Source organism: Streptomyces sp. 796.1 (assembly GCF_047525675.1).
In the GTDB taxonomy this organism is placed as follows: domain Bacteria; phylum Actinomycetota; class Actinomycetes; order Streptomycetales; family Streptomycetaceae; genus Streptomyces.
In genome coordinates, this window is record NZ_JBLIWA010000013.1 from 83429 (window position 1) to 141099 (window position 57671).

General features: G+C 71.5%; 51 protein-coding genes (2 of these 51 running past the window's edge). 42 read left to right on the top strand and 9 right to left on the bottom strand.

The genetic code is table 11. The features are described 5' to 3' along the window. The 8 genes from ACMA1D_RS11410 to ACMA1D_RS11445 all read left to right on the top strand — a co-directional run. Positions 1-228, top strand: partial view of a hypothetical protein gene (locus ACMA1D_RS11410; protein ID WP_414723782.1) — the 3' end only. It extends 981 nt beyond the left edge of the window; only the last 228 of its 1209 coding nucleotides appear in the window; the start codon falls outside the window, past its left edge; it ends in the stop codon at positions 226-228. Positions 229-464: 236 nt separating this feature from the next. Continuing rightward, a complete protein-coding gene (locus ACMA1D_RS11415; protein ID WP_414723783.1) occupies positions 465-1082 on the top strand; it encodes a TlpA family protein disulfide reductase in 618 nt (205 codons plus the stop codon). 10 nt (positions 1083-1092) lie between these two features. Continuing rightward, positions 1093-1857, top strand: coding sequence for a cytochrome c biogenesis CcdA family protein (locus ACMA1D_RS11420; RefSeq protein WP_414723784.1), 765 nt, complete (start codon positions 1093-1095; stop codon positions 1855-1857). A 3-nt stretch (positions 1858-1860) separates the two neighbouring features. Next, entirely contained in the window at positions 1861-3774 is a 1914-nt protein-coding gene (locus ACMA1D_RS11425; RefSeq protein ID WP_414723785.1) for a cytochrome c biogenesis protein ResB, read from the top strand. After that, positions 3771-4880 (top strand): c-type cytochrome biogenesis protein CcsB, encoded by a 1110-nt coding sequence (gene ccsB, locus ACMA1D_RS11430; RefSeq protein ID WP_414723786.1) that lies wholly within the window; start codon positions 3771-3773, stop codon positions 4878-4880. The genes ACMA1D_RS11425 and ccsB overlap by 4 nt, the downstream gene beginning before the upstream one ends. A 109-nt stretch (positions 4881-4989) precedes the next feature. Then, a complete protein-coding gene (locus ACMA1D_RS11435; RefSeq protein WP_414723787.1) occupies positions 4990-5757 on the top strand; it encodes an RNA polymerase sigma factor in 768 nt (255 codons plus the stop codon). Further along, a complete protein-coding gene (locus ACMA1D_RS11440; protein ID WP_414723788.1) occupies positions 5754-6809 on the top strand; it encodes a CU044_5270 family protein in 1056 nt (351 codons plus the stop codon). Before ACMA1D_RS11435 ends, ACMA1D_RS11440 begins: the two co-directional genes overlap by 4 nt. A gap of 555 nt (positions 6810-7364) precedes the next feature. After that, entirely contained in the window at positions 7365-8549 is a 1185-nt protein-coding gene (locus ACMA1D_RS11445) for a CU044_5270 family protein (RefSeq protein ID WP_414723789.1), read from the top strand. 330 nt (positions 8550-8879) lie between these two features. Here ACMA1D_RS11445 and ACMA1D_RS11450 read toward each other — a convergent pair whose 3' ends face one another. Next, positions 8880-9431, bottom strand: a complete 552-nt coding sequence (locus ACMA1D_RS11450) for a PLD nuclease N-terminal domain-containing protein (RefSeq protein WP_414723790.1) — start codon at positions 9429-9431, stop codon at positions 8880-8882. Positions 9432-9531: 100 nt separating this feature from the next. On the opposite strand from ACMA1D_RS11450, the gene ACMA1D_RS11455 reads away from it, so the two are divergent. The 3 genes from ACMA1D_RS11455 to ACMA1D_RS11465 all read left to right on the top strand — a co-directional run bounded on the left by ACMA1D_RS11455 (position 9532) and on the right by ACMA1D_RS11465 (position 12854). Further along, entirely contained in the window at positions 9532-10983 is a 1452-nt protein-coding gene (locus ACMA1D_RS11455; RefSeq protein WP_414723791.1) for a menaquinone biosynthesis decarboxylase, read from the top strand. Between the two features lie 8 nt (positions 10984-10991). After that, positions 10992-11915: a menaquinone biosynthesis prenyltransferase MqnP gene (mqnP, locus tag ACMA1D_RS11460; RefSeq protein WP_414723792.1), complete on the top strand. Its 924-nt coding sequence runs from the start codon at positions 10992-10994 to the stop codon at positions 11913-11915. 213 nt (positions 11916-12128) lie between these two features. Next, complete coding sequence (locus ACMA1D_RS11465; RefSeq protein WP_414723793.1) at positions 12129-12854, top strand: UbiX family flavin prenyltransferase; 726 nt, start codon at positions 12129-12131, stop codon at positions 12852-12854. A 251-nt stretch (positions 12855-13105) separates the two neighbouring features. On the opposite strand, the gene ACMA1D_RS11470 is transcribed toward ACMA1D_RS11465, so the two are convergent. Further along, positions 13106-13243, bottom strand: coding sequence for a hypothetical protein (locus ACMA1D_RS11470; RefSeq protein ID WP_414723794.1), 138 nt, complete (start codon positions 13241-13243; stop codon positions 13106-13108). Between the two features lie 138 nt (positions 13244-13381). Between ACMA1D_RS11470 and ACMA1D_RS11475 the strand changes: the two genes are divergently transcribed. The 6 genes from ACMA1D_RS11475 (at position 13382) to ACMA1D_RS11500 (ending at position 19179) form a co-directional block, all read left to right on the top strand. Next, positions 13382-13837, top strand: coding sequence for an Lrp/AsnC family transcriptional regulator (locus ACMA1D_RS11475; protein ID WP_349994551.1), 456 nt, complete (start codon positions 13382-13384; stop codon positions 13835-13837). A 191-nt stretch (positions 13838-14028) separates the two neighbouring features. After that, on the top strand, positions 14029-15219 hold the full coding sequence (mqnE, locus tag ACMA1D_RS11480) for an aminofutalosine synthase MqnE (RefSeq protein ID WP_414723795.1): 1191 nt from the start codon (positions 14029-14031) through the stop codon (positions 15217-15219). 326 nt (positions 15220-15545) lie between these two features. After that, a complete protein-coding gene (locus ACMA1D_RS11485) occupies positions 15546-16070 on the top strand; it encodes an N-acetyltransferase family protein (protein WP_414723796.1) in 525 nt (174 codons plus the stop codon). A gap of 167 nt (positions 16071-16237) precedes the next feature. Beyond that, entirely contained in the window at positions 16238-16525 is a 288-nt protein-coding gene (locus ACMA1D_RS11490; RefSeq protein ID WP_414723797.1) for a DUF4229 domain-containing protein, read from the top strand. Positions 16526-16959: 434 nt separating this feature from the next. Then, entirely contained in the window at positions 16960-18267 is a 1308-nt protein-coding gene (locus ACMA1D_RS11495) for a dicarboxylate/amino acid:cation symporter (protein WP_414723798.1), read from the top strand. 270 nt (positions 18268-18537) lie between these two features. Further along, complete coding sequence (locus tag ACMA1D_RS11500) at positions 18538-19179, top strand: TetR/AcrR family transcriptional regulator (protein ID WP_414723799.1); 642 nt, start codon at positions 18538-18540, stop codon at positions 19177-19179. A gap of 446 nt (positions 19180-19625) precedes the next feature. On the opposite strand, the gene ACMA1D_RS11505 is transcribed toward ACMA1D_RS11500, so the two are convergent. Continuing rightward, positions 19626-19829, bottom strand: coding sequence for a cold-shock protein (locus tag ACMA1D_RS11505; RefSeq protein ID WP_003984261.1), 204 nt, complete (start codon positions 19827-19829; stop codon positions 19626-19628). A 312-nt stretch (positions 19830-20141) separates the two neighbouring features. Between ACMA1D_RS11505 and ACMA1D_RS11510 the strand changes: the two genes are divergently transcribed. The 6 genes from ACMA1D_RS11510 (at position 20142) to ACMA1D_RS11535 (ending at position 28695) form a co-directional block, all read left to right on the top strand. Then, a complete protein-coding gene (locus tag ACMA1D_RS11510; protein ID WP_414723800.1) occupies positions 20142-21023 on the top strand; it encodes a menaquinone biosynthetic enzyme MqnA/MqnD family protein in 882 nt (293 codons plus the stop codon). Between the two features lie 271 nt (positions 21024-21294). After that, a complete protein-coding gene (locus ACMA1D_RS11515) occupies positions 21295-23415 on the top strand; it encodes a serine/threonine-protein kinase (protein ID WP_414723801.1) in 2121 nt (706 codons plus the stop codon). 279 nt (positions 23416-23694) lie between these two features. After that, the gene (gene mqnC / locus ACMA1D_RS11520) at positions 23695-24894 is read left to right on the top strand and encodes a cyclic dehypoxanthinyl futalosine synthase (protein ID WP_414723802.1); all 1200 of its coding nucleotides are present in this window, start codon (positions 23695-23697) and stop codon (positions 24892-24894) included. Positions 24895-24925: 31 nt separating this feature from the next. Continuing rightward, positions 24926-25627 (top strand): imidazolonepropionase-like domain-containing protein, encoded by a 702-nt coding sequence (locus ACMA1D_RS11525; protein WP_414723803.1) that lies wholly within the window; start codon positions 24926-24928, stop codon positions 25625-25627. Positions 25628-25759: 132 nt separating this feature from the next. Then, a complete protein-coding gene (locus tag ACMA1D_RS11530; RefSeq protein ID WP_414723804.1) occupies positions 25760-26452 on the top strand; it encodes a demethylmenaquinone methyltransferase in 693 nt (230 codons plus the stop codon). Positions 26453-27042: 590 nt separating this feature from the next. Beyond that, on the top strand, positions 27043-28695 hold the full coding sequence (locus ACMA1D_RS11535) for a hypothetical protein (RefSeq protein ID WP_414723805.1): 1653 nt from the start codon (positions 27043-27045) through the stop codon (positions 28693-28695). 188 nt (positions 28696-28883) lie between these two features. Here ACMA1D_RS11535 and ACMA1D_RS11540 read toward each other — a convergent pair whose 3' ends face one another. Next, the gene (locus tag ACMA1D_RS11540) at positions 28884-29390 is read right to left on the bottom strand and encodes a GNAT family N-acetyltransferase (RefSeq protein WP_414723806.1); all 507 of its coding nucleotides are present in this window, start codon (positions 29388-29390) and stop codon (positions 28884-28886) included. A gap of 395 nt (positions 29391-29785) precedes the next feature. On the opposite strand from ACMA1D_RS11540, the gene ACMA1D_RS11545 reads away from it, so the two are divergent. The 6 genes from ACMA1D_RS11545 to ACMA1D_RS11570 all read left to right on the top strand — a co-directional run bounded on the left by ACMA1D_RS11545 (position 29786) and on the right by ACMA1D_RS11570 (position 38515). Beyond that, on the top strand, positions 29786-31084 hold the full coding sequence (locus tag ACMA1D_RS11545; protein WP_414723838.1) for a geranylgeranyl reductase family protein: 1299 nt from the start codon (positions 29786-29788) through the stop codon (positions 31082-31084). 564 nt (positions 31085-31648) lie between these two features. Then, entirely contained in the window at positions 31649-32086 is a 438-nt protein-coding gene (locus ACMA1D_RS11550; protein ID WP_414723807.1) for a hypothetical protein, read from the top strand. Next, positions 32083-32568, top strand: a complete 486-nt coding sequence (locus ACMA1D_RS11555; protein WP_414723808.1) for a hypothetical protein — start codon at positions 32083-32085, stop codon at positions 32566-32568. The genes ACMA1D_RS11550 and ACMA1D_RS11555 overlap by 4 nt, the downstream gene beginning before the upstream one ends. 105 nt (positions 32569-32673) lie before the next feature. Beyond that, positions 32674-37491: a putative T7SS-secreted protein gene (locus tag ACMA1D_RS11560; RefSeq protein ID WP_414723809.1), complete on the top strand. Its 4818-nt coding sequence runs from the start codon at positions 32674-32676 to the stop codon at positions 37489-37491. Then, positions 37488-38222 (top strand): hypothetical protein, encoded by a 735-nt coding sequence (locus tag ACMA1D_RS11565; RefSeq protein ID WP_414723810.1) that lies wholly within the window; start codon positions 37488-37490, stop codon positions 38220-38222. The genes ACMA1D_RS11560 and ACMA1D_RS11565 overlap by 4 nt, the downstream gene beginning before the upstream one ends. A gap of 161 nt (positions 38223-38383) precedes the next feature. Then, positions 38384-38515 carry a hypothetical protein gene (locus tag ACMA1D_RS11570; RefSeq protein ID WP_414723811.1) on the top strand — a complete coding sequence of 44 codons (132 nt, stop codon included), beginning with the start codon at positions 38384-38386 and terminating at the stop codon, positions 38513-38515. 698 nt (positions 38516-39213) lie between these two features. Here ACMA1D_RS11570 and ACMA1D_RS11575 read toward each other — a convergent pair. The 5 genes from ACMA1D_RS11575 to ACMA1D_RS11595 form a co-directional block, all read right to left on the bottom strand. Further along, on the bottom strand, positions 39214-40299 hold the full coding sequence (locus tag ACMA1D_RS11575) for a Rieske 2Fe-2S domain-containing protein (protein ID WP_414723812.1): 1086 nt from the start codon (positions 40297-40299) through the stop codon (positions 39214-39216). Between the two features lie 412 nt (positions 40300-40711). Beyond that, the gene (locus tag ACMA1D_RS11580) at positions 40712-40909 is read right to left on the bottom strand and encodes a DUF397 domain-containing protein (RefSeq protein ID WP_414723813.1); all 198 of its coding nucleotides are present in this window, start codon (positions 40907-40909) and stop codon (positions 40712-40714) included. An 11-nt stretch (positions 40910-40920) separates the two neighbouring features. After that, complete coding sequence (locus ACMA1D_RS11585) at positions 40921-41775, bottom strand: helix-turn-helix domain-containing protein (RefSeq protein ID WP_414723814.1); 855 nt, start codon at positions 41773-41775, stop codon at positions 40921-40923. 345 nt (positions 41776-42120) lie between these two features. Then, positions 42121-42345 carry a hypothetical protein gene (locus ACMA1D_RS11590; protein ID WP_414723815.1) on the bottom strand — a complete coding sequence of 75 codons (225 nt, stop codon included), beginning with the start codon at positions 42343-42345 and terminating at the stop codon, positions 42121-42123. Between the two features lie 346 nt (positions 42346-42691). Then, the gene (locus ACMA1D_RS11595; RefSeq protein WP_414723816.1) at positions 42692-43606 is read right to left on the bottom strand and encodes a C40 family peptidase; all 915 of its coding nucleotides are present in this window, start codon (positions 43604-43606) and stop codon (positions 42692-42694) included. Positions 43607-44318: 712 nt separating this feature from the next. On the opposite strand from ACMA1D_RS11595, the gene ACMA1D_RS11600 reads away from it, so the two are divergent. The 13 genes from ACMA1D_RS11600 to ACMA1D_RS11660 all read left to right on the top strand — a co-directional run. After that, positions 44319-44678: an NADH-quinone oxidoreductase subunit A gene (locus tag ACMA1D_RS11600; protein WP_176163433.1), complete on the top strand. Its 360-nt coding sequence runs from the start codon at positions 44319-44321 to the stop codon at positions 44676-44678. A gap of 24 nt (positions 44679-44702) precedes the next feature. After that, positions 44703-45257 (top strand): NADH-quinone oxidoreductase subunit B family protein, encoded by a 555-nt coding sequence (locus ACMA1D_RS11605; protein WP_349991224.1) that lies wholly within the window; start codon positions 44703-44705, stop codon positions 45255-45257. After that, positions 45254-46021 carry an NADH-quinone oxidoreductase subunit C gene (locus tag ACMA1D_RS11610; protein WP_414723817.1) on the top strand — a complete coding sequence of 256 codons (768 nt, stop codon included), beginning with the start codon at positions 45254-45256 and terminating at the stop codon, positions 46019-46021. The genes ACMA1D_RS11605 and ACMA1D_RS11610 overlap by 4 nt, the downstream gene beginning before the upstream one ends. Beyond that, positions 46021-47391, top strand: a complete 1371-nt coding sequence (locus ACMA1D_RS11615; protein ID WP_414723818.1) for an NADH-quinone oxidoreductase subunit D — start codon at positions 46021-46023, stop codon at positions 47389-47391. Before ACMA1D_RS11610 ends, ACMA1D_RS11615 begins: the two co-directional genes overlap by 1 nt. A 26-nt stretch (positions 47392-47417) precedes the next feature. Then, on the top strand, positions 47418-48251 hold the full coding sequence (nuoE, locus tag ACMA1D_RS11620; RefSeq protein WP_414723839.1) for an NADH-quinone oxidoreductase subunit NuoE: 834 nt from the start codon (positions 47418-47420) through the stop codon (positions 48249-48251). Beyond that, entirely contained in the window at positions 48251-49636 is a 1386-nt protein-coding gene (gene nuoF / locus ACMA1D_RS11625) for an NADH-quinone oxidoreductase subunit NuoF (protein ID WP_414723819.1), read from the top strand. Before nuoE ends, nuoF begins: the two co-directional genes overlap by 1 nt. Then, the gene (locus tag ACMA1D_RS11630) at positions 49633-52167 is read left to right on the top strand and encodes an NADH-quinone oxidoreductase subunit G (protein WP_414723820.1); all 2535 of its coding nucleotides are present in this window, start codon (positions 49633-49635) and stop codon (positions 52165-52167) included. The genes nuoF and ACMA1D_RS11630 overlap by 4 nt, the downstream gene beginning before the upstream one ends. After that, complete coding sequence (gene nuoH / locus ACMA1D_RS11635; protein ID WP_414723821.1) at positions 52164-53549, top strand: NADH-quinone oxidoreductase subunit NuoH; 1386 nt, start codon at positions 52164-52166, stop codon at positions 53547-53549. The genes ACMA1D_RS11630 and nuoH overlap by 4 nt, the downstream gene beginning before the upstream one ends. Before the next feature lie 62 nt (positions 53550-53611). After that, on the top strand, positions 53612-54268 hold the full coding sequence (nuoI, locus tag ACMA1D_RS11640; RefSeq protein ID WP_414723822.1) for an NADH-quinone oxidoreductase subunit NuoI: 657 nt from the start codon (positions 53612-53614) through the stop codon (positions 54266-54268). Continuing rightward, positions 54265-55167, top strand: coding sequence for an NADH-quinone oxidoreductase subunit J (locus tag ACMA1D_RS11645; protein ID WP_414723823.1), 903 nt, complete (start codon positions 54265-54267; stop codon positions 55165-55167). Before nuoI ends, ACMA1D_RS11645 begins: the two co-directional genes overlap by 4 nt. Continuing rightward, positions 55164-55463: an NADH-quinone oxidoreductase subunit NuoK gene (gene nuoK / locus ACMA1D_RS11650; RefSeq protein ID WP_349991213.1), complete on the top strand. Its 300-nt coding sequence runs from the start codon at positions 55164-55166 to the stop codon at positions 55461-55463. Before ACMA1D_RS11645 ends, nuoK begins: the two co-directional genes overlap by 4 nt. A gap of 12 nt (positions 55464-55475) precedes the next feature. Then, on the top strand, positions 55476-57422 hold the full coding sequence (gene nuoL, locus ACMA1D_RS11655) for an NADH-quinone oxidoreductase subunit L (RefSeq protein ID WP_414723824.1): 1947 nt from the start codon (positions 55476-55478) through the stop codon (positions 57420-57422). A gap of 1 nt (position 57423) precedes the next feature. Then, on the top strand, positions 57424-57671 hold the 5' end (the start) of the coding sequence (locus ACMA1D_RS11660) for an NADH-quinone oxidoreductase subunit M (RefSeq protein WP_414723825.1). Its footprint extends 1399 nt past the window's final position; only the first 248 of its 1647 coding nucleotides appear in the window; its start codon is at positions 57424-57426; the stop codon falls past the right edge of the window.

The following is a 57671-nucleotide window of genomic DNA, read 5'->3' on the forward strand; positions in this document are numbered from 1 at the left end:
TACGAGACCAACCGCGCGCCGCTGTTCATCGGCAACCACTTCGAGCAGTGGAACGGCGGCATCTACATGGACGCCGTCGAGGAAGCGATCAAGCACATCGCCGACGACAAGCGCAAGGACGTCCGGCTGGTCTCCTTCCGGCAGCTCACCGACTGGCTCGACGCGCAGGACCCGCAGGTCCTGGCGAACCTGCGCAGCCTCGGCGTGGGCCAGAAGTTCGGCGGCTGACCCGGGAGGCGGCCGGCCCGCGGCCAGCCCGCTCCCCGGCCCGCAGCCGGCGGTGCCCCAGTAGCTGGCGCCGCTGGCCGTGGGCCCGTAACGCGCAGGCCCGTCCCGCAGCCCCGCCCCGTGGGCCCGTACCCCGCAGCCCCGTCCCACCGGCGCGTTCCCGCCCGGTGGCGGGGCGCGGGAAACGAACAGGGGGGTGCGGAAGATCGGCAGGAGTGCCATGCGAAACTTTTCACATGAGTGCCTGCCGTGACCTACGACGTCGTGTGGCCCGCCGTCGTGTTCCGATGCTGGCCGCCGGGGTGGCCCTCGCCTCCCTGGGACTTGCCGCCTGTGGCACCGGCGGCACCTCCGGCGGCTCGGCCGATACGAAGTTCGTGCAGGGTACCGGCGGTGTGAGCACCGTCGCGAAGGGTGACAGGAAGAGCGGGCCAAGTCTGTCCGGCAAGACGCTGGAAGGCAAGCAGCTCGACGTCGACGACTACCGCGGCAAGATCGTCGTGCTCAACATCTGGGGCTCCTGGTGCTCCCCGTGCCGGGCCGAGGCGCCCAACCTGGTCAAGGTCGCGGAGCGGACCAAGGCGCAGGGCGTGGAGTTCATCGGGATCAACACCCGCGACTCCGACCAGCACAACGCGCGCAAGTTCGAGAAGGAGTACGACGTCCCGTACCCGAGCCTGTACGACCCGATCGGCAAGCTCATGCTGCGGTTCCCCAAGGGCAGCCTGAACCCGCAGGCGATCCCCACCACGATCATCCTCGACCGGGACGGCAAGATCGCGGTGCGGGCGCTGACCCCGCTCAGCGAGGAGGCGCTCGACAAGGCGCTCAAGCCGTTGCTGGCAGAGAAGTGATCGTCGCGACATGAGCGCACTCGCCGCCGCCACCGACCCCAACCAGACCGTCCTCACCGGCGCCCTGCTCTTCGCGCTGCCGGTCGCCATCCTCGGCGGTCTGGTCTCCTTCTTCTCGCCGTGCGTGCTGCCCCTGGTGCCCGGCTACATGTCGTACGTCACCGGCGTCACCGGCAGCGACCTCGGCGAGGCCAAGCGGGGGCGGATGCTCGCCGGGGCCTCGCTGTTCGTGCTCGGCTTCACCGCCGTCTTCGTCTCCGGCGGCGCGCTCTTCGGCAACTTCGGCTGGGAGCTCCAGCAGCACAAGGAGACCATCTCCAAGGTGCTCGGGGTCGTCACCATCCTGCTCGGCCTGTCCTTCATGGGGGTGTTGCGCGGCTTCGGGCAGCGGGAGTTCCGCTTCCACCAGAAGCCCGCGGTGGGGCTGGCCGGCGCGCCGGTGCTCGGGGTGCTGTTCGGCATCGGATGGACGCCGTGTCTGGGCCCCACCCTCACGGCCGTCAACGCGTTGGCGTTCAATGAGGCGAGCGCGGGACGCGGGGCGCTGCTCACCGCCGCGTACTGCGTCGGCCTCGGCCTGCCGTTCATCGTGGTGGCGGTGGCCTACCGGCGGGCGCTGGGCGCGTTCAGTTGGGTCAAGCGGCACTACGTATGGGTGATGCGGATCGGCGGTGGGATGCTCATCGCGCTCGGCCTGCTGCTCGTCACGGGAGTCTGGGACCGCATGATGGACGACATGCGGGTCTGGACCTCCAGCTTCAACGTTGGGATCTGATCCATGGCCACCACCGACACCGACACCAGCACGGACGACGACGCCCGTACGGACGGCGACACCGGCCGGGACACCGTGACGGCCGAAGCGCCGGCCGAAGCCGGGAGCGCCGCGCCGGCCGACGCCGAGGCTGAAGCGCCGGCCGATGCCGCGAACGGCACCCGGGCCGACGCCACGCCCGACCCCGCCACCGACCCCGCCGAAGCCGAGCTGCAAGCCGCCGGCACCCAGCTCTCCACCGCGCCGACCGAGGGCCAGGCCGTGCCGGGCTCCTTCGGCGGGGTGCGGGCGCCGGGTGCGCTGGGCGCGCTGGCCTGGACGGGGCGCGAGGCGTTCGGCTGGCTGCGCTGGTGCTGGCGGCAGCTCACCTCGATGCGGGTGGCGCTGCTGCTGCTGCTGTTGCTGTCGCTCGGCGCCATCCCCGGCTCGCTGATCCCGCAGACCGGCGTGGACCCGGTCAAGGTGGAGGCGTTCAAGGCCCAGCACGAGACGCTGACCCCGCTCTACGAGAAGCTGGGGATGTTCCACGTCTACAGCTCGGTGTGGTTCTCGGCGATCTACATCCTGCTGTTCGTCTCGCTCATCGGCTGCATCGTGCCGCGCACCTGGCAGTTCGTCGGCCAACTGCGCAGCCGCCCGCCGGGCGCCCCGCGCCGGCTGACCCGGCTGCCCGCGTACACCACCTGGCGCACCGAGGCCGAGCCCGAGCAGGTGCTCGCGGCGGCCCGTACGGTGCTGCGCAAGCAGCGCTTCAGGGCGCACGTGGCCGGGGACGCGGTCGCCGGCGAGAAGGGCTACCTGCGCGAGGTCGGCAACCTGATCTTCCACCTGGCGCTGATCGTGGTGCTGGTGGCATTCGCGGTCGGCCAGCTCTGGAAGTCCGAGGGCGGCAAGCTCATCACCGAGGGCGACCAGGACGGCTTCACCAACAACCTCACCCAGTACGACGACTTCAAGTCGGGCACCTTCTTCGACAAGGACAACCTGGCGCCGTTCGGCTTCTCGCTGGAGAAGTTCGACGCCCGGTACGAGCGGACCGGCTCGCAGCGCGGCACCGCCCGCGAGTTCCGTGCCCACGTCAAGTACTGGGAGGGCGCGGACGGCGCGGAGAAGCGGACGTCCATCGAGGTCAACGAGCCGCTGGAGATCGCGGGCAACAAGGTCTTCCTGCTCTCCACCGGGTACGCGCCGGTCGTCACCGTCACCGACGGCAAGGGCGAGATCGCGTACAAGGGCGCGGTGCCCTTCCTCCAGCAGGACGGGAACCTCACCTCGTCCGGCGTGATCAAGGTGCCCGACTACCGGGACAAGAACGGCAAGCAGGAGCAGCTCGGCTTCCAGGGCTTCTTCGTGCCGACCTGGGGCGGCGCCAACGCGAAGACGATGTTCTCGCAGTTCCCGGCGCTGGACTACCCGGTGCTCTTCCTCACCGCGTACCACGGCCGACTGGGCATCGACGGCGGGCTGCCGCAGAACGTGTACCAGCTCAAGACCGACAAGATGAAGCAGTTCAAGAACCCGGACGGCAGGGCGTTCGCGCAGAAGCTGCTGCCGGGCGAGACGATGACGCTGCCGAACGGCGCCGGCACGCTGAAGTTCGAGGGCATCAAGACCTGGGCCAGCTTCCAGATCTCCCACCAGCCGGGCAACGAACTGGCGCTGATCGGCTCGGTCGCCGCGCTGATCGGGCTGGCCGCCTCGCTGTTCATCCAGCGTCGCCGGGTGTGGGTGCGGGCCGTGCCCGGCGCCGACGGGCACACGGTCGTCGAAATGGCCGGGCTCGGCCGCAGCGAATCCGCCAAGCTCCCCGAGGAACTGGCGGATCTCGCGGTGGCCCTCCAGGCGGACGCACCCGCCGAACCAGAACCGGAACCGGAATCTGAGTCACCAGATCCTGCCGAAGGAGCGCGCGCGTGAATCTCGCTGCCGCAGCCAACGAGAACCTGGCCAACATCAGCAACGTGCTGATCTATTCGGCCATGGCGGTCTACACCCTGGCCTTCATCGCCTACATCACCGAGTGGGTGTTCGGCAGCCGCAGCAAGGTCGGTCGCACCGCCGCCGCGCTCGCCGCCCCCAAGTCCGCCGACGCCGCGGCTTCCGGCGCCACCAGCACGGTGACCGTGCAGGTCACCAAGAAGGGCGGCGGCACCGCGGTCCTTGAGCGGCCCAAGGTGGTCACCCGCTCGACCGCCGGCAGCCGCGACGTGCCGGACGGCCCGGGCGCCGCCGGCGGCACCGAACAGGGCGACCTGTACGGGCGGATCGCCGTCTCGCTCACCGTCCTCGCCGGGCTGTTGCACGTCGGCGGCGTGCTCACCCGCGCCCTGTCGGTGGAGCGCGCCCCCTGGGGCAACATGTACGAGTTCTCCATCACCCTGTCGATGGTGGCGGTCGTCGCGTACGTGACCTTCCTGGCGCTCGGCAAGAACGTCCGCTGGATCGGGCTGCCGCTGGTCACCACGGCCCTGCTCGACCTGGGCCTGGCGGTCTCGGTGCTGTACACCGACAGCGACCAACTGGTGCCCGCGCTCGACTCGTACTGGCTGTGGATCCACGTGAGCTGCGCCATCGTCTCCGGCGCCGTGCTCTACCTGGGCGCCGTGGCCACGCTGCTCTTCCTCTTCCGCGACCGGTACGAGGCCAAGCTGGAGAACCCGGACGGCAAGCAGCCGGGCGCGCTGGCCACCTCGATCCTGGAGCGGCTGCCCTCCTCGGCGTCGCTGGACAAGTTCGCGTACCGGATCAACGCGACCGTCTTCCCGCTGTGGACCTTCACCCTGATCGCCGGCGCGATCTGGGCCGAGAAGGCGTGGGGCCGGTACTGGGGCTGGGACCCCAAGGAGGTCTGGACGTTCATCACCTGGGTCGCCTACGCCGGCTACCTGCACGCCCGCGCGACGGCCGGCTGGAAGGGCCGCAAGGCCGCGTACCTGGCGCTGGTCGCCTTCGCCTGCTTCCTCTTCAACTACTACGGCGTCAACATGTTCGTCACCGGCAAGCACTCGTACGCGGGCGTCTGACCGCACTCGTACGAGGCCCTCTGATCGCGCGCTGACACCCCCGGCACCGGCCGGTTCCCGTGACCCAGGTCACAGGAACCGGCCGTTGTCGTACGGACAGTCCTTGGGCGTGGACACCTTAAGGAAGCGAATCCGCGCGGGGGACCAGGCCGCCTTCGCCGAACTCTTCGACACCTGTGCGCGCTCGGTCTACAACCACGCCTACCGGCTGACCGGCGACTGGTCGACGGCCGAGGACGTGGTCTCGCTGACCTTCCTCGAAGCGTGGCGACTGCGCGCCCGGGTGGACGCCGAGGGCGAGACGCTCCGGCCGTGGCTGCTCGGCATCGCCACCAACACGGTGCGCAACACCCGCCGGGCCGCCCGCCGGCACGCCGCCGCGCTGTCCCGGGTGCCGCCGCCGGCGGCCGAACGGGACTTCGCGGACGACGTCGCCGGCCGCATCGACGACGCGGAACTCCTGGAGGCCGTCCAGGTCGCGCTGCGCGCCCTGCGCCGCCCCGAGCGCGAGGTGCTCGCGCTGTGCGGCTGGTCGGGCCTGGACTACGCGGCGGCGGCCCGGGCGCTGGGCGTCCCGGTGGGCACGGTGCGGTCCCGGCTCTCCCGGGCGCGCAAGAAGCTGGCCGCCGCGGTCGAGGCGCGGCGCACGGACGACGCCCCCGGTCGCGCGGCGCGGGGGAGCGCGCGCCCGGTGGTCGGGCCCGGAGCGCCGCACGCCGGCCGGGAGCCCGCGGCGCCCGCCGCTCCCCGCGGAGCTGCGGCGGGCGCCGCCACCCGCGGGTCCGCGCCCTACGCCGGCAGCCGACCAGGCTGCGCCACCCACCCCACCCACCTGCGCTCCCACCAGGCCCGCCCCATCCAGGAGGGAAACCGATGAAAGACCTGCCCGTCGCCCCCGAACGGGAGCTGCCGCCGGGGCGGCACGCTGTGCTCAGGGAACACCTGATGACGGAGATCGGGAAGCCCACGGCCGACGCGCCCGCGCCCGCGCGCCGCGCCGCCACCGCCGTACTGCTCGCGCCCGGTGGCCCCGGCCGCGGGCGCTGGCTGCGCCCCGCCTTCGCCGGCCCGGTCGTCGCGGGCGCCTTAGCGGTCGCCACGCTGGCGACGCTGCTCCACGGCAGCGGCGCGACCGACGACGTCCGGGTGGGCCGGGACGGCCCGGCCACCTTCGCCTTCGCCCCGAACGCGGGCGCCGACCAGCGCGACGGCGCGCCGCAACTGCTGGCCCGCATCGCCGCGGTCGCCGGGCGGACGGCGGCCCCGCCGGTCGAGGGCGGGGCGATCCGCGACGACCAGTTCGTCTACGTCGAGAGCCGGGTCGCCTGGTCCACCACCCAGGACGGCGAGCCGCTGAAGATCGACCAACTGCACCGGCGCGAGTCGTGGCACTCCGTGGACGGCACGCGCGGCGGGATGGGGCGGGAGGAGGGCGAGAAGCCGCAACGGTGGGACGAGGCCGCGCCGAGGCCGGGCGAGCTCGGCTACGACCAGTCCACGTACTACCGGCACCTGGAGACCCTGCCGACCGACACCGACGCGATGTACCGCTGGCTGCGCAAGGCCGGGGCGGACTACGGGGAGGACCTGAATCAGGCCATGTTCGTACTGGTCGGCGATCTGCTCTTCGATTCGCTGATGCCCGCCGACGTCACCGCGGCGCTGTTCCGGGCCGCGGCCCGCATCCCCGGCGTGGTCGTCGTGGACGAGGCGGTGGACGCGGCAGGACGGCACGGCGTCGCGGTCGCCCGGGTGGACGCGAACAACCACACCCGCGACGAGTGGATCTTCGACCGGAAGAGCGGGGCGTACCTCGGCAGGCGCAGCGTGCTGCTGCGGGACTCGCAGGGCGTGGCGGCGGGCACGGTCACCGGCACCGCGGCCGTGCTCCGGCGCGGCGTCGTCGACGAGATGGGCCAACGGCCCTGACCCGGGCGGGAGCACGCAGGCCAGGCCGGCGGCGCCGGCTGCCCGCGCGCTCCGGGCGCCATGGCCGTCACCGGCCGTCCCCGTCCCGGACCTGTGGGTCCGCGCCATCGGCACAACCCTCGGCGCCCCCGCCGCGTCCCCTTCTTGAGGCACTACGGAGTCGACGCGGGTCGCGACCGGTTGTGGCTGGTTGCAGTCGGTTGTGGCCGGTCGCGGCCGGCTGGGGTCGGTTTCGGTGGGTTGCGGCGCGCTCCGGCCGCTCATGTGTGGCGGGTCACCCGGGCCGGACTTGACCGCGGCCGGGCCGGCCACGTACGGAGGAGAGTTGGCCGGGCCGGAGCCGGGCCGCCGAGAAGAGGGGGGAACGATGGGCGAGGGGTGGCGCACGGACGACGTGCGGGCGCACCGTTGCCGCGCTGGTAGCGCTGGTAGCGCCGGGCTGGCCGGGCCGCGGGCGTACGGAGCGTACGGGGCGGCCGGGCGGCGTACGGAGCGGCGGGCGCTCGGCGCACCGCCCGGGTGCCGGCCCGGCCCCCCCTGCCAGCGGGCCCAGCGGTGACCGCGACCGACCAGGAGCCGTCCCCGGGAACCGGCCCGGACCCCGAGTGCGGCGAGCCACTGCCGTCCCCGCGATCCGAACCGTCCGCCGGGACAGCCCCCACCCCACCCGCGGCAGCGGCCGACGCCCTGCCCACGGAATCAGCGGCCGACGCCCCGCCCACGGAATCGACAGACGACGCTTCGCCCGCGGCAGCGACCAACTCCCCGCCCAGGGACGCCACCACCGCCCCCCTCGCCGCGCGGCTGCTGGGGCCCGACCTCGGGGGGCCGGTCGTGGCCCTCGCCATGGTGGTCACGCTGGTCATCGTGATGGCCCGGTCCAGCCTGTTCCACGACGACGAACAGCCGTCCGGCCGCCCCCGGCCCACCGACGGGCCGGCCGCGAGCAGCACGTTCGCGCCCGACGCGCACGGCGGCCGGGACGAGAAGAGCGGGGCGCGGGAGTTGTTGGCGCGGGCCGCGTCCGCCGCGGAACGCAGGGCGGACCCCGACCCGCGGGACGCCGAGTTCACGTACGTACGGAGCAAGAGCGCGGTCCTGACGGCGGCCAGCGACGAGGCGGCGTGCGCGTTCATCGAGCCGCTCCGGCAGCGGCAGATCTGGCGCTCGGTCGACGGCACCCGCACCGGGCTGCTGCGCACCGGGCAGGTGCCGACGGAGCCGATCAGGTTGGACCCGGCGGCCCCGGCCCCGGTCTCGCTGGCCTACCGGCACCTGCAACGGCTGCCCCGTGACCCGGCCGCGCTGCTCCGCACGCTGCACACCTCGGCGCTGTCCGGCCGCGCCGACGACCAGCAGGTCTTCCGTACGATCGGCGGCCTCATCGCCGAATCGGTGCTGCCGCCCGCCACCGAGGCCGCGCTCTACCGGGCGGCGGCGCGGCTGCCGGGCGTGGTCGCGATCAGGGACGCGGTGGACGCGGTGGGCCGGCACGGGGCCGCGGTGGCCCGGGTGGACGAGCGGACCGGCGAGCGCGAGGAGTGGCTCTTCGACCGCAGGAACGCGACCCTGCTCGGCGTACGCGTGGTCATGGTCGACCCGGAGAAGGCCCCCGAGGCCACCCGCGAGGACTGCCAGGGCCCGCAGGCCGGGGTGGTGACGAGCACTACAGCGGTGCTGGCCCGCGCCATCGTCGCCCGGCCGGACGAACGTCCCCGGGGTGAGGATCGGGCCGGCTGACGGCCATCGCGGCGCCATCGCACCAGGTCAGCCGGGCGGAAGCGGCTCCGCCGGCGGGCGGCGTCCGGACTACCGGATGGAGTGGGGCGCGGGCGGGGCGGCCCGTACGGTGCGCGCGCCGGTGGGAGCGGCGGGAACAAAGGGAAACAAGGGGGAGAGAGCGAGAGGAGACAAGGGGGGACGGGCGGAGCGCCCCGCCCACGGCGTGCGGTGGGGCGGACGGCGGGCGGAGGGAGTCGGGAGCGTGCGGCCCGGCCGTACGGAGCGAAACGCGGCGCTGGCGCCGCACGGAGCGAACGCGGCCCCGCCGCTCAGCCCCGCTGCGAGCTCTCAGCCCCGCTGCGTGCCCTCGGGTCCCTCGTCCTCGCGGCGGTCCGCCTCGGGCTTGCGGTCGCCCGTGCTGGACCCCGAAGCGCTGGAGCCCGACCCGCCGGGCCCTGCCGCACTGGAGCCCGACGCACCGGAGCCCGAAGTGCCCGTGGTCCCGGACGTGGAGCCGGGGGCGGTGTCGTCGTCGGTGGGGGCGTCCGGGTCCGGGGCGGGGCGGCCGGTCGGGCCGTTCTCCTTGCGCAGCGACTTCAGGAACTCCGGGTTGTCGTCCGGTGCCACCCAGCCACCGCCGCCGCGCCGCCCGCCGAACGAGCCGCCGAAACCACCCCGCCCGGCGCCGCCGCCGGCACCCCCACCGGCGTGTGCCTTGCGCGGCCGGCCCACCGTCAGCCAGGCGACCGGACCGATCAGCACCTCGCCGAAGAGCAGCACGATGATGACCCACGCCACCTTCGGGAGCTTGCGGACCTCTTCCTCCGGCGTGTTCAGGCAGTCGATGAACGCATAGATCCACAGCGCCAGGACCAGCAGGAACGGCAGATACCTGAGCATGCTGGGAGGCCCCCTGAGAAAGGTCGCGGCGGGTTGCGGTGTGCTGGGGACGCGGCCCCAGTGACGTGTCCAGGGTAGTCCGTGTCGGATACTGGGCCGCATGGCTTATGACGATCTTCGCTCGCTGCTGCGGGCGCTGGAGCGCGACGGCGACCTCAAGCGCATCAAGGCCGAAGTCGACCCGTATCTGGAAGTGGGGGAGATCGTCGACCGGGTGCAGAAGGCCGGCGGTCCCGCGCTGCTCTTCGAGAACGTCAAGGGCTCGTCGATGCCGCTGGCGATGAACGTGTTCGGGACCGACCGCCGACTCCTGAAGGCGCTCGGCCTCGCCTCGTACCAGGAGATCAGCGAGAAGATCGGCGGGCTGCTCAAGCCCGAGCTGCCGCAGGGCTTCACCGGTGTGCGGGAGGCGTTCGGCAAGCTCGCCGGGATGGCCCACGTGCCGCCGAAGAAGGTCAAGGAGGCGCCGGTCCACGAGGTGGTGCTGACCGGCGACGAGGTGGACCTGGAGCAGTTGCCCGCGCTGTTCACGTGGCCGAAGGACGGCGGCTCCTTCTTCAACCTGGGCCTCACCCACACCAAGGACCCCGAGACCGGCGTGCGCAACCTGGGCCTGTACCGGCTCCAGCGGCACGACCGGCGCACCATCGGGATGCACTGGCAGATCCACAAGGACAGCCGCAACCACTACCAGGTCGCCGCCCGCCGCGGCGAGCGGCTGCCGGTGGCGATCGCCTTCGGCGCGCCGCCCGCGGTGACGTACGCGTCCACGGCACCGCTGCCCGGCGACATCGACGAGTACCTGTTCGCCGGCTTCGTGCGCGGCAAGCGGATCGAGATGGTCGACTGCAAGACGGTGCCGCTCCAGGTGCCGGCGCAGGCCGAGGTGGTGCTCGAAGGCTGGCTCGAACCGGGGAAGATGCTGCCGGAGGGCCCGTTCGGCGACCACACCGGCTTCTACACGCCGCAGGAGGACTTCCCGGCGCTGACCATCGACTGCGTCACGATGCGCAAGCGCCCGCTGCTCCAGTCGATCGTGGTGGGCCGCCCGCCGACCGAGGACGGGCCGCTGGGCCGCGCCACCGAGCGGTTCTTCCTGCCGCTGCTGAAGATCGTGGTGCCCGACATCGTCGACTACCACCTGCCGGAGTCGGGCGGCTTCCACAACTGCGCGATCGTCTCGATCGACAAGCGCTACCCCAAGCACGCCCAGAAGGTGATGCACGCCGTCTGGGGCGCGCACATGATGTCGCTCACCAAGCTGATCATCGTGGTCGACGCCGACTGCGACGTCCACGACCTGCACGAGGTCTCCTGGCGGGCGCTCGGCAACACCGACTACTCGCGTGACCTGACCGTCGTCGAAGGCCCGGTCGACCACCTCGACCACGGCTCGTACCAGAAGTTCTGGGGCGGCAAGGCCGGCATCGACGCCACGCGCAAGCTGCCCGAAGAGGGGTACACGCGCGACGGCGGCTGGCCGGAGATGGTCGAGTCGGACCCGGAGACCGCCGCGAAGGTGACCCGCCGCTGGAAGGAGTACGGCCTCTGAGGCCGCCCATGAGCGCTGATTCGGCAACCTCGGAAGTCATCGGGCCCGAGCCCGTCCCACCCGGCAGGGTCAAGGCGTTCCTGCGGCTGGTGATGATCGAGCACTCGGTCTTCGCCCTGCCGTTCGCGTACATCGCCGCGCTCACCGCGATGTACGAGGAGGACGAGAAGATTCACTGGGGGCTGTTGTTCCTGGTGACGCTGGCGATGGTGGGGCTGCGGACCTTCGCCATGGCAGCCAACCGCATCATCGACCGCGAGATCGACGCCCGTAACCCGCGCACGGCCGGCCGCGAGCTGGTCACCGGCGCGGTCTCGGTGCGCTCGGCGTGGACCGGCGCGCTGGTGGCGCTGGTGTTCTTCCTGGGCGCGGCGGCGCTGCTGAACCCGCTGTGCCTGGCGCTGGCACCGGTCGCGGTGGTGCCGATGGTGGTCTATCCGTACGGCAAGCGGTTCACCCACTTCCCGCACGCCATCCTCGGCCTCGCCCAGGCGATGGGTCCGGTCGGCGCCTGGCTCGCGGTGACCGGCTCCTGGTCGTGGGACGCGGTGATCCTGGGGCTCGCGGTCGGCGTGTGGATCGGCGGCTTCGACCTGATCTTCGCCTGCCAGGACGTGGCGGCCGACCGGGCGCACGGCGTGAAGTCGGTGCCGGCCAGGTTTGGCATCCCGGCCGCGCTCTACGGCGCCCGCGGCAGCCACGTGGTGACGATGGCGCTGCTGGTCTGGTACGCGCTGGCCACCGACGCCGGCGTGCTGTTCTGGCTGGGCCTCGCGGTCGTGGCGGTGGCCTTCGTGTACGAGCACTCCATCGTCCGTCCGCACGACCTGTCCCGGCTCAACCGGGCGTTCTTCACGGTCAACGGGGTGATCGGGATCGTGCTGTTCGTCTGCACGCTGGCCGACCTGTTCGTCCGCGGCCTGACGCTCTAGCCGCACCGCCGGCGGTGGCGAAACGTACCGCCGGGGTCCAGTCGGCGGTCTCAGGGGCGCGTACGGGGCGGCGTGCGCCGATGGCGTCCGGGGGCGCACCGATGGCCGGGCGGGAGCGCTCGGGCCCGTACCCGCGCGGGAGGGCCGGGCTGGCGGCGGCCCGGAACGTCGGTGCCCGGATCGGTCCGGCGGGGTGCCGGATAGGCTCGGGCCGTGGACCGACTTCAACGCGCAACCCCGCGCAGCCCCTGGCTCGTGGGGGTGTCCGGCGCCTCCGGCACGCCCTACGCGGCCTCCGTGATCCGAGCCCTGCTGCGCGCGGGCGAGCCCGTTGACCTGGTGATCAGCCGGGCCGCCCGGCTGACGCTGCTGGACGAGACCGGCATCTCCTTCCGCGATGCGCACTGGCGCGCCGACCTGGAGCGATGGCTGGCGCGCGGCGCCGACGGCAGCCCGGACGCGTTCGCGGCCGAGGCCGCGGCGGTCGGGGAGGACGCAGCCGGGGGCGGGCAGGCGGACATCCGCTACTGGACCGCGGGCGACCTGGCGGCCGGCCCCTCGTCGGGCTCGTACCCGGTCCGCGGCATGATCATCGTCCCGGCGAGCACGGCCTCGGTGGCCGGGGTGGCGCTCGGGCTCTCCAAGGACCTGTTGCAGCGCGCGGCGAGCGTCACGCTCAAGGAGCGCAGGCCGCTGGTGGTGGTGGTGCGGGAGACGCCGCTGGCCGGCCAGACGCTGCGGCACCTGGTGGCGCTCGACGAGGCGGGCGCGGTGGTGCTGCCCGCGTCCCCGGCGTTCTACGCGGGTGCCACCCACATCCAGGAGCTGGTGGACTTCGTCGCCGGGCGGGCGCTGGACGCGGCCGGCGTGCCGCAGGAGCTGTACCGCAGGTGGGAGGGGGCGCTCGGTGCGGCCAGGGAGGCTCGCCGTGCGGGGTAGCGCCGGGCTGGCCGGCCGCCGGCGGGGCGACGACCCGGCCGCTCGCGGGTGCGCGTCGCGTGGCCCGTACGGATGGTCAGTGCCATGTCGCGGGAAGACAGAAGCGGCAGGCCCGGGGGGAAGTGCCCGGTGCGCTGCCGCGGTCACGCGTCCTGCTGGGGGCGCGACTCCGGCGGGACGCGTGGGCGCCGGGGTGCGCGGGCCTGACGCTCGGCGTCAGGCCGCATCGAGTCGATGCGGGGAGGCTGGGGTCAGCGCTTCTTGGCCCGGCGCTTGTGCGCCTTGGCCGTGGTCTCGCGCTGCTGCTGCACAGCCTGCTGAGCACGCGAGCGGTTGGCTATCTCCTGCAGCTCACGCATGCGGGCATAAGCCATCTCGATCGTGTACAAGGGGTAGCTCACTCCTGAAGAATCGTCGTTGATTGAGGTAGTTCAGCTAGAGATTCACAGGGTCTCGCGCCCTGCATGCCTTAGATTCTACACCCAAACCTTCTGGATCGCAGAACTTTGAAAGGTGCGTGCCGTCACATGGACGCGGTCGACAGGCAACTCATCCAGGCCCTGCGGGAGAACGGCCGGGCCTCGTACGCGGAGCTCGGGCGGCTCGTCGGCCTCTCCGGGCCCAGCGTTACGGACCGGATCAACCGCCTGGAGGCGGCCGGGGTGATCACCGGTTACCGCGCCACCGTCGACTCCGCCTCGCTCGGCCTCGGCGTGACGGCCCTGATCGGCATCCAGCTCTCGGACGCGGTCGACCACGAGGACGTGGCGCTGCGGCTGCGCGACCTGGCGGAGATCGAGGACTGCTGGTTCATCGCCGGCGACGACTCGTACATGCTCAAGGTCCGCGCCGGCGACGTCGACGACCTGGAGCGCACCATCCGCCGCCTCTCCGGCACCGTGGGCGTCTCCCGCACCCGCACCACCATCGTGCTCTCCACCAAGTGGGAGAACCGGGTCGGGGAGCTGCCCGAGGACGTGTGAGCGTCGGGGCGGAGGGCGGGGGTGCCGCGGTGGCGCGCCGGCAGGGCACGGCCCGCCGCCGCTCCCCGCCGGGCTCCGCCCCCGCCCCGCGCCGCCGGTCGGGGCCGGTGTGCGAGCCGGGCGGGTGGGGCGCGTGGGGCGGGGAGTACGCTCGACGGAGCCCGAACACAGAGGTACAGGGGAGGCGCCGGATGGCTGGGTCGAAGGCCGTGTCAGCGAATGACGCGGGGCTCAAGCGCGAACTTGAGCAGAAGATCCGCGCCGGGGAGCGGCTGACGCGCGAGGACGGGATCGCCCTGTACGGGTCCGACGACCTGGCCTGGCTCGGCGGCCTGGCGCACGAGGTGCGCACCCGCAAGAACGGCGACGTCGTCCACTTCAACGTCAACCGCCACCTCAACATGACCAACGTGTGCACGGCCTCGTGCGCGTACTGCTCCTTCCAGCGCAAGCCGGGCGAGAAGGACGCGTACACCATGCGCATCGAGGAGGCCGTCCGGCTGGCCAAGGCGATGGAGGGCGAGAACCTCACCGAGCTGCACATCGTCAACGGGCTGCACCCCACGCTGCCCTGGCGCTACTACCCGCGCTCGCTCTCCGCGCTGAAGGAGGCCCTGCCGCAGGTCTCCCTCAAGGCGTTCACGGCCACCGAGATCCACCACTTCGAGAAGATCTCCGGGCTGCCCGCGTCCGAGATCCTGGACGAGCTCATCGACGCCGGCCTCGAATCGCTGACCGGCGGCGGCGCCGAGATCTTCGACTGGGAGGTCAGGCAGCACATCGTGGACCACGACACCCACTGGGAGGACTGGTCCCGCATCCACCGCCTCGCGCACGAGAAGGGCCTCAAGACCCCGTGCACGATGCTGTACGGGCACGTCGAGGAGGAGCGGCACCGGGTCGACCACGTGCTGCGGCTGCGTGAGCTCCAGGACGAGACCGGCGGCTTCCAGGTCTTCATCCCGCTGCGTTACCAGCACGACTTCGTGGACGTGAAGGACGGCAAGGTCCGCAACCGGCTCCAGGCCAGGACGACCATGGCGACCGGCGCCGAGGCGCTGAAGACCTTCGCGGTCTCCCGGCTGCTGTTCGACAACGTGCCGCACGTCAAGGTGTTCTGGGTGATGCACGGCGTGCAGACCGCGCAGCTCGCCCTCCAGCACGGCGCCGACGACATGGACGGCTCGGTCGTCGAGTACAAGATCACCCACGACGCGGACAACTACGGCACCCCCGCCAAGCTCACCCGCGAGGACCTGCTCGACCTGATCCGCGACGCGGGCTTCCGCCCGGTCGAGCGGAACACCAGGTACGAGATCATCCGCGAGTACGAGGGCCCGGACCCGGCCCGCCGCGACGCGCCGCAGCCGATGCGCCTCTGACCTGATCTGATCTGATCACTGCCGGCCTGACCTGATCCGTGCCTGATCTAACCGGCTAGGCCCGGGATCCTGCCTGACCGGCCCAGCGCCGGCACCAGCCGCCCGCGGCGCCGCCTCCCCGGTGGCACCGCGGGCGGTGGCGTGTGCGGGGGCGGCGGCTGTGGTGCTCGTGGGGCGGGGCCGCGGCGACGGCAGGTGGTGTCCTGGCCCGCAGCCCGCAGCCCGCACGCGCGCCTCGCGCCCCCCTTCGCCCGCATCCCCCGGAGGGGCGCAGCTCACACCGCGGAGGGGTGCGCTCCGGATTTCGTAATGACTAAGCTCGGCACATGACCCTTACGTACGTCCGTGATCCGCAGCTCACCCCCGTGCTCCAGGACGACCTGGTGCGGCTGTGGACCGAGGTGACGCAGGCCGGCGGGGCCGTGGGCTTCGTGCCGCCGGTGACCGAGGACGACATCCGACCGGTGGCCGAGGAGCAGTTGGCCGCCGTGCGCCCGGGCCCCGGCGGCACCCGGCTGATCGCCGCGTACGACGCCGGGCGACTGGTCGGCACCGTGTTCATCGCGCCCGCCAAGCACCGGCTGATGCTGCACTGGGCCACCCTGGTCACGGTCATGGTGCACCCGGACCTCCAGGGCGGCGGCCGGGGCAAGGCCATGCTGCGCGAGGCCATCGACATGGCCCGCGACCTCGGCTTCAAGGCGCTGCGGCTGGGCGTGCGGGGCGGCACCGGGGTGGACGCCTTCTACGCCACGCTCGGCTTCAAGGAGGTCGGCCGCGTCCCCGAGTCGATCAGGGTCGCCGAGGACGACTACCGGGACGACATCGCCATGTGGCTGCGGCTGGCCTGAGCCCCGCACCGGGCCCGCAGCGAGCCCGCACCGGTCGCGCCGGGCGGCACGCGGCGGCGCAGGGTGGAGGCGCCTGCCGCTGCGCTTTTCCGGCGTGATTCACTAGAAGGGCAGGCGAACACCATCCGGCCGATACCGCAGCACCCCCGGGAGAAAGAAGACCAGCCGTGTCTCTCACGCCGAGCGCCACGCTCCGATACACCGCTATGCGTCTGGGCATCTTCGTCGGTTGCTTCCTGGCCCTGTGGGGCCTGGTCCACTTCGGCGTCCTGCCGTCCGGCCTGGGCGACTCCAATCTGCTGTGGGTGCTGATGCTGGCGATCGTGGTGTCCGCCCCGCTGAGCTTCGTCCTGCTGCGCAAGCAGCGCGACGCCATGTCGGAGCAGATCGTCGTCAAGGTGGACCGCGCCAAGGAGCGCCTGGTCGCCCACCAGACCCAGGAAGACGGGGTGTAAGGCTCCTCACACCCCGCCGGGGTCCGCGCTCGCGCCCCCGCACTGATCCACCCCACGCCCCCTGCCCGCGGTTGCCGCCCGCGCAGGGGGCGTTGGCGTTCTCCGGCGCCCGTGGCCGGCGGCTTCCGTGCCGCCGGCGGGTGCTCGCCGGGAGGCCGCTTCGGGCCCCGTACCAAAGATCTTCTTTGGGTTCCTCAAAGTTAAAGTGTTAACGTCATTGCCATGTTGACCGCAGCAGCGCACCGTCCCCCCACGAGCCCCGTGCTCGTGGCGCGCCTGCACGTCGATCTCTGCCGCTGTCTGTCCGCGGCCTGTTGCCGCCTGTAGCACGTGCGCACAGCGGCCACGGACCCCGTCCCTTCCGTACGGGGTCGTTGACGCCGCTCTCTCACTAGCAACTGCCCTGGCATCCGTCTGTCTTCGGAGAGTGTCCGTTGTCGTCCCCACGCCTGACCATCCCGCGCGCCCTGCGGATTCCCTTCTGGGCGCAGATCCTCCTCGGCCTCGTCGCCGGTGCGCTGCTCGGCTGGGCCGCCCGCAGCGGTGACGTCCAGTGGCTCATCACCACCCTGGACAAGATCGGCTCGATCTTCATCCAGTTGCTGAAGCTGGCCGTCGCCCCGCTGGTCTTCTTCGCGATCCTGGTGTCGATCACCAATCTGCGGAAGGTCAACAACGCGGCCCGGCTCGCCACCCACACCCTGCTGTGGTTCATGGCGACCTCGCTGATAGCCGTGGCCATCGGCCTGCTCATCGGCCTGGTCACCAACCCCGGCTCCGGCACCGGGCTCACCCCGGCCGACGGTTCCAAGGTCGACTACAAGGGCTCCTGGCTGGACTTCCTCACCGGCATCGTGCCGCAGGACGTGATCACGCCGTTCACCGAGCTCAACGTCCTCCAGATCGTCTTCATGGCGGCCGTCGCCGGCGTCGCCGCCCTCCAGCTCGGCGAGAAGGCCGAGCCGATCCTCACCCTCAGCCAGTCCGTCCTTGAGCTGCTCCAGAAGGCCCTGTGGTGGGTCATCAAGCTGGCCCCGCTCGGCACGCTCGGCCTGATCGGCACCGCGATTGTCGAGTACGGCTGGGACCTGATCGGCAAGTACGCGACCTTCACCGCCGACATCTACGTGGGCTGCGCCCTGGTCCTGTTCGGCGTCTACCCGCTGCTGCTCGCCACGGTCGCCAAGCTCAACCCGGTGCACTTCTTCCGCGGCGCCTGGCCCGCGATCCAGCTCGCCTTCGTCTCCCGCTCGTCGGTCGGCACCATGCCGCTGACCCAGAAGGTCACCGAGCGGCTCGGCGTGCCGAAGGAGTACGCGTCCTTCGCGGTGCCCTTCGGCTCCACCACCAAGATGGACGGCTGCGCCTCGATCTACCCGGCCATCGCCGCGATCTTCATCGCGCAGATCTTCAACGTGGACCTCAGCGTCGGTGACTACCTGCTGATCGCCTTCGTCTCGGTGATCGGCTCGGCCGCCACGGCCGGCCTGACCGGTGCGACGGTGATGCTCACGCTGACCCTGTCCACGCTGGGCCTGCCGCTGGAGGGCGTCGGCCTGCTGATGGCGATCGACCCGATCGTCGACATGATGCGCACCGCCACCAACGTCGCCGGCCAGGCGCTCGTCCCGGTGCTGGTCTCGGCCCGGGAGAAGATCCTGGACCACCGCGCGTACGAGACGGCCTCCGCCTCGCCGCTGGACGAGGCCCCGCAGGAGGGCGCTCTGCCCGCCGCGGCCTAGTCCGCGCCGAGCTCTCCGTCCCCACACCGCCCCGGTCGCCCACCGCGACCGGGGCGGTGTCGTACGCGGTGGGCAACACCACGCTTGTCGTACGCGCCGGGGCCGCGCCACACCTGTCGTACGCGCCGGGGGCGGGGAAACGTACGGGGAAGCAGACATTGCCCGCAAGCCGCCGATCACCCCGCGGGGCAGCCGCCGAACAGGGATGATGCCGAGGTGGGAACCGTAGCTTTGAGCGGCTGTGAGCCGGTACCGGGAGGGGCGTTGCGGATGGGTGGCGGTAGGAGCAAGCGGATGCCGCGGGCGGTGCGGGAACAGCAGATGCTCGACGCCGCGGTGCAGACCTTCGCGCGCCGGGGCTACCGGGCCGCCTCCATGGACGACATCGCCGAGTTGGCCGGGGTGTCCAAGCCCTTGGTCTACCTGTACCTGAACTCCAAGGAGGAGCTGTTCAGCGCCTGCATCAGGCGCGAGGCGAAGGCGCTGGTGGCGGCGGTGCACGCGGCGGTGGAGCGGGACGTGCCGGCCGATCGGCAACTGTGGAGCGGGCTGCGCGGCCTGTTCGCGTACACCGCGGCCCATCCGGACGGCTGGGCCGTGCTGCACAGCCAGGCCCGCACCCAGGGCGAACCGTTTGTGCGCGAGGTGGCGGCCATGCGCGCGGAGTTGGTCAGCTTCGTGGAGGCGCTGATAGGCGAGGCGACCAGGGAGGCCGACTGCGACCCGGAGTTCGCCGACCGGGAGGTGGCCGGGCTCGCATACGCGCTGGTCGGGGCCGCCGAATCGATGGCCGAGTGGGCCGGTTCGCCGGACGGCCCGGGCCCCAAGGAGGCCGCGGCGACGCTGATGAACTTCGCCTGGGTCGGCCTCGGTCACCTCATGCACGGCGAGAAGTGGACGCCCGGCGGCTGACGCGGCCCCGCCACCCACCCGCCACCTCGCAGCCAGTCGACAGCAAGCCGACGGCAAGCCAACGGCTACCCAGCAGAAAGCCGCTGGATAGCCGAAGCAAAGCTGCCACGGGCGACCGGTAACGAGCAGAAGCGGGCGGGAACCGCCAGAATCCCAGCGGGGCGGGACGGGAATCCCCGTACGCCCCCCGATGGTTGACAGGAACCCGGCAAAAGTCGCGGGCGAAAACCCGGTAGCAGTTCGAGCGCGGGCTTCCGTCAACGAATGGCGACGCATGTCGGTGAATATCGCTGTGGGCGAACTCCGGGGAAGTCGGCCGCCTCCGGAAAGGGAAAAGGCAGGAGCCCTACTTCCCCGCCGAAACGGGGGAGCAGGGCTCCTTGGGTACTACATCAGGAACGAATAGGTGCCGACCGCGATGGCCGAACCGCGCAGATCCGGGTGGATCAGACGGGGGTGACGTTCTCCGCCTGCGGACCCTTCGGGCCCTGCGTGACGTCGAAGTTCACCTGCTGGTTCTCCTCAAGCGAGCGGAAACCAGAGGCGTTGATCGCGGAGTAGTGGACGAAGACATCCGGGCCGCCGCCGTCCTGGGCGATGAAGCCGAAGCCCTTTTCAGCGTTGAACCACTTGACGGTTCCGGTAGCCATAAGCCCTCCTTGGGCCAAAGGGTTGCCCTGCTCCAGAACCTGCAAGAAGTCTGAAAACTACAAAAGCCTGCGGCGTTACATGCTCCGCAGGCTCTGTACTGCAAGGGAAACCAAACTGCAACTTGCGGCGAGCCTAGCACGGCCGATGCCCCGGGGAAAGAGCGAAAGATCACGGGGACGAGCGGTTTCCAGGCGCCTCGGAAGGGGAAATCGCGCACGTCAGCGGCGTTCGCCCAGACCCCTCCGACAGCGACGCTACGCCACCCGCCCCCCGGCGCCGCCATCGGCCCACCTCGGGGCTAGCCTCCGGATGTGGACAATTCAACCCCTGTCGCCGCTACCGCCACCGGCCAGCACCGGAGCCGGCCGCGGGTCGGCCACATCCAGTTCCTCAACTGCCTGCCGCTGTACTGGGGCCTGGCCCGTACCGGCAGCCTCCTGGACCTTGAGCTGACCAAGGACACCCCGGAGAAGCTCAGCGAGCGGCTCGTCCGCGGCGACCTGGACATCGCGCCGGTCACCCTGGTCGAGTTCCTGCGCAACGCGGACGACCTGGTGGCCTTCCCCGACCTCGCGGTCGGCTGCGACGGCCCCGTCATGTCCTGCGTGATCGTCTCCCAGGTGCCGCTGGAGCAGTTGCACGCCTCCCGGGTGGCCCTCGGCTCGACCTCGCGCACCTCGGTACGGCTCGCGCAACTGCTGCTGTCCGAGCGGTACGGCGTGCAGCCCGAGTACTACACCTGCCCGCCCGACCTGGGGCTGATGATGCAGGAGGCGCAGGCCGCGGTGTTGATCGGGGACGCCGCGTTGCGGGCCAACCTGCACTACGCGCCGCGGCTCGGCCTGCACGTCTACGACCTGGGCCAGATGTGGAAGGAGTGGACCGGGCTGCCGTTCGTCTTCGCGGTCTGGGCCGCCCGCCGCTCCTACCTGGAGCGGGAGCCCGAGTTGGTGCACAAGGCCCACGAGGCGTTCCTGGCCTCGCGCGACCTCTCCCTTGAGGAGGTCGCCAAGGTCGCCGAGCAGGCCGCCCGCTGGGAGGCGTTCGACGCCACGGTGCTGGAACGGTACTTCACCACCCTGGACTTCAGCCTGGGCGCCGATCAACTCGCCGGTATCGCCGAATTCGCCCGCCGCACCGGCCCCACCACGGGCTTCCCGGCCGACGTACGGGTGGAGCTGCTCTCCCGCTAGCCGCCCCGACGGCCTCCACGGCCACGCACCCCGGGCCACGCGCGCGCGGGGGGCGCGACGTCCGTCCGGACGTGACGTACGGACATGACGTGCGGGCGGGGCGTGCGGACGTGAGGCGTCATGGTGGGACGCCGGCGGTCGGCGTGACCGGGCGGTGGGGTTCCGGTCCGGGTGGGGTGTCCGCCCCGTGGCGCCCTGCGATCGGTCCTCTGCCGGTGCCCCGGGTCGCCCACCTAAGCTGGGCGGCGCAGTGGAGGGGGAGGGGCACACGATGTACCCGCTGGAACCGGATGATCCCCGCGGCATCGGCGCGTACCGGCTGCTTCGTCGGCTCGGCGCCGGCGGGATGGGCCGGGTGTACCTGGGGCGCAGTGCGGGGGGCCGCACCGTCGCCGTCAAGCTGGTCCATCCGCACTTCGCGAGCGACACCCAGTTCCGGGCCAGGTTCCGGCGCGAGGTGGCGGCGGCCCGGCAGGTCGGGGGCGCGTGGACGGCGCCGGTGCTCGACGCGGACCCGGACGCGCCCGTCCCGTGGGTGGCCACCGGCTACGTCGCGGGGCCCTCGCTGACCCAGGCCGTGGAGGAGTTCGGCCCGCTGCCCGAGTCCTGCGTACGGGCGCTGGGCGCCAGCCTGGCCGAGGCGCTGGTGGCCGTGCACGGCCTCGGCCTCGTCCACCGTGACGTCAAGCCGTCCAACGTGCTGCTGGCCCTCGACGGGCCGCGGCTGATCGACTTCGGCATCGCCCGCGCCATCGAGGGCACCGCCTCCCTCACCTCCACCGGCGTCTCCATCGGATCGCCCGGCTACATGTCGCCCGAGCAGATCCTCGGCCGCGGCGCGACGGCCGCCGCCGACGTGTTCTCGCTGGGCGCGGTGCTGGCGTACGCGGCCACCGGCCGGCCGCCGTTCCCCGGCGACTCGTCCGCCGCGCTGCTCTACAAGGTGGTGCACGAGGGGCCCGAACTCGCCGACCAGCTCACCGGGGAACTGCGCCAGATCGTCGTCGACTGCCTCGCCAAGGAGGCGGAAGAGCGCCCGGCCCCGGCCGAGTTGGCGCGCCGGCTGGCGGCCGGCGAGGCCGCGGCGACCCTGGTCCGTACGGGCTGGCTGCCCGCCCCGCTGGTGGAGGGTGCCAGCCGGCGGGCGATGGAACTCCTCGACCTGGATGCGGAACCGCCCGGTCCGTACGGGGCGGGCGCGGGCGGATCGGCCGGTGCGGCAGGCGGGCCGGCGGGCGCCCTGTGGCCCGCGGCCGGTGGCCCCTCGGGGCCCGGCTCGTACGGGGTGCCGACGACCCGCCCCGACGTGCTGACCGGGCAGCCGACCGGGCCCGAGCCGCTCGCCCCGCAGCCGGCCGGGCCCACGCCGCCGGCCGGGCCCGTTCACGCCCCCACGCCTGCGCCCGCGCGCGAGGACGGTGCATCCGCGTCCGGCGCGGCGTTCGACGCCGGGTTCGGTGGCGTGGCGACCCCGGTTCGCGGCACGGACCAGGGGCCGCCGCCCGGCGCGTTCGGGCCGCCCGACCCCTCGTACGGCGGCGCCCGCGGGTCGGTGCCGGCGGCGGCCGGGCACCCCGCGGGGCCGCGACCCCCGGAGCTGCCGGCGCAGGGGCGCACCGCGGCGGGGAGCGGCGGCGCGGCGGTTGAGGGCGCCGCGTCCGGGCCGCCCGGCGGCGCGACGGGCACGGCCACCGGCGGCGCGGCCACGGGTGGCGCGGCTGCCGTGGCGGAGACGGCGAGCACCGGCCAGCAGGCCAAGGAGCGCCGGCTCGCGCTCTCCGCCGGCCTCGGGCGGCGCAACCGGCCGAAGTGGCTGAGCTGTTCGCTGGTGCTGTCGGTGGCCGGTGCGCTGGCGATCGGCACCTCGGCGGTGTTCCTCGTGGACAACCTGCACGGCGGTGGCGGCCACGACCGGTCCGCCGGCGCGAAGGAGTCCCAGCCGCCGGTCTCCGGCGGCGCGCGCCCCTCGCCCGACGCCTCGGACCCGCCCGGCGACACCGAGACGGGCCCCGGCACCGGGCAGTCGGCCGGCACCGTGCCGAAGAACCTCATCGGCACCTGGACCGGCACGATCTACGCCAAGGGCAAGTACAACGGCCAGCACACCGCGACCATCCGGCAGGGCCGGCGCGGCGAGGTCGTGGTGCAGGCCGTCGTCGATCTGGTCGGGATGCGCTGTCACGCCGTGGGCACGCTGGTCTCGGTGACGGAGCGGAACACCCGGCTGACCATCACCGAACGCCCCGACCCCGACAAGGACGACGGGCCGCTGTGCACCGGCGAGACGGCGCAGGCCACGTACACCTGGGACGAGGACAAGAAGAAGCTGGTCTACAAGTCCGAGGACACGGCCGGCGGTCGCCCGGTGGCCCGCCTGACGCGTCAGGAGTGAGAGCGCAGGGGTCAGCGTCGGTACGCGCGCGTACGGGTGCGTGTACGGAGACGGGGGCCGTGCTGCTGCGGTGGGTGGCGAGGGGCTGGCAGCGGTCCCGCCGTGGTTCGGTGGCGGGTCGGTAGCGGTTCGACGGCGGGCCGCCGACGGTCCGCCGGTGGGCCGTCCGGTGGGGATACGGGCTGGTCGGTGGGGGTGGGCCGGCCGCGGGCCAGGGTGTCGGACCCCTGGCGTACGCTGGATCAGGTCCGTATCTAACCCTCCGGAAGGGACGCCCCGGTGACGGAGAACGCCGATTTGCAGTCCGTCCTCGACCGCGCCGCCGGCGGCGGTCGGATCACCCCGGAGGAGGCGCTCGACCTGTATCGGAACGCGCCCCTGCACGCGCTGGGCGCCGCCGCCGACGCCGCCCGCCGCCGGCGGTACGCGGGGACCGAGCACATCGCGACGTACATCATCGAGCGGAACATCAACTACACCAACGTCTGCGTGACGGCGTGCAAGTTCTGCGCCTTCTACGCCCCGCCCAAGGCGCACGACAAGGGCTGGACCCGCGACCTCGACGACATCCTGCGCCGCTGCGCGGAGACCGTGGAGCTCGGTGGCACGCAGATCATGTTCCAGGGCGGCCACCACCCGGACTTCGGTGTGGAGTACTACGAGGAGCACTTCGCGGCGATCAAGAAGGCGTTCCCGCAGCTCGTCATCCACTCGCTGGGCGCATCCGAGGTCGAGCACATGGCGCGGATCTCCGGCGTCTCCGCCGAGGAGGCCATCCGGCGCATCCACGCCGCGGGGCTCGACTCGTTCGCCGGCGCCGGCGCCGAACTGCTGCCGGCCCGCCCGCGCAAGGCCATCGCGCCGCTGAAGGAGTCCGGCGAGCGCTGGCTCGAAATCATGGAGATCGCGCACGGCCTGGGCGTCGAATCGACCTCCACGATGCTGATGGGCACCGGCGAGACCAACGCCGAGCGGATCGAGCACCTGCGCATGATCCGCGACGTGCAGGACCGTACGGGCGGCTTCCGCGCCTTCATCCCGTACACCTACCAGCCCGAGAATAACCACCTGAAGGGCCAGACGCAGGCCACCCTCTTCGAGTACCTGCGGATGATCGCCATCGCGCGGCTCTTCCTGGACAACGTGGCGCACATCCAGGGTTCGTGGCTGACCACCGGCAAGGAGGTCGGCCAGCTCTCGCTGCACTACGGGGCGGACGACCTGGGCTCGATCATGCTGGAGGAGAACGTGGTCTCCTCGGCCGGTGCCAAGCACCGCTCCAACCGGATGGAGATCATCGACCTGATCCGCACCGCGGGCCGGGTGCCGGCGCAGCGCGCCACGACCTACGAGCACCTGGTGGTGCACGACGACCCGGCCAACGACCCCGTCGACGACCGCGTCGTCTCGCACATCTCGTCGACCGCGATCGAGGGCGGCACGGCCCACCCCGCCCTCAAGCTCGTCGACGCCAACTGAGCCGGGCGGGGGCGGGGCGAGGGGGCCCAGCGTGTTGACGGTGCATGCGGCCGACCTGCTGCTGACCGGCCCGGGGGCGGAGCCCGTGGCGGCCGGTGCGGTGGTGGTGGACGGCGCGCGGATAGCCGCGGTCGGCCCGTACGAGGAGTTGGCGGCCGACCATCCCGGGGCCAGGGAGCGGCGCTGGCCCGGGCTGTTGACGCCCGGCCTGTGCCACGCGCAGGCGCCGGCGCTGTTGGAGACCGCCTACCACCCCGACCCGCGCGAGGCCGCGGAGCTGGGCACCGAGCCCGTGGCCGAGCCGGCCGCGCTCGCCGGCCTCGCGCTGACCGACGCCCGCTGGGGCGAGTCCGCGCGCCGCGGCACCCAGCGGATGCTGCGGCACGGCACGACGGCGGTGACCGGCCCGTTCGCCCGCCCCGCGGTTCGTACGGCGGTGGCCAGGGCGGGGCTGGTCGTGCTGGCCGCCGGCCGGGTGGGACCGACCGGCGCCGCGCCCTCGGCTGCGGATGCCGCTGGGGACGCCGCGGTGCCACGGGTCTCGCTCGATCCGCTGGCCGCGCTGCCGGCCGGCGCGCCGCCCGACGCGGCGTTCACCGGCCCGCTGGCGCCCGGTGCGCGGGCGGACTTCGCGGTCTTCGCCGTGCCGACGCTCGCCGACCTGGCGGTGCACGGCGCGGCGTCCTGCGTGGCCACCGTGCTCGACGGCCGGCTGGTCTTCCGCCGGCGCTGACGCGGGGCGGTCGGGTCCGGGGCCGGGACCGGGCCCCGGTGCGCGACCCGCGGGAGGCAGCCCGCCGGGGCGGGGCGCGCCGGTCGGCGACCCCCGCGGCGGGCCGGGCGGGGCCGGGTGAACAATGGGAGGGTGACCCGAGCAACCCTGGACAAGCAGCCGCACGAAGTCGCCGCGATGTTCGATGACGTGGCGGCCAACTACGACCTCACCAACGACGTGCTCTCGCTCGGGCAGTCCCGCCTGTGGCGCCGGGCGGTGGGCCGGGCCGTGGACGCCCGCGCCGGCGAGCGGGTGCTCGACCTGGCGGCCGGTACGGGCACCTCGTCGCTGCCGTTCACGACCGCCGGCGCGTACGTGGTGCCCTGCGACTTCTCCCTGGGGATGCTCAGAGCGGGCAAGCAGCGGCACCCGTTCCTGCCGCTGACGGCCGGCGACGCGACCCGGCTGCCGTTCGCCGACGACGTCTTCGACAAGGTCACGATCTCCTTCGGGCTGCGGAACGTCCAGGACACCGAGGGCGCGCTGCGCGAGATGCTGCGGGTCACCAAGCCCGGCGGCCGGGTGGTCATCTGCGAGTTCAGCCAGCCGACCTGGGCGCCGTTCCGCACCGTGTACACGGAGTACCTGATGCGCGCGCTGCCGCCGGTCGCGACCGCGGTCAGCAGCAGCCCGGACGCGTACGTCTACCTCGCCGAGTCCATCCGCGCCTGGCCCGACCAGCCCGGCCTGGCCGCGCTGCTCCAGCGCGCCGGCTGGTCCCGCGTCGCCTGGCGCAACCTCACGGGCGGCGTGGTCGCCCTGCACCGCGGAACGAAGCCGTAGGGCCGTAGGGAGCGGCTCGGGCTGGGTGTCCGCCGCGCGAGGGGCGGGCGCTCCCCGTACGTCCCGGGCGTGCTGGGGCCGGCGGGGGCGTGGGCTCGCCCCGGGCCGAGCGGAGCTGAGCCACCCTTGAGCCTTGGCGCTCGCGCCGCTTCCAGGACCGTGCCGAGCCCGCGTGCCGCGCTGTGTTCGGGCGCCGGCGCTGCGCCCGGGCCCTCTCGTGCGGCGACGCTCGACCGTCAACTCCCTTAACCGCGGCACGAGTTGACCGTGCGCCCGGGGGAGAGGCGGGCGGTACGGCCGTGTGGTGTGGTGGCCGCCGGTGGGACGGGAGCGGGGTGCGTACTGCTCGTGAGGCGGGTGTAACCGCGGTGGCGCGGGGGTGTGTTGGGGGCGCGCGAGGGGCGTGGGGTGCGGTGGTTCCGTACGGGTCCCGGTACCGGTCCTCGTCCGTGACGCCGTACGTGACCTCGTGCGGCGTGCCGATCCGGGAGCCGGTCACGACGGGACGGGGGGACGTCCGGGCCGCGCGCCGCTAGGGTATGCACCCACCCCCACGCCGTACCTCACCGTGCCGATCCCACGGAGCAACCGTGCCGTCGAAATCCTGCTCTGTCTGCGGCGTCCAGGCGCCGACCGAGGCGCGTTTCTGCATGGGGTGTGGGCGCGCCCTCCCCGCGTCGCCCGCAGCCGTGGCGGAGTCCGCGCGCCCCGTAGACCTCATCAAGCACGAGCCCGGACGACCCGGGCCGGCCGCGGACGCCGCACCCGCGCGCCCGCCCGCATCCGCCGATGCCGAAGCCGCCGACGCGCCCGCTGCCGCACCGAAGGACGACGCCCCGGCCTCCACCACCCCAAGCCCCACCACCCCAAGCCCCACCACCCCGGTCGCCGACCTGCCCACGCTGACGGCGACCGACCCGCCCACCGTGTCGGCCCCGGCCCTGCCGCCGGGAGCGCTGCCGGGGCAGCCCGACGCCCGTGCGGTGGCCCGCGCGGCGGCGCAGTCGCCGGTGCCGCCGCCGGCCCCGGCCACCGCGCGCCCGGCCGGCCCGTACGGCAGGCCGCCGACCGCGCCGGCCACCTACGTCCCGCCGCCCAGGGCCGGTGGCCAGCCGGACGCGCCGCCGCACGACGGGTACGCCACCCCGCCGCCCGGCGCGGCGTACCCGCAGCCCGAACAGTCCCCGCAGTGGCCGTCCGAGCCGCCCGCCGAACCGCCCGGTCAGCCCCAGCCGGCGGCCCATCCGTACGCGCCGGGTCCCGGCCTGCCGCCGCAGCCGGGTGCCGGACCCGCCGCGCTGTACGGGGAGCCGTACGCCGAGCCGTACGCAGCCCAGGGCGCCGCAGCCCACGGCCCGGGCCCTGACCCGTACGGCGCGTCAGGTGCGGGCAGCCCCGCGACAGTCGACGGGACCACCCTGGTGCGGCAGGGCGACGGGCCGCGGCGCGGGGTCAGGCGGCGGCGGGCGCTGGTGTGGCTGGGGGTCGGCGTCGCGGCGTTCGTGATCGGCGGCGGGATCACGGCCGGCGTCCTGCTCTGGCAGGACAAGGGCGACAGTTCGGCCAGCAAGGTGGAGAGCCGGGAGCCGCACCGGACGGAGCCGAGCCGGGGTCCGTCCGACGGGACCACGGGCGGCCCCTCGCCCAGCCAGCAGACCGCGGCCCCCGACCCCTCGTCCGACCCCTCGGGCACGCCCGCCGCGCCGAACAGCACCGACCCCATGGACGACGTCACGGGCCAGCCCACGGGCGAGCCGACCGACTCCCTCGGTGACGCGCGGGACCCGGACACCCCGCCCGAGGGCTACCGCACCGCCCGGGACCCGCAGGGCTTCTCGCTGGCCGTGCCCGCCGACTGGGAGCGCGAGGTGCGCAGCGGCCAGATCGACTACCGCGGGGCCGGCTCGGCCGCCAACAGCTACCTGCGCATCGGCATCGTGCGCGGCACCGGCCAGTCGGCGATCGAGCACTTCCAGGAGCTGGAGGGCATCACCTCAGGGCGCACCGGCAACTACCAGCGCCTGGCCCTCACCGCCAACACCTTCCACGACCGGCCGGGCGCCCGCTGGGAGTTCACCTGGGTGGAGAAGAAGACGGGCCGCACGATGCACGCCATCGACCAGGCGTACGTGACGGCAGACGGCACCGAGTACGCGATCTACTACCAGGGCCCGGCCGAGACCTTCCCGGTCGACCGGGAAGCGTTCGACACGGCGCTGCTGACCTGGGCGCAGGGCGGCTGATCCGGCGTCAGGCCCGCACTCGGCGGGTCCCGGTGCCGCCGGGCCGACTGGTCCGGGCCTCGGTGCCGCCCGGGTCCGGTGCCGCCCGGCCCGCGGGCCCGGCCGGTGGGGCGGTGCCCGGGGCGTACGGGGGCGCACCAGGTCGTACGGGCCCCGGCCGTACGAGGTCCCCGGGCGCCCCCGGTGGCTCAGAGGTCGAGGCGGAAGCAGAGGCCGCGGGTCTTGGAGACCGGTGAGACGTAGGTCTCGGCCTCCTTCATGCCCAGCCGTTGGACGACCGCGATGGACCGCGCGTTCTCCGGGACGACCATCGCGACCACGTGCCGGATGCCGACCGCGCGCGCCCGCTCCAGCGTCGTTTCGGCGGCGAGCGTCGCGTAGCCCCGGCCCCAGTGGGCGCGGCCGAGCCGCCAGCCGATCTCGATCTCGCCCTGCGGCCCCCACTCGTGCGGCCACGGCTGGGCGCCGGTGAAGCCGACGGGCTCACCCGCCGCGTCGAGCAGGGTGTAGAGGCACACGCCGACGTGGTCGTGGTGGGCGCGCTGCCGTGCGGTGAACGCCTCGTAGTGCGCGAGGTCGTGCGAGGCGCCGCCGTGGAACTCCATCACCTCGGGATCGTCGAACAGCCCGTGCCAGGCCGCCGCGTCCTCCGGTATCGGCACTCGCAACTGCACGGCAGCTCCAGACATCGGCATGCGGGCACCCTTCTCGCGACTTTGCGTACGCCACATAGACTGCACCCGTCCAGTGCCCGGCGCGACCGGCACGTAGATACCGAGTCTTCGGGAGAACCTCCGTGAGCGAGAACGCCCCCGCCGAGACCGACCTTCCCCAGACCGGCGCCACCGAGACCGACGCCCCGGGGAAGAGCGGGACCGGGACCGGAGCCGCCGAGTCCGCCGCGACCAGCGCCATAGAACCGGCCCCCTCCACCACGCCAGAAGCCAGCACCGACGCCGTGGCCGAGACCGCCGAGCCTGTCGAGCCCGCCGCGAGCAGCGGCAGCGACGCCGCCGCGCCCGGCAGCACCACCCCGCCGAAGGGGGCGACCCGCATCACCACCACCAAGGGCCCGCGCACCCCGTCCGCGATCGCCGTCGGCCTCGGCGACGACGCGCTCTCCGAGCGCACCGCCGACGTGATCGTGGTGGGCGCGGGACCGGCCGGTTCCACCACCGCGTACTACCTGGCCAAGGCCGGCCTCGACGTCCTGCTCCTGGAGAAGACGGCGTTCCCGCGCGAGAAGGTGTGCGGCGACGGACTCACCCCGCGCGCCACCAAGCAGCTCGTCGCCATGGGCATCGACATCAGCGAGGAAGCCGGCTGGCTGCGCAACCAGGGCCTGCGCATCATCAGCGGCGGCACCCGACTCCAGCTCGACTGGCCCGAGTTGGCCTCGTACCCCGACTACGGCCTGGTCCGCAAGCGGGACGACTTCGACGAGCAGCTCGCGGTGCAGGCGCAGAAGGCGGGGGCGCGGCTGTACGAGCGGTGCAACGTCGGTGCGCCGATCATCGACCCGCGCACCAACCGCATCACCGGCGTGCACGCCAAGCTCGGCGAGGACAAGACCCCGGTCACCTTCCACGCCCCGCTGGTCGTCGCGGCCGACGGCAACTCCTCCCGGCTCTCCCTCGCGATGGGCCTGCACCGGGCCGAGAACCGCCCGATGGGCGTGGCCGTGCGCACCTACTTCGAGAGCCCGCGCGACAAGGACGACTACCTGGAGTCCTGGCTGGAGCTGTGGGACCGGCGCGGCGCCACGCCCAAGCTGCTGCCCGGCTACGGCTGGGTCTTCGGCATGGGCGACGGCACCTGCAACGTCGGCCTCGGCGTGCTCAACACCTCAAGCGGCTACAAGGACCTGGACTGGCGCGAGGTCCTCAAGGCGTGGTGCGCCTCGATGCCCGAGGACTGGCAGTTCACGCCCGAGCACATGACGGGCCCGATCCGCGGCGCGGCGCTGCCGATGGCCTTCAACCGGCAGCCGCACTACACCCGCGGGCTGCTGCTCGTCGGCGACTCCGGCGGCATGGTCAACCCGTTCAACGGCGAGGGCATCGCGTACGCCATGGAGTCGGCGCAGATCGCCTCCGAGGTCATCGTGCAGGCCAAGGCCCGCCCGACCGCCGCCCAGCGCGAGGCGGCCCTGGAGCGCTACCCGCGGGTCCTGAAGGACACCTACGGCGGTTACTACACGCTGGGCCGCGCCTTCGTGAAGCTCATCGGCCAGCCCAAGATCATGAAGATCGCCACCGAGCGCGGCCTGACGCACCCCATCCTCATGCGCTTCGTACTGAAGATGCTGGCCAACCTGACCGACCCGAGCGGCGGCGACGCGATGGACCGCATCATCAACGGGCTCACGAAGGTGACGCCCCGAGCGTGACGGCTCACGCCGGGTCGCGCGGTGCACGCGGCCGAGCGACCCGGCGAAGGCAGGTTGGCTCCTCAGACGTTGACGATCTGGGCGCGGTCGGTATCGAGGCACTGGGCGAGCGTGTGTCGCTCACCGTTCACACACCCACGAGCACCGTGGACCTGGACGTGGCCGTACGGCCCGACCGCGTCCACGTGGCCGTATGGGACGACGCGCCGCGCCACTGCCCCGCCATCCCGTACGCGTCCCGGGACGCCGACCTACGCACCGCCGCCGGCCCGGTCGGGGGCGCGTACGAACTCCCCGACGCGCTCACGGCGGCCGGCGCGGAGTACGGCAGGGGGCTGGCCCTGGTCGAAGAGTTGGCCTCGCCATGGGGATCGGTCAGCCCAACCAGGTGCGGCGGCCCGCCAAGTGCGTGTGGTTCACCCTCGACGGCCGGTCGGCGGACGGGTGACCCGTCGGCCTCGAACATGCTGACGGTGTGTCGTACGGTGTGTGCGGTATGCGATCGGGGTGGCGGCAGCGGAAGGATGCTGCGGGAGTGTGGCAGGGATGTGGCGAGGGGGCTGCATGGGGTTGGTTGACGAGTGCGTGGCGGTGCGCGCGGGGGAGGGGGACCCCCATGCGCTGATCGGTGAGTTTCGGCGCGCGATCGTGCTGGTCCCGGTGGTGCGCGGCGGGCTGCTGTCCTCCTCGTACGGCGGCATCCGCTGGATCTACGCCTTCACCGACGAGGGCGCGCTGATCCGCTTTCTGCTGACGCGAGGTCAGCCACCAGCCACAGACCAGGAATACGCGGCCGTGCTCGGCGCGCGGCTGTTGGACGTGGTGATACCGGCGCACGCGGATGAACCGTGCGGCGTCGCTCTGGACGTGGCGGACCCGGACCGGTCCATGTTCTTCCCGCCCGTCAGCGGCATCGTGCCGGACGAGGCCGCGGTGGACCGCATCACAGGCACCGCCCCGCAGCGGCCACATGATCGAGAAGGGTTGGTGAAAGCCCCGTGACCAGCGCGGACGACCAGGACGTGTGCGTGGTGGGAGAGGGGAACCTCAAGCTCACCGAGCAGGCGCTGAAGTCGATCACGGTCGGCATCAGCGCAGCGATCAAGGAGTTGGGGGAGATCGGTTCGCGCACGGACGCGCTCCACGGGGCGGGCCTGGCCGATCTGAGTCTGACCGGCATGGAGGCCGGGCACGGGGGCCTCGCCAGGGACTTCGAGGAATTCTGCGAACTGTGGGACTGGGGCGTACGGGGCCTGATGCAGGACGCTGACCAACTCGCCCAGCGCGCCGGCCTCGCGGCGGGGATGACCTGGGAGGAGGACCAGTACGTCGAGGGCACGTTCAAGATCGCGACCAATGCGGTGATCGGTAATCCGCACCTGAGCGAGGAGGAGGTGGTGGAGAAGAGTTGGGAAGAGGTGGTCATGGACCCGCACCGGGGCAAGGGCGTGAGTTCGCTGCCGATGGTGGGGCCGGAGCAGTAGGGGCGTTCGGGGCGGGTGGCGGCTGCGCGCCGCGCGCTGTGCCGAGCCTCGCACGCGGTGCGGCCCGGGGGGATTGGGGGGAACGGGGGAATCGGGGGCAGATGCATGGGGATCGGTGACTTCATACCCGACGAGATCGAGGACGCCGTCGAAGAGGGCACCGAGGTCCTCGGCAAGGGCGTCGAGAACGTCGGCAACATGGCCGCCGACGGCCTGGAGAAGGTCGGCGCGGACGACGCGGCCGACTGGACCCGCAAGAACAGCAGGTCACTGGCGGACGGAATGGGCGCCGACGTCGCCGAAATGCGGCTCGACGAGACCAACGACCCGACGAAGCTGATCTACGGCAGCCCGAGCAAGCTGGCCTCCGCCGTCTCCCACCTGCGCGACTTCCAGGCGGCGTTCGAGCGGATCGGCAACGGCCTCAAGGGCCTCCAGGCGACGGACTGGCAGGGCGAGGCCGCCGGGATGTTCCAGGTGCGGATGGTGTACGAGCCGAAGAAGTGGTTCACGGCGGCCGACGCGTTCGAAAAGGCCGCGGCGGCCCTCGACCACTTCGCCGACACTGTCGCCTGGGCCCAGGGGCAGGCGCGCGATGCGCTGGTGGTGTACCAGGAGGCGAATCGCGCCACCAAGGAGGCGGTCACCACCTACAACGCGAAGGTCAAGGAGTACAACGGCGAAGCCCTCACGTACGGGCTCACGGGGAAGCGCAAGGACGGCTCACAGACGCCGCCGATGCCGCCCGGAGAGTTCGTCGACCCGGGGGACGCCGGCCGCAAGGCGGCTGACGAACAGCTCACGGAGGCACGCAAACAGCGAGACCGGGCGGCGGGGTTGGCCCGGACGGCGGTGCGTGCGGCCCGTGCCACCGCGCCCGCCAAGCCCGAGTACGGGGACCAGGTCCGCAGTGGAATGCAGGGCGTGAATCTGTCCCTCTCGCACGGGTTCAACGGGATCATCCGGGGCGGGTCCAACGCCATCGCTTTCGGACGCGGCCTGAACGTCTTGGACCCGTACAACCAGGCCCACCCCGAGGAGTTCGCCACCAATCTCAACGCCACGGCCAACGGCCTGGCCCAGATGGCCAAGGACCCCATGGGCACGGCCGACCAGATGCTCCAGGACTTCAAGAAGGACCCGGAGGAGGGGTTCGGCCGGCTGATCGCGGAGGTCGGGGGCCCCAAGGGGGCGGGGCTCGCGAAGTCCGGTGCGCGCCGGGGGGCTGGCGCCGGGCGACATGGGCGGCCCGGCGCCGCCCGCCGTGACCTGGACCGCGACGGCGCGCCCGGCCACGGACGGCGTGATGGGCAGCGCACCACCGACCACACCGACCCCATCGACCTGGGCACGGGCAAGATGTTCCTGCCCCAGACCGATGTGAGCCTGCCGGGTGCGCTGCCGCTGACCTTCACCCGGCGGGTCGAGTCCGGCTACAGCGCGGGGCGGTGGTTTGGACCTTCCTGGTCGAGCACGGTCGACCAACGGTTGGAGATCGACGCCAGGGGCGTAGTGCTCGTCGGAGACGACGGCCTACTCCTCGCGTACCCGCACCCGGCCCCCGGCGTCCCCACCCTGCCGCAGGCCGGCCCACGCTGGCCGCTGGAGCGCACGCCCGAAGGCCACTACACGGTCACCGACCCGGAACGCGGCCACGTACGCCACTACGCGGGCCCGGAGCCGAGCGGCTTGGACGGAACGGTCCTACTGCACCGGATCAGCGACCGTAACGGCAACGTCCTCACCTTCTCCTATGACGCGCACGGCGCACCGACCGACATCGAGCACAGCGCGGGCTACCACCTCCGGATCACCACCGATGGCGCCCGGGTCACCGCCCTCCACCTGGTGGCAGGCGCCACGGACGGCGCAGACGCGTCACTCCTGCGCTACGGGTACACCGACGGCGACCTCACCGAGGTCACCAACTCCTCGGGTCTACCACTGCGGTTCGACTACGACGACGAGCACCGCGTCATCGCCTGGACCGACACCAACGGCAGCCGCTACGACTACGTCTACGACAACCGGCACCGCTGCATCGCCGAGGGTGGCGAGGCAGGTCACGTCGCCATCCGCATCGATTACGACGGCCGCGACGAGGCCACCGGCCACCGCGTCACCACCGTCAGTACCCGGGCCGGTCACAGCTTCCGCTACCTGGTCAACGACGCCCAACAGATCGTGGCCGAGACCGACCCGCTGGGCCACACCACCCACCACGAACTCGACCGGCACGACCGGCCGCTGAGCCACACGGACGCCCTCGGCCGAGTGACCCACCTCCGCTACGACACGGCGGGCCGCTTGATATCGGTGCTCCGCCCCGACGGCCGCGAGACGACCGTCGACTACAACGACCTCGGCCTGCCGACGACACTCACCGGACCGGACGGCGCCACCTGGCAGCACGCGTACGACACCCGGGGCAATCGCACCGCCGTCACGGACCCGGCCGGCCACACCACCCTCTTCACGCACGACGGACAGGGCCACCTCACGTCGGTGACCGACCCGCTGGGCGCGACCACCCGGGTGCGGTGCGACGCGGCCGGCCTCCCCATCGAGATCACCGACCCACTCGGCGCGACCACCCACTACACCCGCGATGCCTTCGGCCGCCCCATCGTCCTCACCAACCCGCTGGGCGCCACCACCCACCTGAGCTGGACCATCGAGGGACAGCTCATCCGCCACACCGACCCCAACGGTGCCGTACAGACCTGGACGTACGACGGCGAGGGCAACCGCGTCAGCCACACGGACGCGGCCGGTGGCACGACGACATACGAATACACCCACTTCGACCTCCTCGCGGCCAAGACCGGCCCGGACGGCGTGCGCTACGCATTCGAGTACGACGGCCAACTGCGCCTCAGCCAGGTCACCAACCCACAGGGTCTGGTCTGGAGTTACGTTTACGACCCGGCAGGCCGACTGACTTCGGAAACCGACTTCGACGGCCGTTCCACCCACTACGAGCACGACCCGACCGGCGCGGTCATCAGCCGCACCAACGCCCTCGGCCAAACCGTCCGCCTGGACCGCGACGAACTGGGCCGCATCGCCCGCAAGGACGCGGGTGACGCCGGGGTCACGACATTCGAGCACGACGCTGCCGGCCGCCTCCTCGCGGCCGTCGGCCCCGGCGCCGAGGTGCGCTACCAGCGGGACCGGCTGGGCCGGATCAAGGCGGAACTGGTCAACGGCCGCGTCCTGACCCAGACCCTGGACGCGCTCGGCCGCCGCACCGGCCGCACCACCCCCAGCGGCGCCCGCTCGACGTACGCCTACGACGCGGCCGGCAACCGCACCCGCCTTACGACGTCGGGGCGCACGATGGCCTTCGCGTACGACCCGACGGGCCGCGAGGTGACCCGCACCACCGATGCGCTCACCCTCGCCCACGCCTGGGACCCGGCCGGCCGCCTCGTGGAACAACTCCTGACGACGGACGCGGCGGCCGGTACGCCCGGGGCGGGCGGGGCCGGCCTCGGGCCCGCGGGCGGTGTCGGCATCGGTCCGGTGGGTGGTGTGCCTGGGGTCGGCGCCACCGGGGCGGGCCAGCAGACGGGCCCGGCCGCCGTCCCGCGAACACGCCGCCGCCGCTACACCTACCGCCCCGACGGCCACCTCACCACCCTCACCGACTCAGCCACGGGCACCAGCCACTTCGACCTCACCCCGACGGGCCGGGTGACGGCGGTCCGTGCGGACGACTGGACGGAGACCTACGCCTACGACGCGGCCGGCAACCAGACCGACGCCACCTGGCCCGACGACCACGCGGCCCCCGAGGCCCGCGGCGACCGCATGTACACCGGCACCCGCATCACCCGCGCGGGTCACGTCCGTTACGAACACGACGCCGCCGGCCGCATCATCCTGCGTCAACGCACCCGCCTCTCCCGCAAGCCCGACACCTGGCGCTACGCCTGGGACCCCGAGGACCGCCTCACCGACCTGACCACCCCCGACGGCACCCGCTGGCGCTACACGTACGACCCGCTGGGCCGTCGCATCGCCAAGGAGCGCCTGGCCGCCGACGGCGAAACAGTCGCGGAACGCGTTGACTTCACCTACGACGGCGGCACCCTGGTCGAACAGACCACGACGACCCTGGGCATCCCACCCTCGGACAACTCGGCCCCAGACGGGCCGCCCTCGGTCCCGCCCCACCCGGTCACCCTGACCTGGAACCACGCCGGCCTGACCCCGATATCCCAAACCGAGCGCATCACTGACGCCACGACCCAGCGTGAGATAGATGCCCGCTTCTTCGCCATCGTCACCGATCTCGTCGGCACCCCAACGGAACTCATCGCCGAATCCGGCGAAACCGCCTGGCACTCCCGCACCACCCTCTGGGGCACCACCACCTGGCCCCGCACCAGCCCCGCCTACACCCCTCTTCGCTTCCCCGGCCAGTACTTCGACCCCGAATCGGGCCTCCACTACAACGTCTTCCGCTACTACGACCCTGGCATCGGCCGCTACTTATCCCCGGACTCACTGGGGCTGGCGCCGGCGCCGAATCCGGTTGCTTATGTGGATAACCCGCGGATGTGGAGTGATCCGTGGGGGTTGGCGCCGTATTCAGACTCATACAGGGTGGCCCAAGGAGTTGACCATCAACTTCGGGAAGCTGAAGGCGGTAAGAAGAATCACTATCTTGACGGAATCGGTGATGATGACTGGAAACTGGAAGACTATCTAATGAGCCAGTTGAAGGCTGACGCTGACTACGTGGACAGTCGAACGGGAAAGGAAATTATTATAGATCGAAATAGACGTGATGCCGACGGTGATCCAGTGGTTATAATTCGAGGGGATGAAATGATTCATGCCTATCATGTGAGCGAAGCGGACATTTTTCGCTACACATCAGGGGCTACGCCGAATTGGAGCCGACCTCAGCAGTGACCAAAAAAAGTTTTCCAGGATATGATGTCGAGCTCGGCAGAAGGGGGGAGGCGTACATCTACCCACGCCCAATTCCTGGTGAGCTGCTCAGTTTGCGCCGCATCGTGCGAGCGGTGGACTGGCCGGTGAGGGTTTCATTGCGTGATTCGAAGGTCGGTGCGCTTGATGCACTCTGCGAGTGGCAATGTATGCGAGGTATTGCCTACCTAAAAATGCTCGCGAACGCTACGGCCTCGGCCCGTCTGGTCCAAGACATCTCCCAGCGCCCACACCCTCAAGCCATACGAGAGGGGGAGCACTTGGAGCTAATTGGCAGGTTGCGGAGTGTTGCGCAAGAAGCGCCCACTGATGTACTGAATGAAATTCTTCGTGCCTGCGCACTGCTTCATTCTGGTGGGCCGTACGGGATGTTTGTCGTGGCAGTCGGTTTGACGGCGGATTCCGATCCGGAACTGCGCGAAGGAATGGAAAGATCCGCCGCGCTGAGCGTGCAGTGGTCGGCGACGCCCGAGATCCAGGCGAGTCTTTCGGCGGCTGGTTCTGTCAACAATCTCATCGGGGCGTGGCTGAAGTGGTCGGAACGCGATGCGGCTGACCGCGATCGCGACCGCGTCAGAAACAGCGACATCGGTTCTCACCCTGCGCACCCCCTGCCCGCCGTCGAGGATCTCCCAGAGTGGCTACGCCCGTTCCTTGTGAAAGTCCTCGATGCTAACGCCCATGCAGAGTAGCGTGCGTGCGGGTGCTCTCCGCAAGGGGGCGCCGATATGGAAGATCGGCGGAATATGGTGAACCTTGGGTGGGATAACTCGCGCGAAGGCGCCAGGTGCTGGAGCGTTAAGCCGGGCGGCGATCATCACTTCTTCTATGAGGCGGGATAGAATTGACCAGCGTGGAGGATATTCTTCGTGCCGGCGGCCTTGAGGTGCTTGGATCCGCCGATGAGGGCACGTCGCCAGCAGTCCTCGAAGCGATTTCGGCTGTGGCGAACATTCAAGTTGTGCCCAATGCGCGAATTCCCTGAGAGGTCGAGAATGAACGTGCCGAGATCCGCAGGCTGTGGATGGCATGGGCTCGGACATCTGGAATCATCGCTGTCGATGGGTCATTTCTTGGGGCGGGCAGCATGGAGCGCGGATGGCTCCGGGTGCGCCTCACGTCGCACACTGACATTCCACGGATGATGTGCGACTACGACGGTATTGAATTTTTAGGACGCGCGGCTGGCGGTCGTCAGGTTTGTGCTGGAATGGGCGAGGAGTGCGACTTCTGGTTCGCTGTCAAAACGGTTGACCGGCGCTGAAGGAAGCTCAGCCGCGGTGGTGCTGCTGGCCAAAAGGCAGGGCGTATCCCGCAGGGCCCAGCCCCACCACTGCGCTCGACGATTCCACCCAGAAACAGCACCACGGTGATCACGTACCCCCCGTCGCGCAGATACGTGTATGTGACCGTGGCTGGGGCGTCATCGGCAGCCAGGTGCCAGCCGTTCAAACACCGCTCCCGGCCAGGGCCTTCGGCCCCGTGCGAGCAGCCCGTCCACGCGACGCGACGCGCACCGCCAGGAGGCAATCGCCCACCCCGCCTCGATACTCCGCCCCGCCACCCCACCCCAAGAACGCCCAAGGGCCGCCGCTCCCTCCAGGGGGGAAAGCGGCGGCCCTTCGGATTACACATTGCCTCAAATAGCCCAGAAGGCTCCGTAGGGCTCAGGCAGCACACACGTCATACGCGTGCCGCGGCAATGCCGCCCGTGCCGCCCGCCCCCAGCGGCACGCTGTAGAACTGCCGGGCCCACCGTCGGTAGTTCATGATCGGCCCGTCGCCCTTGGCCAGGCGTGGCCGCTCCAGATACGCCTTGTGCGCCCAGACCGGGAAGTCCTTGCTGAAGTCGAACGAGCCGACCCAGGCCAGCGGCCGGGACAACGCGCTGGTCAGGGCCCTGGCCGCGGGCCCGGCGCCGAACCGGTCGACGCGGAGCGTGCCCGAGACGTACATCTCCACATGGGTCGGGCTCACCGGCGTGGCGGTCAGCACCGTACGGATGTGGCAGCCGATCTTCGGCACCTCGACGGCGGTGTAGACGATGCCGAGGCCCTGCACCCGTACCGAGAGTTCCGGCGCGGCGCCCGACACCCAGGCCGCACCGCCGCCTCCGGCCGGCAGGATGCGGAACCGGGTCCGGAAGGACTCCGCGTCGAACGACGGCTCGTCCAGCACGTCCCCCACCGTCCCGTGGACGGGTGTCAGATGCCCGAAGTCCACGATGTTCTCCATCACGTCCTGCGGGTGGTCGCGCAGCAGATGCCACTTGCCGTACGGCTTCGGGTACGCCGCATCCGCCGGCCACGGCTCGACCTCCCAGCTCGGCGGGGCGTCACCGGCATGCCGCCAGACGTAGACCAGCCCGTCCACCTCGCGGCAGTGCAGCGTCCCGAGGCGCGCCTTGGGCGGCGGCGCGCTGCCGTAGCCGGTGGCGACACAGCCGCCGTCCGGCGCGAACGCGAAGTGGTGGAACGGGCAGACGAGGTCTTCCCCGCGCACCGTGCCCCCGTGGCCCAGATGCGCCCCGAGGTGCGGACAGAAGGGACGTACGGCGCACAGCCGCCCGCTACGGGTGCGGTAGAGGACCACGTCGTCCCCCATCAGTCGGCGCGTCACCACCGCACCGCGCCCGACCTCCGCACTCGTCCCGAGCGCGAACCAGCCGTCGGGGTACGGCAGCCGCGGCGTCCGCTCCGCCCGCGCCGGCCCGAGCCTCCTGAACCGTGCTTCTCGTCGCCGCGCCGCCCCACTCCATGGCTGCTGCACCCGTCTCACCCATCTCGCTCGCCCCATGGGCCCCTCAGCTCCCGCCGGCTGACCGTTCGGCCGTCCGTTCCCGGCGGCCCGCACGTCCCGCCCGCGGCGGCCCTCGTCCCCGCGAGCGTTCCGAACGGCACCGGCCGACCGGGGCGTTGTCCCGCCGGCTCACCGAAATGCGTGAACGGTGACGCATGGGTGAGCGAGCGCGCGACGGGCGCGTTCGAGGGGCGGGGGACGGGAACGGGGTCCGGGCCGCGGGGCGCGGTCGCGGGGGGCGAGCGGTCGACCGCGGACTTTCCGTCGCCTGGCGCGGCCCACGCGGGGCATACGGGACATACGGGGCGCGCGGGGCGTGCGAAAGGCCCCCCGAACCCGCCGTGTACGACGGTATTCGAGGGGCCTTTCGACGATCAGCGGTTCATCGCCGGGCGAGGTGGTCCCAGGCTCCGGTCTGAATGTGTCGGGTGAAGGCGCCGAACCTGCTCCGGCTGGTCAGCATGACCCGATCCGGGGCGTCGCTCTCGCGGAGTGCAATGAAGTCGCCGAACTCGGCGATTTCAACGCACTCCTCGCCTCCGGCGCCGGAGAACGAGGATTTCTGCCACTTCGGTTCCATGTCTGGCATTCTCACAGTTCTCGTGCGATGTGATGGATGAGGTGCCGTGACTCCGTCATGTCGAGCGAAGCCGCTACGGCATTGTCGAGCAGTGCCCCGTACCTTTTGAGTTCCATACGGGCTCCGAGAAAGAGACCACCCAGCACGCTGTCTATGCGTATGGTGTCTAGCTCGGGCACTGGCCCCGCCGCATAGAGCACCGACTGTGTCGCCTCGATGAAGTCCTCGCAGGTGAACGGTATGACGCGGATGGCCACCCCGGGCCGGTCGGTCGCCTCGATGAGCGCTTCCAACTGTGCTCTGGCCACCTGTCGGCCACCAAAGCGCATACGCAGCGCCGCCTCGTGGATGATCGCCTCGAACGGGGGTGGATCGGTGCGCTCCAAAATGCCACGCCGGCGCATTCGGTGCGCGACTCGGATGTTCAGTTCATCGGCGCTGAGGGTCGGAATGTGGCCGCTACAGACGGCCCGCGCGTACTCCTCGGTCTGGAATACGCCGGGCAGCGTCACGGAATGCATTGTGCGCAGCGCCGTGGCATGGTGTTCGAGTTCCGCGATGTCCAGGAAGCCGGGCGCGAGCACATTGCGGTACTCATCCCACCAGTATTGGCCACGGTGTTCCCTGGCGATGGCGCACAATGCGTCAAGCAGTGTCTCGTCGGCGCCCCCGTAGAACGCGGCCAGCCGCCTGATGCGCTCCTCGGACACCCCGATCTTGCCCGCCTCTATGTGGCTGATCTTCGCCTGGTCCGTGGACAGGTGGCCGGCCGCCTCGCGCGCCGTCTTGCCTGCTGCGTCGCGTAACTTCCGTAGCTCAGCACCCAATCGCACCTGGCGTGCGGTCGGGTTCTCCCTCGCTGGCATGGCACCTTCCCCAGTTCTGATCGAAGCCCTGGGCGTACCGTGCCATGCTTCCCCACATCCCCACCAGCCGAGTTAACGACCTTGCTACGGGGCAGAGTTGGCACCCTGGCGGAACCGCGCCCACCCCGAACCGGCAGCCACCTCACCCGTTCCACCAGCACCACGTCTCACAGCAGTCACACCCGCCCCGTCGCGTGGCGCGACCGGGACGCCGGGCCGAGGCCGTGGCCGTGCGACGGGCTGGAGACGGCATCGCGCACGAGGAGACGTGCGAGCGCTTGGGGAAACGAGCCGGGCGTAACGAGCCGGGAGTGCGGAACCCCCGCCCCGACGGCTGCTGCCCCCTCACCGGTGGTACTTGTGCAGATCCTCCGTCGTCAGCCCGAACGTGCTCCGCACGTTGATCGAGCTGTAGCTGGCCCGGGCGCCGCTCGCCTGTTCCCTGCGGGCCTGTTCGATGCGGAGTTCGTCCGCCGACTCGCCGCGCACCCCGCCGCGGCGGCGCAGCTTGATGGTCAGGCCCACGACCGTGCCGATCATTCCGCCCACGAACAACATCACAGTGATCACGTCGTCCCCCGTGTCCTCGATGCGTGTACCTCACAGTAACCGCAGAGGTCTGCCGGACGGGGCGATCCGGGCCGGCCGGCGCCCCGGGCCGGCCGGCGCCCCGGGCCGGGCGTGCGGGTGGCCGCGTCCGGGCGGGCAGGGCGCTCTTCGGCCACGGTGGCCGACCGTGCCGCGTTCGCGCCTCCTCGCGGGCGTACGGGGCCGTTTCGGCGCAACGCGAAGGGCCGGCGCCCTCCCCAAGGAGAGCGCCGGCCCTTCGCGTACACCCGCGCACGACGGCGCCACCCGCACTCGACGCGCGCGAGCGCTGCGTACGAGGGGGAGTCAGGCGCCCGGTGGGGTCAGGTCAGAGGACCCGGACCGCGCCCGTCGGCATGTCGTAGCTCATGCTGCGCTGGACCACGCCGGTGTTGGAGTTCTGGGCGCCGATGAACTGGCCGCCGCCGATGTAGACCGCCACGTGGTAGGCGCTGCCCGCGCTGCCCCAGTAGAGGATGTCGCCGGGCTGGAGGTTGCTCAGCGAGACCTGGGTGCCGGTGACGGACTGGTCCTGCGAGACGCGCGGCAGGTTGATGTTGACCTGGCGGAAGGCCATGCTCGTCAGGCCGGAGCAGTCGTACGAGGACGGGCCCATCGCGCCGGGCACGTACGCCTTGCCGACCTGCGCCTTGAGGAAGGCGATCACCGTGGCCGCGTTGCCGCTGCCCGTCGAGGTGGACGGGGCCTGCGTCTGCGAGGTGGCCGGGGTGCTGGAGGAGGACGGGGCGTCGGAGCTGTTGCCCGTGCTCGCCGTGCTCGTCGAGCTGGCGGTGCTGGTCGCGCTGTTGGTGCTGAGCGTGGTGCGCTCGGAGGTGCGGGAGGCGCGTTCGCGGGCCTCCTCCGCGGCGGCGGCGCGCTTGGCGGCGGCGCGCTCGGCGCGCTCCTTCGCCTCCTTGGCCTTGCGGTCGGCCTCGGACTTGGCCTTCTTCGCCTCGGCGCGCGCCTTGTCGGCGGCCTGCTCCTGCTGGTCCTGGAGCTGGTAGCCGTGTGCGGCCTGCGCGGTGGCGTCGGCGGACTGGGCCGCGGTCAGCGCCAGGTCGGCGGTGAACGTGGGCAGTTCCTGCGTGGTCTCGGCCGCGGTGGGCTCGGCCGCGGAGGCCGAGACGGCAGTTCCGGCCACCGTGAGCGTGAGGAGGCCACCGGTCACCCCTGCGCGAAGTGCCCGCGAAGAAGCGGAGCGACGGGGCTTCCGGTGGCTGGGTATGTGAGCGGTCTGGGACATGGGAACAACGGCTATCAGTATGCAGAGGTTGACCACAACAAACGTGGCGCTCGCCACAATTGACGTGCGCACGCCTAGATTTCGGCCAAGTTGATCTTGAAGGCCCTCGGTTGCCGCCTGTCCGATTTTCGCGATCATGCGCATACGCATGGCTTTTGACGGTCAACAGACTTCCCGGGCGCGCCTATCACCATCGGGTGATGGCTGCCAAGGGTCGCCGCGGAATCGAGATCTCGAACGAGTGACGATGTGTCACACGTCACACCGTGGCCCCTCGTGAATGGAGGCGCGAGCCGACGATCTTCGGCCGCGCCGCGGGGCGTTGCGCGCCGAGCGCCTCCGCCGTGACCCCTATATCAGGTCGTACGATTCGTGGCCAATTTGCATGCATGTACCACTCCTTGGTAGTGCAGGCCCGTCCTGACCAGCGGTAACACCCTTGATTATCACCATTGGTGATCGCTCGACCGCTTCCCGTGGAAGGGTCACCGCTCATCCGACTTCATGATCGTTCGTCAGGTGGTGGAGATCACAAACTCGGTCCCGCACCCCGTGTCGCAGATCACAAGGTGGCAGGCATAGGATGCAGGCGAATCGGGCTTGTGAACTGCCTCACATGTTCGCGATCTTTTGGGCAGTGAGCGCGCCCGACGCAGCCCTCCCCCGCCGGGGGAGCCCAGCAGTCATCGTCGACTGAGAGGAGCGAGGAGCGGTGAACGCCTATGCGCCCATCCTCGTACTAGGAGCCCTCGGGGCAGGCTTTGCGATCTTCTCCGTGGTGGCGGCCACGATCATCGGCCCCAAGCGCTACAACCGGGCGAAGCTCGAAGCCTACGAGTGCGGCATCGAGCCGACCCCGCAGCCGGCCGGCGGCGGGCGTTTCCCCATCAAGTACTACCTGACGGCGATGCTCTTCATCGTCTTCGACATCGAGATCGTCTTCCTATATCCCTGGGCCGTCACCTTCGACGCGCTCGGCTTGTTCGGGCTCGTGGAGATGCTCCTCTTCGTGCTCACCGTCTTCGTCGCGTACGCCTACGTCTGGCGCCGCGGCGGCCTGGAATGGGACTAACGGAAGCGGGAGGAGCGACAAGCCATGGGTATCGAAGAGAAACTGCCGAGCGGTTTCCTGCTCACGACCGTGGAGAGCGCCGCAGGGTGGGTCCGTAAGTCCTCGGTCTTCCCGGCCACCTTCGGCCTCGCCTGCTGTGCGATCGAGATGATGACCACCGGAGCCGGCCGCTACGACCTCGCCAGGTTCGGCATGGAGGTCTTCCGCGGCTCGCCCCGGCAGGCCGACCTGATGATCGTCGCCGGCCGGGTCAGCCAGAAGATGGCGCCCGTGCTGCGGCAGGTCTACGACCAGATGCCGAACCCCAAGTGGGTGATCTCGATGGGCGTGTGCGCCTCGTCCGGCGGGATGTTCAACAACTACGCCATCGTGCAGGGCGTCGACCACATCGTCCCGGTCGACATCTACCTGCCCGGCTGCCCGCCCCGGCCCGAGATGCTGCTCGACGCCATCCTCAAGCTCCACCAGAAGATCCAGGGCGGCAAGCTCGGCGTCAACCGCGAGCAGGCCGCGCGCGAGGCGGAGGAAGCGGCGCGCAACGCGCTCCCGCTGATCGAGATGAAGGGGCTGCTGCGGTGAGCGAGCACAGCGGGCCGACCGGCACCAACCCCGACCAGGACGTGAACGCCAACAACCTGCCCGGCCAGCGCGGCGACGGTGGCGAGGTCATCGGCACCAGGCGCGGCATGTTCGGCGCCAACAACGGCGGCGACACCACCGGCTACGGCGGCCTGGTGCGCACCGTGCGGCTGCCGGGCGCGGCCAGTCGCCCCTACGGCGGGCCGGACGGCGCCACCGGGTACGGCGTCTTCGACGAGATCGCCGACGAACTCGAAGGCGCACTCGACGAGCAGGGACTGCTCCCGGAGAACGCCATCGAGAAGACCGTGGTGGACCGCGGCGAGCTGACCTTCCACATCGCCCGCGAGCACCTGCCGCGCGTCGCCCGTACGCTCCGCGACGACCCGGCGCTCCGCTTCGAGCTGTGCACCGGCGTCAGCGGCGTGCACTTCCCCGGCGACACCGGCCGTGAGCTGCACGCCGTCTACCACCTGCGTTCGCTCACCCACAACCGGTTGATCCGCCTTGAGGTGAGCGCCCCCGACCGGGACCCCCACGTGCCCTCGATCGTCGACGTCTATCCGACCAACGACTGGCACGAGCGCGAGGCGTACGACTTCTTCGGCCTCATCTTCGACGGCCACCCCGCCCTCACGCGGATCATGATGCCCGACGACTGGCAGGGCTTCCCGCAGCGCAAGGACTACCCGCTCGGCGGCATCCCCGTCGAGTACAAGGGCGCGCAGATCCCGGCTCCCGACCAGCGGAGGTCGTACAGCTAATGAGCACCTCGCACGCCCACCCCACGTCAGGGCCGGCCCCGGCCGATGCCGAGCCGTCCTCGTCGGCGCCGCGCGAGACCACCGAGGGCACCGTCTACACGGTCACCGGTGGCGACTGGGACGAGATCGCCGCCGCCGCGGCCCGTACCGACGACGAGCGGATCATCGTCAACATGGGTCCGCAGCACCCCTCCACGCACGGCGTGCTGCGGCTGATCCTGGAGATCGACGGCGAGACGGTCACCGAGGCCCGCTGCGGCATCGGCTACCTGCACACCGGCATCGAGAAGAACCTGGAGTTCCGCACCTGGACCCAGGGCACCACCTTCGTGACCCGCATGGACTACCTGACCTCGTTCTACAACGAGGCCGCGTACTGCCTGGCGGTGGAGAAGCTGCTCGGCATCGAGGACCAGATCCCCGACCGGGCCTCGGTGATCCGGGTGCTGCTCATGGAGCTCAACCGGCTCTCCTCACACCTGGTGTGCATCGCCACCGGCGGCATGGAACTCGGCGCCACCACGGTCATGGTCTACGGCTTCCGCGACCGCGAAATGATCCTGGACGCCTACGAGTTGATCACCGGGCTGCGCATGAACCACGCGTTCATCCGCCCCGGCGGCCTCGCCCAGGACCTGCCGCCCGGCGCCGTCGAGCACCTGCGGGAACTGCTGAAGAAGCTCCGCAAGAACCTCCCGCAGTACGACAAGCTCGCCACCGGCAACCCGGTCTACAAGGCCCGCCTCCAGGACATCGGCTACCTGGACCTGGCCGGCTGCATGGCGCTCGGCGTCACCGGACCGGTGCTGCGCTCCGCGGGACTCCCGCACGACCTGCGCAAGACGCAGCCGTACAGCGGTTACGAGAACTACGAGTTCGACGTCCCCACCGTGGACACCTGCGACGCCTACGGCCGGTTCCTGATCCGGGTCGAGGAGATGCACCAGTCGCTGCGCATCGTCGAACAGTGCCTGGACCGGCTGGAACCGGGCCCCGTGATGGTCGGCGACAAGAAGATCGCCTGGCCCGCGCAGCTCGCCCTCGGCCCGGACGGGCTCGGCAACTCGCTGGACCACATCAAGAAGATCATGGGCACCTCGATGGAGGCCCTGATCCACCACTTCAAGCTGGTCACCGAGGGCTTCCGGGTCCCGCCGGGCCAGGCGTACGCGGCCGTCGAGTCGCCCAAGGGCGAACTGGGCGTGCACGCCGTCAGCGACGGCGGCACCCGCCCCTACCGGGTCCACTTCAGGGACCCCTCCTTCACCAACCTCCAGGCCATGGCGGCGATGTGCGAGGGCGGCCAGGTCGCCGACGTCATCGTGGCCGTGGCGTCCCTCGACCCCGTGATGGGAGGCGTCGACCGGTGAGCGGTGCACATGACGTAGCGCTGGGCATGCCCCAGTTGCCGGCCCCCGACTACCCGGCCGAGGTACGGGCCAGGCTGGCGGCCGACGCCGCGGAGGTGATCGCCCGCTACCCCGACAGCCGCTCCGCGCTGCTGCCCCTGCTGCACCTGGTGCAGTCCGAGGAAGGGCACGTCAGCCGCACCGGCGTGCGGTTCTGCGCCGAGGTCCTGGAGCTGACCACCGCCGAGGTCACCGCGGTCGCCACCTTCTACTCCATGTACCGGCGCAAGCCCAGCGGCGACTACCAGGTCGGGGTCTGCACCAACACGCTGTGCGCGGTGCTCGGCGGCGACGCGATCTTCGAGGCGCTCCAGGAGCACCTGGGCGTCGGCAACAACGAGACCACCGGCGACGGCAAGGTCACCCTCGAACACATCGAGTGCAACGCCGCTTGCGACTTCGCCCCCGTCGTCATGGTCAACTGGGAGTTCTTCGACGGTCAGACCGTCGAGTCGGCCAAGGCCCTCGTCGACGACCTGCGCGCCGGCCGCACCGTGCACCCCACCCGGGGCGCGCCGCTGTGCACGTACAAGGAGACGGCGCGCATCCTGGCCGGCTTCCCCGACGAGCGGCCCGGCGCGGTGGCGGCCAGCGGTGGCGCGGGCCCCGCCTCGCTGGTCGGGCTCAAGCTCGCCAAGGGCGAGGCGGCTCCCGGCAAGGTCGTCGCCCCGCGCGGCGAGCGCGCCCCCACCGAGCCGGCCCCGCCCGGCCCCGGCCAGCAGGCGCCCGAGTCCCACCCCAGCTCGCACGACGCGCCGCGGCCCACCGCCGCATCCGACCCCAACCACCCCACAGGGCCCGTGGCCGAGGAGGGGGAGTGATGACCGTGTCCACCGAAACCGGCGGCACAGCCCAGCCCGACACCGGCGGCGCGAGCCCCGAGAAGCTGCTCGCCCCGGTGCTCTCCGCGCTCTGGGACGAACCCGAGTCCTGGACGCTGGAGACCTACCGGCGCTACGAGGGGTACGAGGGACTGCGCAAGGCGCTGGCCATGCCACCCGACGACGTCATCGCGTACGTGAAGGAGTCGGGGCTGCGCGGGCGCGGCGGTGCCGGCTTCCCCACCGGGATGAAGTGGCAGTTCATCCCGCAGGGCGACGGCAAGCCGCACTACCTGGTCGTCAACGCCGACGAGTCCGAACCCGGCACCTGCAAGGACATCCCCCTCCTCTTCGCCAATCCGCACGCGCTGATCGAAGGCATGATCATCGCCTGCTACGCCATCCGCTCCCAGCACGCCTTCATCTACCTCCGCGGCGAGGTCGTCCCCGTGCTGCGGCGGCTGCACGAGGCCGTGCGCGAGGCATACGCGGCCGGCTACCTCGGCCGTGACGTCCTCGGCAGCGGGCTCGACCTCGACATCACGGTGCACGCCGGCGCCGGGGCGTACATCTGCGGTGAAGAGACCGCGCTGCTCGACTCGCTCGAAGGACGTCGCGGCCAACCCCGGCTCCGGCCGCCCTTCCCGGCCGTCGCGGGCCTGTACGCGTGCCCCACCGTGGTGAACAACGTCGAATCCATCGCGTCCGTTCCCGCGATCCTGAACAAGGGCAAGGACTGGTTCAGGTCGATGGGCAGCGAGAAGTCGCCCGGCTTCACGCTCTACTCGCTCTCCGGCCACGTCGCCCGCCCCGGCCAGTACGAGGCGCCGCTCGGCATCACGCTGCGCCAACTCCTCGACCTGAGCGGCGGCATCCGCCCCGGCCACCGACTGAAGTTCTGGACCCCGGGCGGCTCCTCCACACCGCTGCTCACCGACGAGCACCTGGACGTCCCGCTGGACTACGAGGGCGTCGGCGCCGCCGGCTCCATGCTCGGCACCAAGGCCCTCCAGTGCTTCGACGAGACGACCTGCGTGGTGCGCGCCGTCACCCGCTGGACCGAGTTCTACGCGCACGAGTCCTGCGGCAAGTGCACGCCCTGCCGCGAAGGCACGTACTGGCTCGTCCAGTTGCTGCGCGACATCGAGGCCGGCAAGGGCCGCGCCGAGGACCTCGACAAGCTCCAGGACATCGCCGACAACATCAACGGCAAGTCCTTCTGCGCCCTCGGCGACGGCGCCGCGAGCCCCATCTTCTCCTCGCTCAAGTACTTCCGCGAGGAGTACGAGCAGCACCTCGGCGGCCGGGGCTGCCCCTTCGACCCGGCCAGGTCCGTGGCCTGGGCCGACGACCACACCAACGCCCACCTGGAGGTGAACGCGTGACCGTCACGACCACGGGAGCCAGCAGTGGTTCCACCGCGGGCCCCTCCTCCGGCGGCGCTGCGGCGGTGCCGCCCGAGGACCTGGTCTCCCTGACCATCGACGGCGCCCCGATCAGCGTGCCCAAGGGCACCCTGGTCATCCGCGCGGCCGAACTCCTCGGCATCGAGATCCCGCGCTTCTGCGACCATCCGCTGCTCGACCCGGCGGGCGCCTGCCGGCAGTGCATCGTGGAGGTCGAGGGCCAGCGCAAGCCGATGGCCTCCTGCACCATCACCTGCACCGACGGCATGGTCGTCAAGTCGCAGCTCAGCTCGCCGGTGGCGGAGAAGGCCCAGCGCGGCGTGATGGAACTGCTGCTCATCAACCACCCGCTGGACTGCCCGGTCTGCGACAAGGGCGGCGAGTGCCCGCTCCAGAACCAGGCCATGTCCACCGGCGACCCGGAGAGCCGGTTCGAGGGGCAGAAGCGCACCTTCGCCAAGCCGGTGCCCATCTCCACCCAGGTGCTGCTCGACCGCGAGCGCTGCGTGCTGTGCGCCCGCTGCACCCGCTTCTCGAACCAGATCGCCGGCGACCCGATGATCGAACTCGTCGAGCGCGGCGCACTCCAGCAGGTCGGCACCGGCGAGGGCGACCCCTTCCAGTCGTACTTCTCCGGCAACACCATCCAGATCTGCCCGGTGGGCGCGCTGACCTCGGCCGCCTACCGGTTCCGCTCCCGCCCCTTCGACCTGGTCTCGTCGCCCAGCGTCTGCGAGCACTGCGCCGGCGGCTGCGCCACCCGCACCGACCACCGGCGCGGCAAGGTCATGCGGCGGCTGGCCGCCAACGACCCCGAGGTCAACGAGGAGTGGATCTGCGACAAGGGCCGGTTCGCCTTCCGGTACGCGCAGCGGCCCGACCGGCTCACCACCCCGCTGGTGCGCAACGCCGACAGCGGCGAACTTGAGCCGGCGAGCTGGCCCGAGGCGCTGGCGGCGGCGGCCAGCGGACTGATCGGGGCGCGCGGCCGGGCCGGCGTGCTGGCCGGTGGCCGGCTGACCGTCGAAGACGCGTACGCCTACGCCAAGTTCGCCCGGGTCGCGCTCGACACCAACGACGTGGACTTCCGGGCCAGGGCGCACAGCGGCGAGGAGGCCGACTTCCTCGCCGCGCAGGTCGCCGGCCGCGGGCGGGACCTGGACGGCCGGGGTCTGACCAACGCGACCCTGGAGGCGGCGCCGGCCGTACTGCTGGTCGGGTTCGAGGCCGAGGAGGAGGCGCCCGGGGTCTTCCTGCGGCTGCGCAAGGCCCACCGCAAGCACGGGCAGCGCACCTTCGGCCTCGCCCCGTACGCCACCCGCGGACTCACCAAGGCCGGCGGCACGCTGCTGCCCGCCGCGCCCGGCACCGAGACCGAGTGGCTGGACGCACTGGCCGGCGGCGTCGGCCTGGACGAGGCGGGGCAGCGGGCGGCCGACGCGCTGCGCGCCGACGGCGCCGCCATCGTGGTCGGCGAGCGCCTGGCGACCGTGCCCGGCGCGCTCACCGCCGCCGTCCGGCTGGCCACCGCCACCGGCGCCACCCTGGCCTGGATCCCGCGCCGGGCCGGCGAACGCGGCGCCATCGAGGCCGGCGCGCTGCCCGGGCTGCTGCCCGGCGGCCGGCCCGCAACGAGCCCGCGCGCCCGCGAGGAGGTCGCCGAGGTGTGGCGGCTGCGGGAGCTGCCGGCCCGGCACGGGCGCGACACCACACAGATCATCGAGGCCGCCGCGGACGGCGAACTCGGCGCGCTGCTCGTCGGCGGCGTCGAGGTGGCCGACCTGCCGGACCCGGCCCGCGCGCTGGCCGCGCTGGACGCGGTGCCGTTCCTGGTCAGCCTGGAGCAGCGGCCCTCCGAGGTCACCGACCGGGCGGACGTGGTGCTGCCGGTGGCGGCCGTCGTCGAGAAGTCCGGCACCTTCCTCAACTGGGAGGGGCGGGCCAGGCCGTTCGAGGCCGCGGTCAAGCCCGACCAGATGGTGCGCCGCCACGTCCAGCCCGACGGCCGGGTGCTGCACATGCTCGCCGACGCGCTGGACGCGCCGATCGCCCTGCCCGACGTGCGCGCCGCGCGCCGCGAACTCGACCGGCTCGGCGGCTGGGACGCGGCACAGACCGCCGTCACCACCCCGACGGCGCCGGTCGGCGCGTCGCTGCCGCGCCCGGAAGCAGGTCAAGCGGTGCTCGCCGGCCATCGGCTGCTGCTCGACCAGGGCCGGCTCCAGGACGGCGACGAGGCGCTGGCCGGCACCCGGCACGCCGCGGTGGCCCGGCTGTCCGCCGCGACCGCCGCCGAGGCCGGTGCCCGCGACGGGCAGCCGCTGCTGGTGCGCGGCCCGGCCGGCACGGTGACGCTGCCGCTGGTGGTCACGGACATGCCCGATCGCGTGGTGTGGCTGCCGCTCCAGTCGGTCGGCGGCGGCGCCCAGCGTGATCTGGGCGTACGCACCGGCGAGTTGGTCTCGATCGCCGCGGCCCCGCCGCAGCCCGGCACGGAGGTGGAGGGATGAACGGCATCGCCACTGGCGCATACGCCGACCTGCCGAATCTCGCGGCAGAGGACCTGTCGATGTTCGGGAACGACCCGTGGTGGCTGGTGGTCATCAAGGCGGTCTTCTGCTTCGCGTTCCTGATGGTGACCGTGCTGATCTCCATCGTGATGGAGCGCAAGGTCGTCGCCTGGATGCAACTGCGCATCGGCCCCAACCGGCACGGTCCGTGGGGCATGTTGCAGTCCCTCGCGGACGGCGTGAAGCTGATGCTCAAGGAAGACATCATCGTCAAGCGGGCGGACAAGGCGGTCTACGTACTCGCCCCGATCGTCTCCGCGATCCCCGCCTTCATGGCTGTGGCCGTCATCCCGTTCGGCCCGGCCGGCAACGAGATCTCCATCTTCGGCGAGCGCACCACGATGCAGCTCACCGACCTGCCGATCGCCGTCCTGTACATCCTGGCCACCGCATCGGTCGGGATCTACGGCATCGTGCTGGCCGGCTGGTCGTCCGGCTCGACCTACCCGCTGCTCGGCGGGCTCCGCTCGTGCGCCCAGATGATCAGCTACGAGATCGCGATGGGCCTGGCGTTCGCCGCGGTCTTCCTGCACTCGGGGTCGATGTCCACCTCGGCCATCGTCGAGTCGCAGCAGGACCGGTGGTACGCGCTCCTGCTGCCGGTCTCCTTCATCATCTACATCATCGCGATGGTCGGCGAGACCAACCGGGCCCCGTTCGACATGCCCGAGTCCGAGGGCGACCTGGTCGGCGGCTTCAACACCGAGTACTCGTCCATCAAGTTCGCGATGTTCATGCTCGCCGAGTACATCAACATGGTCACCGTCTCGATGGTGGCGGTCACCCTCTTCCTCGGCGGCTGGCGGGCCCCGTACCCGATCAGCACAGTCTGGGAGGGCGCCAACCACGGCTGGTGGCCGATGCTCTGGTTCACCGGGAAGCTGGTCGTGCTGCTCTTCGGCTTCGTCTGGCTGCGGGCGACGCTGCCGCGGGTGCGCTACGACCAGTTCATGAAGCTGGGCTGGAAGGTCCTCATCCCCGTCTCCATGGTGTGGCTGATGCTGGTCGCCACGGTGCGGGCGCTGCGCAACGAGGACTACGAGTTCCAGGACATCGTGCTGTACGTCGGCGGCGCCGTCCTCGCGCTGCTCCTGCTCTCCTTCGTCTGGGACGTGTACCGCGACCGGGAGGAGCAGCGCGCCGCCGAACAGGCCCCGCCAGAACCCGCCTTCGACCCGCTGGCCGGCGGATTCCCCGTACCGCCGCTGCCCGGGCAGACCCTGCCGCCCGTACCACGACGCCGGCCGCGCCACGAGCGCGAGCTCATTGTCAGTGGTGGGGGAGACACTGTCAGTGACGGAAAGGAGGCGGGCGGTGCCTGACGTTCAGGAGGCAGTCCCCCGGGGGGCGACCCCCGTACCCCCGGCGCAGGAGGAGGCCGACCGTGCCTGACTTCCAGAATCCGGTGGCCGGCTTCGGCGTGACCTTCCAGGCCATGTTCAAGAAGCGGCTGACCGAGCAGTATCCCGAGCAGAAGAAGCCCACGCAGCCCCGCTTCCACGGCCGCCACCAGCTCAACCGGCACCCGGACGGGCTGGAGAAGTGCATCGGCTGCGAGCTGTGCGCCTGGGCCTGCCCGGCCGACGCGATCTACGTGGAGGGCGCGGACAACACCGAGGAGGAGCGCTACTCCCCGGGCGAGCGGTACGGCCGCGTCTACCAGATCAACTACCTGCGCTGCATCCTGTGCGGCCTGTGCGTCGAGGCGTGCCCGACCCGGGCGCTGACCATGACGAACGAGTACGAACTGGCCGACCGGACCCGCGAGTCGCTCATCTACACCAAGGAAGAGCTGCTCGCCGGCCTCCAGGAGGGCATGGTCGAATCGCCGCACTCGATCTTCCCCGGCACCGACGAGCAGGACTACTACCGCGGCCTGGTCACCGAGGCCGCGCCCGGCACGGTGCGGCAGGTCGCGGTCAGCAAGGGCGAGCGGCCGGCGGACGCGGACCCGGGCGCGGAGCCGGCGGGCGGCGCATCCGCCGAGGCCGGGTCCGCCGACGGCCGCGCGGCCGAGCAGCACAAGGGGGCCACGGCGTGAGCACACTGGCCGCGGCGGCCTCCACCACCTCCACCGGCGAGGCCGTCCAGTTCTGGATCCTGGGCACCGTCGCCGTGCTCGGCGCACTCGCCACCATCCTGCTGAAGAAGGCGGTGCACTCCGCCCTCTCGCTCGCCGGGACCATGATCATCCTGGCGGTCTTCTACCTCGCCAACGGCGCGTACTTCCTCGGCGTCGTGCAGATCGTCGTCTACACCGGCGCGATCATGATGCTCTTCCTCTTCGTCGTGATGCTCGTCGGCGTCACCGCGGCCGACTCCGTCAAGGAGACGATCAAGGGGCAGCGGTGGCTGGCCGCCGGCTGCGGCCTCGGCTTCGGCATCCTGCTGGTCGCCGGCATCGGCAACGCCTCGCTGAAGACCTCGCAGGGGCTCGGCCAGGCCAACGCCGGCGGCAACGTCGAGGGCCTGGCCGAGCTCATCTTCACCAAGTACGTCTTCGCGTTCGAGATCACCGGCGCCCTGCTGATCACCGCGGCGGTCGGCGCGATGGTGCTCACCCACCGCGAGCGCACCGAACGCGCCAAGACCCAGCGCGAGTTGGCGACCCACCGGATCCGCGAGGGCCGCCAGCTCACCCCGCTGCCCGCGCCCGGCGTCTACGCCAGGCACAACGCGGTGGACGTCCCCGGCCTGCTGCCCGACGGCACCCCGTCCGAGCAGACGGTCAACGCCACGCTGCGCGGCCGGGGCCAGATCCGCGACGTGTCCGGCGCCGCGCTGGCCGAGCTCGCCGCACTGGAACAGCGCTCCGAGGAGTGGCTTGAGCGCTCCGGGGACGCCGAGGGCGGCCCGACCGGTGCGCGCACACCGTCCGCCCGCAACGGGTCGGCCGCCTCGGCCGCCGACCCGGCCAGGGCCGAGGAGGAGGTCAAATGAACCCGGTCAACTACCTCTACCTGGCCGCCCTGTTGTTCACCATCGGCGCGACGGGGGTGCTGATCCGGCGGAACGCGATCGTCGTGTTCATGTGCATCGAGCTGATGCTGAACGCCTGCAACCTGGCGTTCGTCACCTTCTCCCGGATGCACGGCAACCTCGACGGACAGATCGTGGCCTTCTTCACGATGGTCGTCGCCGCGGCCGAGGTCGTCATCGGCCTCGCGATCATCGTGTCGATCTTCCGCTCCCGCCACTCGGCCTCGGTCGACGACGCCAGCCTGATGAAGCTGTAAGGGGTAGCGACAGTGGAGAACCTCATCGGATGGCTCATCGCGGCGCCACTGATCGGCGCGGGCGTGCTGCTGTGCGGCGGCAAGCGGCTGGACCGCGTCGGCCACTGGCTCGGCACCCTGCTCGCCGCGGCCTCCTTCGCCATCGGCGCGCTGCTCTTCTTCGACATGCTGGGCGAGGACGAGCACCACCGGGCCATGCACCAGCACCTCTTCAGTTGGATCCCGGTCGAGGGCTTCCAGGCGGACGTCGCCTTCCAGCTCGACCAGTTGTCGATGACCTTCGTCCTGCTGATCACGGGCGTGGGCACGCTGATCCACCTGTACTCGATCGGCTACATGGAGCACGACGAGCGGCGCCGGCGCTTCTTCGGCTACCTCAACCTGTTCCTCGCGGCGATGCTGCTGCTCGTCCTCGCCGACAACTACCTGCTGCTGTACGTCGGTTGGGAGGGCGTCGGCCTCGCCTCGTACCTGCTGATCGGCTTCTGGCAGCACAAGCCGAGCGCGGCCACGGCGGCCAAGAAGGCGTTCCTGGTCAACCGGGTCGGCGACGTCGGCCTGTCCATCGCGATCATGCTGATGTTCACCACCTTCGGCACCTTCGCCTTCGGGCCGGTGCTGGCGGCGACCGGTGAGACCGGTGAGGGCAAGCTGACCGCGATCGGGCTGATGCTGCTGCTCGCGGCGTGCGGCAAGTCGGCGCAGGTGCCGCTCCAGTCCTGGCTGGGGGACGCGATGGAGGGCCCGACCCCGGTCTCGGCCCTCATCCACGCCGCCACCATGGTCACCGCCGGCGTCTACCTGATCACCCGCTCCGGCGCGATCTTCAACGCCGCGCCCGACGCGCAGACCGCGGTGGTCACCGTCGGCGCGGTCACGCTGATCTTCGGTGCCATCGTCGGTTGCGCCAAGGACGACATCAAGAAGGCCCTGGCCGGCTCGACCATGTCGCAGATCGGGTACATGATCCTGGCCGCCGGCCTCGGCCCCATCGGCTACGTCTTCGCGATCATGCACCTGGTCACGCACGGCTTCTTCAAGGCCGGCCTCTTCCTCGGCGCGGGTTCCGTGATGCACGGGATGAACGACGAGGTCGACATGCGCAAGTACGGCGGCCTGCGGAAGTACATGCCGGTCACCTTCATCACCTTCGGCCTCGGCTATCTGGCGATCATCGGCTTCCCCGGTCTGTCCGGCTTCTTCTCCAAGGACAAGATCATCGAGGCGGCGTTCGCCAAGGGCGGCACCGAGGGCTGGATCCTGGGCGGCACGGCCCTGCTCGGCGCGGCCATCACCGCGTACTACATGACCCGCGTGATGCTGCTGACCTTCTTCGGCGAGGAGCGCTGGCGCAAGACGGCGACCCCATCGCCCGCCGCGCCCGGCGTCGAGCCGGCCGCCGAGACCCGCGGCGAGCACGCCGAGCCGCACCCGCACGAGTCGCCCAAGTCGATGACCATCCCCATGATCGTGCTGGCCTTCGGCTCGGTCTTCGCGGGTGGCCTGTTCAGCGTCGGCGACCGGTTCGTGCACTGGCTGGAGCCGGTCACCGGGCACGACCACGGCGACTCGCCGCTGAGCGCGACCACCGTCACGGCCGCCACGGTCGCGGTGCTCGTCGTCGGCGTCGCGCTCGCCTGGGCGCAGTACGGGCGCAAGCCGGTCCCGCGGGTCGCCCCGCGCGGCTCGCTGCTCACCCGCGCCGCCCGCCGCGACCTGCTCCAGGACGACTTCAACCACGTGGTCCTGGTGCGCGGCGGGGAGCACCTGACGCGCAGCCTGGTCTACGTCGACCACAAGCTGGTGGACGGCGTCGTGAACGGCACGGCGGCCTCGGTCGGCGGACTGTCCGGGCGGCTGCGGCGGATGCAGAACGGCTTCGCGCGCAGTTACGCGGTCTCGATGTTCGGCGGTACGGCGGTCCTGATCGCCGCGACCCTGCTGATGAGGGCGGTCTGACATGTCATTTCCCCTGCTGACGGCCACGGCCGTGGTGCCGGCGGCCGGCGCCATCGTCACCGCCGCCGTGCCCGCCGCGCAGCGCACCGCGGCCAAGTGGGTGGCCCTGCTGTTCTCGCTGGCCACTCTGGCGTTCGCGGCGGCCACCCTGGTCCGCTTCGACCCGGACAGCAACGACACCTACCAACTCACCGAGTCGCACGCCTGGATCGCGGACTTCGGCGTGCGGTACGAACTCGGGGTGGACGG

What these genes read in the sequence shown, in the direction of transcription:
- mqnP (WP_414723792.1), top strand. Translation starts at nt 10,992, where the DNA reads ATGAGCGCTGATTCGGCAACCTCGGAAGTCATCGGGCCCGAGCCCGTC.
- ACMA1D_RS11475 (WP_349994551.1), top strand. Translation starts at nt 13,382, where the DNA reads ATGGACGCGGTCGACAGGCAACTCATCCAGGCCCTGCGGGAGAACGGC.
- ACMA1D_RS11515 (WP_414723801.1), top strand. Translation starts at nt 21,295, where the DNA reads ATGTACCCGCTGGAACCGGATGATCCCCGCGGCATCGGCGCGTACCGG.
- ACMA1D_RS11560 (WP_414723809.1), top strand. Translation starts at nt 32,674, where the DNA reads ATGGGGATCGGTGACTTCATACCCGACGAGATCGAGGACGCCGTCGAA.
- ACMA1D_RS11580 (WP_414723813.1), bottom strand. Translation starts at nt 40,909, where the DNA reads ATGGAACCGAAGTGGCAGAAATCCTCGTTCTCCGGCGCCGGAGGCGAG.
- ACMA1D_RS11550 (WP_414723807.1), top strand. Translation starts at nt 31,649, where the DNA reads ATGGGGTTGGTTGACGAGTGCGTGGCGGTGCGCGCGGGGGAGGGGGAC.
- mqnE (WP_414723795.1), top strand. Translation starts at nt 14,029, where the DNA reads ATGGCTGGGTCGAAGGCCGTGTCAGCGAATGACGCGGGGCTCAAGCGC.
- ACMA1D_RS11595 (WP_414723816.1), bottom strand. Translation starts at nt 43,606, where the DNA reads ATGTCCCAGACCGCTCACATACCCAGCCACCGGAAGCCCCGTCGCTCC.
- ACMA1D_RS11415 (WP_414723783.1), top strand. Translation starts at nt 465, where the DNA reads ATGAGTGCCTGCCGTGACCTACGACGTCGTGTGGCCCGCCGTCGTGTT.
- ACMA1D_RS11615 (WP_414723818.1), top strand. Translation starts at nt 46,021, where the DNA reads ATGAGCACCTCGCACGCCCACCCCACGTCAGGGCCGGCCCCGGCCGAT.
- ACMA1D_RS11540 (WP_414723806.1), bottom strand. Translation starts at nt 29,390, where the DNA reads ATGCCGATGTCTGGAGCTGCCGTGCAGTTGCGAGTGCCGATACCGGAG.
- ACMA1D_RS11425 (WP_414723785.1), top strand. Translation starts at nt 1,861, where the DNA reads ATGGCCACCACCGACACCGACACCAGCACGGACGACGACGCCCGTACG.
- ACMA1D_RS11500 (WP_414723799.1), top strand. Translation starts at nt 18,538, where the DNA reads ATGGGTGGCGGTAGGAGCAAGCGGATGCCGCGGGCGGTGCGGGAACAG.
- ACMA1D_RS11605 (WP_349991224.1), top strand. Translation starts at nt 44,703, where the DNA reads ATGGGTATCGAAGAGAAACTGCCGAGCGGTTTCCTGCTCACGACCGTG.
- ACMA1D_RS11440 (WP_414723788.1), top strand. Translation starts at nt 5,754, where the DNA reads ATGAAAGACCTGCCCGTCGCCCCCGAACGGGAGCTGCCGCCGGGGCGG.
- nuoK (WP_349991213.1), top strand. Translation starts at nt 55,164, where the DNA reads ATGAACCCGGTCAACTACCTCTACCTGGCCGCCCTGTTGTTCACCATC.
- ACMA1D_RS11485 (WP_414723796.1), top strand. Translation starts at nt 15,546, where the DNA reads ATGACCCTTACGTACGTCCGTGATCCGCAGCTCACCCCCGTGCTCCAG.
- ACMA1D_RS11585 (WP_414723814.1), bottom strand. Translation starts at nt 41,775, where the DNA reads ATGCCAGCGAGGGAGAACCCGACCGCACGCCAGGTGCGATTGGGTGCT.
- nuoH (WP_414723821.1), top strand. Translation starts at nt 52,164, where the DNA reads ATGAACGGCATCGCCACTGGCGCATACGCCGACCTGCCGAATCTCGCG.
- nuoF (WP_414723819.1), top strand. Translation starts at nt 48,251, where the DNA reads ATGACCGTGTCCACCGAAACCGGCGGCACAGCCCAGCCCGACACCGGC.
- nuoE (WP_414723839.1), top strand. Translation starts at nt 47,418, where the DNA reads ATGCCCCAGTTGCCGGCCCCCGACTACCCGGCCGAGGTACGGGCCAGG.
- ACMA1D_RS11455 (WP_414723791.1), top strand. Translation starts at nt 9,532, where the DNA reads ATGGCTTATGACGATCTTCGCTCGCTGCTGCGGGCGCTGGAGCGCGAC.
- ACMA1D_RS11505 (WP_003984261.1), bottom strand. Translation starts at nt 19,829, where the DNA reads ATGGCTACCGGAACCGTCAAGTGGTTCAACGCTGAAAAGGGCTTCGGC.
- ACMA1D_RS11450 (WP_414723790.1), bottom strand. Translation starts at nt 9,431, where the DNA reads ATGCTCAGGTATCTGCCGTTCCTGCTGGTCCTGGCGCTGTGGATCTAT.
- ACMA1D_RS11420 (WP_414723784.1), top strand. Translation starts at nt 1,093, where the DNA reads ATGAGCGCACTCGCCGCCGCCACCGACCCCAACCAGACCGTCCTCACC.